The following is a 56,316-nucleotide window of genomic DNA, read 5'->3' as shown; positions in this document are numbered from 1 at the left end:
AACCCACCCGAGGTCATGACCTTGAGTTCTTCGGCCTGAACGGCAGTGCACAGCGCGACGCACGCTGCAAACAGTGCGGTCAGTTGAAGGGTTTTCAGTGATTTCATCTTGCAGTTTCCTCGATTACACAGCCAATTGCGGGCGAGCTGAAAGGTGGCGGTACAGTACTAACGTTGCACACAACGCACATACGGCGGCGAAGGTCATCCAGTAAGCGGGGGCCGCCTTGTCGCCGGTGAGATGGATCAGCCAGGTGGAAATAGCCGGCGTGAAACCACCGAATACAGCTGTCGCCAGGCTATATGCCAGAGAAAAGCCCGCTACCCGTACTTCTACCGGCATGATCTCAGTCAGCGCGGGAATCATTGCGCCGTTGTAGAGCCCGTAAAGAAACGAGAACCACAGCAACACTTCCAGCATGTGGCCGAAGCTTGGGGCCTGGGCAAGAAAGGACAGCGCGGGGTAGGCAGTGATAATGGTCAGCAGGGTCATCGTTACAAGCAAGGGCTTGCGTCCGAAGCGATCGCTCAGTGCGCCGCCAATCGGCAGCCAGATGAAGTTCGATACACCGACCAGCAGCGTTACGAGCAAGGCGTCGGCGGTGCTCAGGTTCAGCACCGTCTTGCCGAATGTCGGTGCATACACGGTGATCAGGTAAAACGCGGTCGTGGTCATCGCCACCATAAGCATGCCGGCGACCACGACACTCCAGTTCTGCAGCAAGGATGCAACGACTTGTTTCATGGTGGGGCGATGAATACGAGCGGCAAACTCTTCGGTTTCCTGAAGACTGCGTCGCAAGAGAAAGATGAACGGGATGATCAGGCAACCCACAGCGAAAGGAATCCGCCAGCCCCAATCCGCGACAACGGCGGGCGCCATCCACTGATTGAGTGCGTAGCCCAGGGCGGCCGCGACTACGATCGCGACTTGCTGACTTGCGGATTGCCAGCTGGTGTAAAAACCCTTGCGGCCGGGCGTCGCCATCTCTGCCAGATAGACCGAAACACCGCCCAGCTCCGCACCGGCTGAAAAACCTTGCAGCAATCTGCCAATCAGTACCAATGCCGGCGCCCAGAGTCCGATGCTGGCGTAGCCAGGCACCAGCACAATCAGCAAAGTGCCGCTGGCCATGATCGAAAGAGTGACAATCAGCCCTTTGCGTCGACCCACATCGTCTATGTAGGCACCCAGGATGACAGCGCCCAGCGGGCGCATCAGGAAACCTGCGCCGAACACAGCGAAGGTCATCATCAATGATGCAAACTCACTGGATGCAGGGAAGAAGGCCGCAGCGATCTGGGTGGCGTAGAAGCCGAACAGGAAAAAATCAAACTGTTCGAGGAAGTTGCCCGAGGTGACACGGAATACGGTACCGGCCTTGGACTTGGCGCGGGTTGCCCGCAGGTGGGGTGAGTCGTGCATGAGGGTTCTCCAGCGATCTTATTAGGGGCTTATCAGCGCTTAGGTCGTGGAGTTTGCTGGACACACTTTGAAACGATAAGTGTTATGTTTGCATCCATTGATGTTTAAAGCTTATCAATTGAGTGTCGCGAGCCTTTGTGCAGAAATTGCGGAGCACCTGCCGCCGAAGCCGTGTTCAAGCAATCTTGATTGCTCATCCGTACAACGTAACGGCTCTGGTGCTCATTCAAAACATTAATGATTTACAGGCTTTTTAATTGTTGGCGGTTTACTTGGTTATCCGCAAACGGGTAATCGGTGTACCCCCCTGCATCGCCGCCATAGAAAGTGTCCCGGTCGTAGGCATTGAGCGTCAGGTTTTCCTGCAGGCGTCGTGGCAGGTCCGGATTGGCTATGAATGCACGACCAAATGCGACCATATCTGCATGGCCCTGGGACAGCAGTTGCTCGGCGCTATCGCGTTGAAATCCTCCTGCCGTAATGATCGGCCCGCTGAACAGGGTGCGCAGATATTGCACCGCCACCGGTGGGGCGTGTGCGTCGAGGGTTTCATCGCCCTTGATGCGGGGTTCCACGATATGCAGGTAGGCCAGCCCCAGCGCGTCGAGTGCCTTGGCCGCATAACCGAAGGTCGCCTCTGGATTGCTGTCGTGCATTGAGCCGTAGCTGCTGGACGGGCTCAGCCTCACGCCGACACGCCCCGGACCCCATACCGATGTCGCCGCCACGGTGATTTCCACGAGGAAGCGGGCGCGGTTTTCGATTGAACCGCCATAGGCGTCGGTGCGTTTGTTGGTGCCATCCTGCAGGAATTGATCGGGCAGATAGCCGTTGGCGCCGTGGATTTCGACGCCGTCGAAACCTGCGCTTTTCGCGAGTTCTGCGCCGTGACGGAATTCTTCGACAACATCTGGGATCTCTTCAAGCAGAAGCGCCCGTGGCATGCCGAACGGCACAGCGCCGCTTTTCGCATAGGCGTCGCCTTGTGCCTGGATTGCCGATGGTGCCACCGGATCGATGCCGCCCGGTTGCAACAAGGAATGGGATTGACGGCCTACGTGCCACAGTTGCAGGAATATCACACCGCCCTTGGCATGCACGGCGTCTACGACCTTGCGCCAGCCGTCAACCTGGGCCTGGGTAAAGATCCCGGGCGCGCCCGCATAGCCAAAGCCGTAGGGCGAAACCGGGGTCGCTTCGGCAATGATCAGCCCGCCGGGGGTGGCGCGTTGGGCATAGTACTCGGCCATCAATGCGTTGGGCACATTGCCTTCGCTGGAGCGCATGCGGGTCAGGGGCGCCATTACCACGCGATGTGTAAGCGTAAACGGGCCGACCGATGTCGAAGTGAACAGCAGTTGCTTGCTCATGATGTGCAGTCCTTGTTATCAGGCTTGAGGGAGGAGGGCGTTGGTTCGCGCGATAGCACGAATCACCGCAGGCCGCTGGCTGACGGTGTTGTACCAACGTTCGACGTTCGGGCTGGTGCTGAAGTCGATACCGGCAAATTCACGGCGCCATAGCCAGCCGAAATGGGCGATGTCAGCGATGGAGAAGCCGCTGCCCGCGACGAACTCGCTGTTGGCCAACTGGCCGTCCAGAACGGCCAGGACGCGTTTGGCTTCGCCGTGGAAGCGGGCGATGGCCACAGGATTGGGCTCGCTGGCCAGCTTTTGAAAAAAGCCGGATTGGCCAAAAGCGGGGCTCAGGGCACTGGCATGGAAAAACAATTGTTCGAAGACCCTGGCGCGATCCACGCCTTGTGCCGGAAGAAGCTGTTTATAGCGTTCGGCCAGGTAGACCAGAATGGCAGCCGATTCGGTCAGTACCATGCCCTGGCCGTCGTTGGCTTCGCTATCGACCAGCACCGGGATCTTGGCGTTGGCATTCAACGAAACGAAGGCCGCAAGCTTCTGTTCGCCCTGGCGGATATTGACCGCAAGCAGTTGGTATTCGAGCCCCAGTTCTTCCAGGGCAATGGGGACCTTGACGCTGTTGGGCGTCGCAAAAGCGTGAACGATCAACATATTCAGAATTCTCGTTACAAGTGGAAGGGCCGGTCGCTGAGACTGTGGCTAAAAGGCGGCCTTGCCGATTGACGCGCCGCCGTCGACAAACAGGGTCTGGCCGGTAATGAAGCCGCTGTGTTCGGACAGGAGAAAGGCAATCGCCGCAGCGATTTCTTCTGGCTTGCCGAAGCGGCCCAGAGGGACGCCGGACAGATAGCGCGCCTCGCCCTCGCTGCCAGGCGGATTGTTGGCGCGGAATAATTCGGTCTCTGTCGGGCCCGGCGCAACGGCATTGACGGTGATGCCCGTGGTAGCCAGCTCCAGTGCCCACGAGCGGGTAAAGCTGACCATCGCTGCCTTGGCTGCCGCGTACGCCGTACGATGGGTAATGCCCAGTACCGTCAGGCTGGAGATATTGATGATGCGTCCCCATCCCCGCGCTCGCATGCCCGGCAGTAGCGCCTGGGTGGCCTGGAGGGCGGCATGCAGGTTCACCCGCATTACTGCATCGAAATCATCCAGATCCACTTCGCCCAATAGTTGCGGGCGTACCAGGCCAACGTTGTTCACCAATCCATCGAAACGGTATTGCCGGGCCAGTTCATCAAGGGCGTGCTGTGTTTGTTGGCGATCGCTCAGATCAACCGGAACCAGAATGCCGGGGAAGTCCCCGTCATCGGCATGACGGGCAATGCCGACAACGCTGTGACCGGCATCCGCCAGGGACTGGGCCAGCGCCCGGCCGATGCCTTTGCTGGCGCCGGTAATCAGGAAAGTACGGGTATTCATTTGTGTTCCTTGGAGAACAGCCCGCAGGACGGGCTGAGGGAGGGCGGGCCCAGGCGACCGTTTAGACCGGTTTGGTCCACTCGTTGCCTTTCATGAATGGGTCCAGTTGGGTATGTACCAGGTGGTTGGTGTAGTTGCTCATCACCTTGGTGGCGACACCGAGCACCACCTCAAGCACATTGCGCCGAGTGAAGCCTGCTGCCAGAAAGGCTTCAATGCCTGCATCACCGACGAACCCACGCTCACGGACTACGGCCGTGGTGAACACATGCAAGGCTTCAAGCCGCGCGTCAGGGATTGCGCTACCTGCCCGCAGCGCTTCGATGACATCGGCGGGCATCTCGATCATCTTGGCCAGGGTGGTGTGACCGGCCATGCAGTAGTGGCAGTTGTTTTCGAAGTTGGAGGTCAGGTAGACCACCTGCTGCTCATGGGCTGTCAGCGTGCTTTTGCCAAACAGGTCCCACAGCTGGTTGTAACCGGCGAGCAATTCCGGCGATTCGGCCATGTGGCCCTGCAAGTTCGGCACAAAGCCAAAGGCGCCTTTGACGGCTTCCAGGACAGGCCTGGATTCGGCTGGCGCGGTATCGAGGGTGTGACGGGTAAAAGTGGTCATCGCAGTGTCCTTGGGTGGGTCAGCAAGAGTGCTGGGGCTATCTTGCTGTTACCGGACGGGCTGCGGAACGCAGGGCAGGGGCATATGAGTCATGCTTGGGGGGAATAAGTGGTGGCTACGGCATGGCTTGGGCTAGAGCCAACTTGCGGGCGAGCGCAGGCGCAGCGGCGCACGATGCGAGCTCCGCCCGTCGGCTTAGTGGCACTTCCTCCTCGCGCTACCTTTCACATTCTTATGCGCAGATGTCCTGCGCCGCAGATGGGAGAGCCGTTATGGCGATCGAGAACAATGGACCGGAGGCGGCATATCCGGGCCCCGACGAAAAAACGGTGGATACGGGAGAGGACCATGACTCAGGTCTTGAACGAGCCAACTCCGAGCCAAAACAGGGTGCTGACGAACGACCGGAAGACTGGAACCCGCCACCCGGCAATCCGGGCTCTGATCAGGACGCCCAGACCCATCGAGATAACGGCACAGCGAAGACGGATAGCCTTATTGATGCGGAATAGGAAGAGCTGATAAACCCATCCAGGCCCAGGCATACGTCTGGGCTTTTAGTCTGTCTGTACAAGACCGGCATCCCATCCGGCAACTTCGGCATGAGCTATTCTGCGCAGCGTGAAACACAATCCTGATCCGCGGCGTGCAGTCGCTTGTCACGATCCTGCGAGCGGTCTTAAAGGCGGCGCATTATGTTGATTGGACATCGTTTCGAGCGCACCGCGCAGGATGACCTGCACATCCACTCGCGCAATCTGCTGCAAAGCGGGTTCGTGCTGCTGACCGGCAGCCTTGGCTTTATCGCGCCGCTGGCAGTTGTCGTATTGGCGATTGTCGATGGAGACTCGCTGCCGACTGACCTGGACCTGCTGTCCTTTGTATTGGTAGTTCTCGGGCTGCTGCTGATTCCCGCCCTTGGCCTGATGCTGATGGTTTACACCGGTCTGCGCGAGACTCTGCTGCTGTCGCGACTCGCCGGTGAAGGCAAGCGTCGCACCCGCAACTTTTTTGGACGCCGCGAGCGTGTGCATTCGGTATTTAGAATTGATGCGCCCAAATACCTCGAACTTCGCCGCCGCCCGCAGGCCGAGCCGGCCTACACTCAGTTGTGGCTGGTGATGCGCGATGGCACCGAGCACCGCCTGACGACCGACAACGTTCCTATAGTGCCGGGCAGCAAACGCACCGACTTGTGGCTGCGTGAGCTGGCGGATTACCTGAACGTGGCGGTGCCCGTCGAGGTCGTCGCAGCTTCAGCAGCCGGTGCGACGCCAGCCTCGTATCGGCCAGCTCCAGCCCCCACCCGCAAGAGTGCCTGGCGGGGCGCCAGGCAACTCAAGCTTAAAGGCAAGGAACTCACGCCTGCGTCTGAGTCGACCGAGAAACCGGGCGTTCCTGCACGCGCCCTGCTGACCTTGCTGGGCGCCTTCCTGGCAGTGCTGGAGCTGGTAAACGTCGTCGCATTGGTGCCCGCTCTGTTTACCGGGCGGCTGCGCGTCAGCGGCTTGCGCACGGGGTCAACGGTCTTTTACTGGGCCGAGCAACCGATCGCATTTTCATTCAACCTGCTGATTGGCGCAGGTGAGGTGCTGATCATCGGAGCGATTGCCTGGGGCTGCCTGCGCACAGCTATCCGGGGTCGGATGAAATCCAACCCCTGATACCGCTTACTCCTTGGCCCGGTTTCTAACTCGCAACCCGATAGCCAGGCTCCGAACATCTGAAACCATGCTATTTGTCTGCGGTCGCGCGAGTGGCATTCAGGAATATGTGGCCTCGGTCGATAAGTCTTAAGGAGTGGTGAGTGGCTGTCCGTCTAAAAATCAACCACAGCGTTGCCGTTGTTTCTGCCGACTAAAACCTATAAACCCTACGGAAGAAATCATGAATATCAAACAGAAGCTGACGTGGGGATTCGCCGCTATCGCTTGTCTTCCCGTTATTGTGGTTGCGGCGCTGGTGGTAGTGAACGTACGCGACGCCGCGCGGGACAATTTCGTCGATAGCAGCGGCCGTGAAATCCGCCAGATCGATAACGCAATGACACAGTTCTTCGACGGTATCAGTCAGAACGTCGAGTACATTGCCAAAGACCCTCGTATCGTCCTGGCCAAGGATTTGAAGAGTTACGTCGCTGCTGATGCAGCGAAACTGCCGCTCACCGAGACTAACCATAAGCTCTTGGACATCTTCGATGGCTTCGCCAAGAGCCATCCGACGACGGCTTATCTTTCCCTCGGCTTGAGCGACGGCGGCTACGCCAGCTGGCCTGACGATTCCAAACTTTCCAACTACGACCCGCGCCAGCGCCCCTGGTACAAGGCTGCCCTCGCCGCACCAGGCATGACTGTGCGTACGGGCGCCTATTACTGGGCTCCGGATGATGTATCCCTGATCGGTACTGTTCATACGGTCACTGACGCTACGGGTAGTCTGGTCGGCGTGGTCGGTCTTGACGTGTCTCTCAAGCAACTGACCGAGCTCGTCAAAAATATCAAGCTGGGTGACAGCGGCTACCTGATGCTGGTCGAGGCTAACGGAAACGTGCTTGTTGATCCCAGCGATGCGAAGCACAACTTCAAGCCGATGGCTGACCTCGGTGCCAATTATGCGGCCCTTGCCAAGAATGGCGATGGCGCGACCCAGATCGAGATTGATGGCAAGGTATATATGGCCAACGTGGTCAGCTCAAAAGGACTTGGATGGCGGTTCATTGGCCTGATCGAGCGTGACGAGGTGATGGCCAAATCATCCAGTCTTACCTGGCTGATCGCAGCTATCGCCGGTGCGCTGGCCATCATTTTCGCAATCGTCGGTGCAAGTTTTGCCAGTGTTATCGTGCGACCTATCCGGGGTGTCGCCGATGGTTTGCAGGAAATAGCTGAAGGCGAGGGCGACCTGACCCGTCAACTCAAAGTCCAGGGCAAGGACGAAACAGCGGTACTGGCTGGGTGGTTTAACCAATTTCTGGGGATGATCGCTCATCTGATGCAGCGTATTGGTGGCGCTTCATCAGAGTTGCAAAGTGCAGCGGCTGATACCCACGAGGTTGCTAAGAATATGGATCGAGTCGCCGGTCGTCAGCGCGAAGCGGTCGAGCTTGTCAGTACGGCTTTCAATGAAATGGTGGCAACCGCCAACGAAGTTGCCCGCTCTTGCAGTCAGGCCGCTTCGAGTGCAGACGATGGATATCGGGATGTGCATGACGGCCAGAAGCACATCAGCGAGGCCACGGGCAGCGTTCTGAAGTTGAGCCAGGATCTGCAGCAATCCACCGATACCATGCAGAAGCTCGAACAGGACAGCAAAAACATCAACAGCATCCTCGACACCATTCGTTCGATCGCCGAGCAGACCAATCTCCTGGCACTCAATGCGGCGATCGAGGCCGCACGTGCCGGTGATCAGGGGCGTGGATTTGCAGTGGTCGCCGACGAGGTGCGCGCCCTGGCAAGACGTACCGCCGACTCTACGGGTGAGATTGATAGTCTGCTCGGCAATCTGGCAAAGCGTACTCAGGAAGTCACCCAGCAGATGCAGGGTAGTTTGCAGTTCTCCCACACCAGCGTGGAATGTATCGAACAGGCCCGCAACAGCTTCGATAAAATTCAGCTGTCAGTGGATGCCATTCGAGACCAGAACACACAGATCGCCACGGCGGCGGAGGAGCAGCACCAGGTTGCCGAAGAGATCAACCGGCACATTGCGCAAATCCATGCCGACGCCCAGTTGGTCGAAGAGTTCGCCCATTCGGCACAGAGCGGTTCTGGGCGTTTGACTGATATCTCCGGGCAGCTCAAAGGTTTGGTGGAGCGTTTCAAATACTGATCGGGTTTGCGTCTGAACCTGCTTATGTAAGCTGCGTGAGCCTGGGCGGCGTGCTGTCGTTCAGTGCCTCGGTGCATTCCACCAGCGGCAGCGGGGCGCAAGCAGGGCGTTTTCATCGTGGCAAGCCGGGTCTGCTGATGGTTAAAAGAATTATCAGGCTGGGGTTGACCAGGTGTTTTAATCCTGTATTATTCGCCTCCCGCTAACGAGCATTTCGATGTTGGTTCGGGGTTAAGTAGTTGATTTCGTTGATGAAATAATGAAAATAACCGCTTGACAGATGCAGGGGACGCTGTAGAATGCGCGCCTCGGTTGAGACGAAAGAATCAGCCAACCGCTCTTTAACAACTGAATCAAGCAATTCGTGTGGGTGCTTGCGCTGTAAGACTGAAGTCAATTGATTATCAGCATCGCCAGTTACTCCACGAGAAATCATGGTTTAACCAACGATTGCTGAGCCAAGTTTATAAGGTTTTCTCAAAACCTAATTGCAGTATTGAACTGAAGAGTTTGATCATGGCTCAGATTGAACGCTGGCGGCAGGCCTAACACATGCAAGTCGAGCGGATGAAGGGAGCTTGCTCCCTGATTCAGCGGCGGACGGGTGAGTAATGCCTAGGAATCTGCCTATTAGTGGGGGACAACGTTTCGAAAGGAACGCTAATACCGCATACGTCCTACGGGAGAAAGCAGGGGACCTTCGGGCCTTGCGCTAATAGATGAGCCTAGGTCGGATTAGCTAGTTGGTGAGGTAATGGCTCACCAAGGCGACGATCCGTAACTGGTCTGAGAGGATGATCAGTCACACTGGAACTGAGACACGGTCCAGACTCCTACGGGAGGCAGCAGTGGGGAATATTGGACAATGGGCGAAAGCCTGATCCAGCCATGCCGCGTGTGTGAAGAAGGTCTTCGGATTGTAAAGCACTTTAAGTTGGGAGGAAGGGCATTAACCTAATACGTTAGTGTTTTGACGTTACCGACAGAATAAGCACCGGCTAACTCTGTGCCAGCAGCCGCGGTAATACAGAGGGTGCAAGCGTTAATCGGAATTACTGGGCGTAAAGCGCGCGTAGGTGGTTTGTTAAGTTGAATGTGAAATCCCCGGGCTCAACCTGGGAACTGCATCCAAAACTGGCAAGCTAGAGTAGGGCAGAGGGTGGTGGAATTTCCTGTGTAGCGGTGAAATGCGTAGATATAGGAAGGAACACCAGTGGCGAAGGCGACCACCTGGGCTCATACTGACACTGAGGTGCGAAAGCGTGGGGAGCAAACAGGATTAGATACCCTGGTAGTCCACGCCGTAAACGATGTCAACTAGCCGTTGGAATCCTTGAGATTTTAGTGGCGCAGCTAACGCATTAAGTTGACCGCCTGGGGAGTACGGCCGCAAGGTTAAAACTCAAATGAATTGACGGGGGCCCGCACAAGCGGTGGAGCATGTGGTTTAATTCGAAGCAACGCGAAGAACCTTACCAGGCCTTGACATCCAATGAACTTTCCAGAGATGGATTGGTGCCTTCGGGAACATTGAGACAGGTGCTGCATGGCTGTCGTCAGCTCGTGTCGTGAGATGTTGGGTTAAGTCCCGTAACGAGCGCAACCCTTGTCCTTAGTTACCAGCACGTTAAGGTGGGCACTCTAAGGAGACTGCCGGTGACAAACCGGAGGAAGGTGGGGATGACGTCAAGTCATCATGGCCCTTACGGCCTGGGCTACACACGTGCTACAATGGTCGGTACAGAGGGTTGCCAAGCCGCGAGGTGGAGCTAATCCCACAAAACCGATCGTAGTCCGGATCGCAGTCTGCAACTCGACTGCGTGAAGTCGGAATCGCTAGTAATCGCGAATCAGAATGTCGCGGTGAATACGTTCCCGGGCCTTGTACACACCGCCCGTCACACCATGGGAGTGGGTTGCACCAGAAGTAGCTAGTCTAACCTTCGGGAGGACGGTTACCACGGTGTGATTCATGACTGGGGTGAAGTCGTAACAAGGTAGCCGTAGGGGAACCTGCGGCTGGATCACCTCCTTAATCGAAGACTCAGCTTCTTCGCAAGTTCCCACACGAATTGCTTGATTCATGCGTTTGTCAAAGTGCAGAGCTGAATGTTCCGGTTGAACATTGAGCTCTGATCTTTTTCAGAACCGTTCTTTAAAAATTTGGGTATGTGATAGAAAGATAGACTGAAGAACACTTTCACTGGTGTTGTTCAGGCTAAGGTAAAATTTGTGAGTTCTCGAAAGAGAAGCAAATTTTCGGCGAATGTCGTCTTCATAGTATAACCAGATTGCTTGGGGTTATATGGTCAAGTGAAGAAGCGCATACGGTGGATGCCTTGGCAGTCAGAGGCGATGAAAGACGTGGTAGCCTGCGAAAAGCTTCGGGGAGTCGGCAAACAGACTTTGATCCGGAGATGTCTGAATGGGGGAACCCAGCCATCATAAGATGGTTACCTTACACTGAATACATAGGTGTATGGAGCGAACCAGGGGAACTGAAACATCTAAGTACCCTGAGGAAAAGAAATCAACCGAGATTCCCTTAGTAGTGGCGAGCGAACGGGGACCAGCCCTTAAGTGGCTTTGAGATTAGCGGAACGCTCTGGAAAGTGCGGCCATAGTGGGTGATAGCCCTGTACGCGAAAATCTCTTAGTCATGAAATCGAGTAGGACGGAGCACGAGAAACTTTGTCTGAATATGGGGGGACCATCCTCCAAGGCTAAATACTACTGACTGACCGATAGTGAACTAGTACCGTGAGGGAAAGGCGAAAAGAACCCCGGAGAGGGGAGTGAAATAGATCCTGAAACCGTATGCGTACAAGCAGTGGGAGCCCACTTTGTTGGGTGACTGCGTACCTTTTGTATAATGGGTCAGCGACTTATTTTCAGTGGCGAGCTTAACCGAATAGGGGAGGCGTAGCGAAAGCGAGTGTTAATAGCGCGTTTAGTCGCTGGGAATAGACCCGAAACCGGGCGATCTATCCATGGGCAGGTTGAAGGTTGGGTAACACTAACTGGAGGACCGAACCGACTACCGTTGAAAAGTTAGCGGATGACCTGTGGATCGGAGTGAAAGGCTAATCAAGCTCGGAGATAGCTGGTTCTCCTCGAAAGCTATTTAGGTAGCGCCTCATGTATCACTGTAGGGGGTAGAGCACTGTTTCGGCTAGGGGGTCATCCCGACTTACCAAACCGATGCAAACTCCGAATACCTACAAGTGCCGAGCATGGGAGACACACGGCGGGTGCTAACGTCCGTCGTGAAAAGGGAAACAACCCAGACCGTCAGCTAAGGTCCCAAAGTCATGGTTAAGTGGGAAACGATGTGGGAAGGCTTAGACAGCTAGGAGGTTGGCTTAGAAGCAGCCACCCTTTAAAGAAAGCGTAATAGCTCACTAGTCGAGTCGGCCTGCGCGGAAGATGTAACGGGGCTCAAACCATGCACCGAAGCTACGGGTATCATCTTATGATGATGCGGTAGAGGAGCGTTCTGTAAGCCTGTGAAGGTGAGTTGAGAAGCTTGCTGGAGGTATCAGAAGTGCGAATGCTGACATGAGTAACGACAATGGGTGTGAAAAACACCCACGCCGAAAGACCAAGGTTTCCTGCGCAACGTTAATCGACGCAGGGTTAGTCGGTCCCTAAGGCGAGGCTGAAAAGCGTAGTCGATGGAAAACAGGTTAATATTCCTGTACTTCTGGTTATTGCGATGGAGGGACGGAGAAGGCTAGGCCAGCTTGGCGTTGGTTGTCCAAGTTTAAGGTGGTAGGCTGGAATCTTAGGTAAATCCGGGATTCTAAGGCCGAGAGCTGATGACGAGTCATCTTTTAGATGACGAAGTGGTTGATGCCATGCTTCCAAGAAAAGCTTCTAAGCTTCAGGTAACCAGGAACCGTACCCCAAACCGACACAGGTGGTTGGGTAGAGAATACCAAGGCGCTTGAGAGAACTCGGGTGAAGGAACTAGGCAAAATGGCACCGTAACTTCGGGAGAAGGTGCGCCGGTGAGGGTGAAGGACTTGCTCCGTAAGCTCATGCCGGTCGAAGATACCAGGCCGCTGCGACTGTTTATTAAAAACACAGCACTCTGCAAACACGAAAGTGGACGTATAGGGTGTGACGCCTGCCCGGTGCCGGAAGGTTAATTGATGGGGTTAGCTAACGCGAAGCTCTTGATCGAAGCCCCGGTAAACGGCGGCCGTAACTATAACGGTCCTAAGGTAGCGAAATTCCTTGTCGGGTAAGTTCCGACCTGCACGAATGGCGTAACGATGGCGGCGCTGTCTCCACCCGAGACTCAGTGAAATTGAAATCGCTGTGAAGATGCAGTGTATCCGCGGCTAGACGGAAAGACCCCGTGAACCTTTACTATAGCTTTGCACTGGACTTTGAATTTGCTTGTGTAGGATAGGTGGGAGGCTTTGAAGCGTGGACGCCAGTTCGCGTGGAGCCAACCTTGAAATACCACCCTGGCAACTTTGAGGTTCTAACTCAGGTCCGTTATCCGGATCGAGGACAGTGTATGGTGGGTAGTTTGACTGGGGCGGTCTCCTCCTAAAGAGTAACGGAGGAGTACGAAGGTGCGCTCAGACCGGTCGGAAATCGGTCGTAGAGTATAAAGGCAAAAGCGCGCTTGACTGCGAGACAGACACGTCGAGCAGGTACGAAAGTAGGTCTTAGTGATCCGGTGGTTCTGTATGGAAGGGCCATCGCTCAACGGATAAAAGGTACTCCGGGGATAACAGGCTGATACCGCCCAAGAGTTCATATCGACGGCGGTGTTTGGCACCTCGATGTCGGCTCATCACATCCTGGGGCTGAAGCCGGTCCCAAGGGTATGGCTGTTCGCCATTTAAAGTGGTACGCGAGCTGGGTTTAGAACGTCGTGAGACAGTTCGGTCCCTATCTGCCGTGGACGTTTGAGATTTGAGAGGGGCTGCTCCTAGTACGAGAGGACCGGAGTGGACGAACCTCTGGTGTTCCGGTTGTCACGCCAGTGGCATTGCCGGGTAGCTATGTTCGGAAAAGATAACCGCTGAAAGCATCTAAGCGGGAAACTTGCCTCAAGATGAGATCTCACTGGAACCTTGAGTTCCCTGAAGGGCCGTCGAAGACTACGACGTTGATAGGTTGGGTGTGTAAGCGCTGTGAGGCGTTGAGCTAACCAATACTAATTGCCCGTGAGGCTTGACCATATAACACCCAAGCAATTTGCTTAAGAAGCGAGTTGCGGTGTATGAAGACGCTCAAACCGAAAGTTTGCGACTTACAAATACCGATATCACATACCCGATTTGCTGAAGCGAGGCCATCTGGTCACGAGTCAGTACCCGAATTTCTTGACGACCATAGAGCGTTGGAACCACCTGATCCCATCCCGAACTCAGCAGTGAAACGATGCATCGCCGATGGTAGTGTGGGGTTTCCCCATGTGAGAGTAGGTCATCGTCAAGATTAAATTCCAAAACCCCATTTGCGAAAGCAAATGGGGTTTTGTTTTCGTGCGGGAAAAAGATGAGATGCGCAGGGTTGAGGTCTCGCTGATGCATCAAGGGCGGTGCTTGCCATCTTGTCGCCAGTAAAAAGCCTCCTGTAACCCACGGCTTCAAACGGTCATCCCCGTCCATTGCTCCGATACGGCCCAAAGACGTTGCGCATGCTCAGGATCCACAGCCCATTTCGCAACGCCTTTTCGCCCCGTCTCGGGGGTGCTGAGCGGGGCGATATTGCAGTCTTCGCAATACACGCCCCCAAGGTTCGTCAGCGCTTTACTGGTTGCGCACCACAGTCCCGTTGCGGCGCCTTGCTCCAGGGTCTTGAGTCCGTTCTGCGGGTCCAGGCGTTGCTGTCCCTGTTCATCCAGCACGTCAAAGGCGGCTATCTCGGCAGCGCTCAGATGGCGCCCCAAATCGGTGAGGATCTGCCCAGGATGCAGGGAGAATGCCCGCACACCCTGATCACGTCCGCGTTGGTCCAGTGCTTTGGCGAACAGGGCGTTGGCGGTCTTCGATTGACCGTAAGCCTGCCACTTGTCATAGGGGCGGCGCATAAAGTCTATGTCGTCAAAATCCACCCCGGCTATTTGATGCCCACGCGACGACATTGAAATCACCCGCGCCGTGTCCGCCGCGACGAGTGCCGGCCACAGCCCGCAGGTCAGGCGGTAATGACCGAGATGGTTGGTAGCGAACTGGCTTTCGTGTCCGTCGGCATCCCGGCTCAGCGGCGCGGCCATGACCCCGGCGCAGTTGATCAGTAGCGAGATTGCCTGCCCGCGCTTGATCAGACGTTGGCTGAAGGCCTTAACCGACGCGGGCTGCAGCAGATCCATCTCCAGCACTTCAACGCCCTCAATTGCACCCAGGGCGGCTTGCGCCCGCGCCGGATCCCTGGCCGGTACGATGACCCGCGCGCCTGCACCTGCCAGGCTTTTTGCGGTGACCAGACCGATACCTGAATAACCGCCCGTGACGATGGCAAGTGTGCCGTGCAGGTCAATACCTGCCATGACCTGGTCAGCGGTACTGTCGGCGTTGAAATGGCTGTGGATGGGTTTTTGCGGCGTCGTCATCAGAACTCTCCCGGTCAGGTATCGAAGTGGTGAATTCTTCTCTAAGCTGTATGGATGAACCAGTTTGATAAATCCGGTTTTCTGTCGTGATCATCCAAAATTCAGCCGCTGATCCTTTGTCCGATATCCTTGCGCTGTCCGGGCTTCGAGCTGCCTGCTCCGTGCGTTTGCAGGCGGGAGGAGTGTGGGCATTGCGCTTGCGGCCCATCGAATTGAAATTCAATGTGGTACGACGCGGCGAGTGCTGGTTGCGCTTGCACGGCATGGCGCCTTGTCAGCTGCGGGCGGGAGACTGTTTTGTGGTCTCGCGCACGCCATTCATCCTGTCCAGCGGACCGGACGTGGAAGCGGTAAATGCCTCCGAGGTGTTTTCCCGGTCGCAAGCGTCGGCGATATTCGGTGTGGGAGACGACGTCGAACTACTGGGCGGCAGCGTTTCCTTGGGCGGCCCAGGTGCTGTGGAGTTGCTCGATGTGCTGCCGCCTGCGCTTATCATCCGCGCTGAGGCTACTGGCGCGTCGTCCTTCGGTTTGCTGCTCGATGAGCTGGATCGCGAGTGGCAGTCGAGTCAGGCGGGCGCGCAGGCGATGTGCAACGACCTGCTTCGGCTGATCTTCGTCCATGCATTGCGCCATCACATCAGCACCGCCGACGCTGCCGATCTGCACTGGCTGGGAGGGTTGCGGGACCCGGTCATCGCCGGAGTGCTGCGGGCCATTCATGGCGCACCTGAAAAGCCGTTGCGGCTGACGGAAATGGCGCAGATTGCCTGTATGTCGCGATCCGCATTCGCCGCGTTGTTCAAGGCGCGGACGGGGCAGGCCCCCGTCGAATATGCCACGCGCTGGCGCATGCGCGTGGCGGCGTCCCGTTTGCGCAATGGCCTGGACAGCGTCGCCAGCGTGGCGGCGTCATTGGGCTATCTGTCGGACGCCGCCTTTGGTGTCGCGTTCCGTCGCGTTCACGGAATGGCGCCGGGGCAATATCGACGTGGCGGGGACAACTAACGCTGACTTCTGGCCTCAAGCCCGCTTCGGCAGCTTCCAGTTCGGCCGGATGAAGTGACAGGTGTAGCCATTGGGGATGCGTTCCAGGTAATCCTGGTGCTCCGGTTCGGCTTCCCAGAACGGTCCTGCCGGTTCGATCTCGGTGACTACGCGGCCCGGCCACAGCTTCGACGCGTCGACATCGGCGGCAGTGTCTTCGGCGATGTCGCGTTGTTGTTCGCTGAGGTAATAGATCGCCGAACGATAGCTGGGGCCGCGGTCATTGCCCTGGCGATTGGGCGTACTCGGGTCGTGGATCTGGAAGAAGAACTCGAGGATCTGCCGATAGCTGATGACCGCCGGGTCGAAGACGATCTCGATGGCTTCGGCGTGGTTGCCGTGGTTGCGGTAGGTGGCGTTCTCCACCTCGCCACCGGTGTAGCCGACCCTGGTGTGCAGTACGCCGGGGTACCGCCGCAGCAGGTCCTGCATGCCCCAGAAGCAGCCGCCGGCAAGGATGGCGGTTTCGGTTTGGCTGGTCATGGTCTGTCCTTCCCCTCGGGGACGTTGGGTATGGCTGATGTTATGAGGGCGGGTTGGGCGATTCCAAGGCTGGAGTGTGTAAACATTGGCTATCCGTACGCGAGAGGTCAGGCCTTCATTGTGCTGAAGGCCGCGCAGCGAGGTCGGATATCGTTTCGGGCAGGGGGACGTTATCATCACGGCCTGCACGTCTGGCGGGTTGGTGCGCAAGCTCACGCCGCCCCATCGTTGTCTGTAAAGGAGTCCTCAATGCCCCCAGGTAAACGTGAACTGGCACGGGTCGAGCGTCGGTTGATCGCAACGCTCACCGAGGCGTGCGAAACCGCGAAGGCTGAAATCCAGGGTTTTGTCTGGCTCACCCACACGGCTAGTACAACCTCGCTCGTCGAGTCCCTGAAGGTCATCTGGGTGTTCGAAACCCAGGCCGAAAAGCAACTCGCCGAAGCTAACGCCAAGGCGCGCATCCTTGAGCTGACCGCCATCGCGTTGCAGGAGGCCGACATTGAACTGACTCCGTCAGAGCGCAATGTTCGCTTCGACTCAGAGCAAGAGTGTCAACGCAGTCACGGTGGCGATTGGCAAAAGCGTCTCGCACAAGGTTATTGAGAATGGCAAAAGAAATAGAAAACCCGTGTATCTCGGTTTGCCAGTTGAGTGGTGATTTGTGCGTGAGTTGCGGGCGCAGCAAGGAGGACATCAGGAACTGGAAGCGCATGAAGCGGCCGGAAAAAATGGTCGCTGCGCAACGGGCAGCAATCCGCTTGAAAGGTCTGAAGAAAGTGCAGGGGTAGTTGCGCCGCTCAGCTGTGGCTAACGCAGAGCGTGGTGTCAGATCGAACGGGGGACGTGCGGCGCTGGCAAGGTCGATTTGGCAACCCGCATGAAGGCGAGCAATAGCTGCCGAACGCCCAGGCTGGCGAAAAGTTCGACCATGGCGGGGTCTGGCGCAGCATATTTGATCCTTCGAGATCGAAAGAGATCGCCAGCTTGTGATGTTTACGCGCGCTGTAGATGTCGTCCGTGGTGGACACGAGCACATAGTCTTGCTGATGGTGAGCCAGCCAGCTTCTAAAGCTGGCGAGCGTGCGCACGACTGTGTCGAAGGGGGGCATGTCCATGCCCACATTGATCGACACATGGTGGAATCCCGCCTTCCGATACCTCATCAGCCTCGACATGTCCTGACCCGCAATCAAAGCCAGGTATGCGTGCGCCGCCCATGAATCGACGGGGCAGCAGCGCTTTCAGATTGTTTGACAGCCATCTCTTCAACCCTATTCATTATTCGTTTGCCAGCCCTATCCAATAGTTGGAGGGTGATCAACTGGCTGGCCTCGTACAAAAATGAACGCTGAAGATTCAGTAATGACAGTCCCGTCGCAAGCCCGGCCACGACAGAATCAAGGCCATATCGTTTTATGTGGCAGGCAGAGGGCTATTTATGAATATCGGATTTGTCGGTGTCGGGAGCATGGGTCGCGCGATCATCCCGTGCCTCGTTCAGGCGGGCTATCAGGTAAGCGCGTGGAATCGCAGCCCCGCAGCGCTTTGCGGGCTGGGGCAGGTCAACCAGCTGCAGACTGCGCAGGCGGCTTTTGAGCAGCAGGTAGTCATCAGCATGCTTGCCGATGACCAGGCTGTACGCGAAGTGTTGCTCGATACCGGGGCATTGGCCACTGCTCTCAGGGGCTGCATCCATATCGTCATGTCGACACTGTCGCCCGCGCTCATGGCGCAACTGGAGATAGAACATGCCGCTGCCGGTGTGCTGCTGATCGCCGCGCCTGTTTTCGGCATACCTGCGGTGGCTGCCAAGGGCGAGCTGAATATCCTGGCCGCCGGACCTGCCAAGGCCATTGACCAGGTGCAGCCGCTATTTAACGTGTTGGGGAAAAAGACCTGGCACCTTGGCGAGCAGCCGGTACAGGCCTGCATCGCGAAAATCGCCGGCAACATGATGATCACCCAGGCCATCGAAGCCCTGGCCGAAGCGAGCCACCTCACGCAAAGCTATGGCCTCAGCGCTGCAACGTTCATCGATTTGGTCACGCAGACCCTGTTCGCCTGCGCCAGTTATCAGCGCTATGGGCAGAACATCGTGAGGGGCAGCTATGAACCTGGATTCAAACTGGCGCTGGGGCTCAAAGACGTCAGGCTGGCAATGGACGCTGCCGGGGCAAAGGGATTGTCACTACCTTTTGCCAGCGTGGTGGGCAACAGAATGGACGCTGCTGTTGCGCAAGGGCTGGGTGACAAGGATTGGTCGGTGCTCGCGACGCTGGCGCATTCGATCGTATTTAAAGAATCAGCGTGTGAGCCTTTGCAATAGCTCAACGAAGTCATCTCTATGCTGAGTCTGCCTGGCCTGAACGTAATTCAATGCGGAGATGAAGTTGCGGTCACGGGTCATTTCCACAAGTTGTTTATAGATGAATATCTGTTTCTCCTCTGTGCTGATATTGGCTTGCAGATACTTCGTGGGATCCGTGTTGAAGCGGTTCTTTTGCGTCTCGCGCAGGGCCTCTGAATTAACCATGTCTGTCAGCCAATGGTGACCTTTGGCATATTGCTCAGCATTGACACCGTTACGCGCCAGGAAGGTTTCAAACTCTCGGCGATTGACTCTGGTCAATAGCTGGTTGGATTCTCCTTTTGAAATCTGGAGAAGGATGGAGGCTACGATATCGGCGTTTCTTAGTTTTGCCCTGGCAATACGGATCAGGCTTGCTTTGCGGCCAGGATTATCCTCGCGGGACGCCTGAGTCAGATAGGCGATTGCTGTAGGCAACTCACCATCGCTTCCTTTGAACTGCTCCAGCAGCAGATCAAAAAAACTCGCGCTTGATGGCTGGATTTCTTTTGATGATGAGGTCATGCCTGGCTCCTTTGGCACGTTTTCTAAGGCCATCTATCTGGAGACCGATGACGATCCGCGTAGTTCGATCTCGATGCCCGAGTATCGCTGAGCGGTCGTCATGGGGCTACCGGTGACTTAAAGCAGATCCTCAGGCTGCATCGTCAGGATGATTTTCCCGACATTTTCCGAAGACTCCATCCGGCGGTGGGCATCGGCTGCTCGGGAAAGAGCAAAAGTGCTGTCGACGACCGGCTCCAGACTGCCTGCCCCGGCAAACCGCTCCAGCCAATGTTCGCGGAAACGCTTGATCATGGCGTGCTTCTGCGGTTGAGTGCGGGACTTCATGACCGTGCCGATGATCTGTAGGTGGCGATAGAGGATATGTTCCAGTTGCAGATTGACCTCGCCGCCACCGCCGAGGATACCGACCTGGATCAGTCGGCCGCCGTTGGCCAGTGAAGCGATATTGCGTGCGAAGTACGGGGCACCGACGAAGTCGATGATGACGTCTACCCCTCGGCCGTGGGTATTGCTGGCAATGACTGCGGCGAAGTCCGTGGTCTTGTAATCAATGGCGACATCGGCGCCCAGATGCTCGACGCGCGCCAACTTGCTGCCGTCGGTGGTCGCATAAACGGTTGCGCCTGTGGCGTAGGCCAGTTGCACGGCTGCGGAGCCCACACCGCCCGCCGCAGCATGAATCAACACTGAGTCGCCGGACTTGAGCCTGGCCAGGTGCATCATGGCCTCATGGGCTGTAACGAAGACTTCGGGAATTGCCGCCGCGTGCACATAATCCAGCTGGGCCGGGATCGGCATGGCCATGCGGTAGTCGATACGCGCCAGCTCGGCATAGGCACCACCGCCGACGACGCCCATCACTCGATCCCCGACTTCATAACCGATAACCTCGCTGCCTTTGGCGATTACCTCACCGGCGATCTCGAGCCCGATAATCGTCGAGTCACCGAAATTCGGTCGGCCGTAGCCGCCGGTACGATGGGTCAGGTCGGCGCGGTTGACGCCTGCGGCGTAGACCCGCACCAACAGGTCGGCAGGGCGCACTTCGGGGTTGGGCGCATCTTTCAGTTGCAAGACATCGGCGTCGCCGAACGTTTCAATAGCAATGGCTTTCATGGTTGGGTGCTCAGTGTCTGGTTGAGGGTGGCGTTGGCGACGGCGGAAGCAGTAATTGCTGCTGGAAAGCCTGCATAAAACGCCAGGTGAGTGATTGCGGCGGCAATTTCCTCATGGCTGAGGCCGTTGCCTACCCCGCGGCGCAGGTGCGCTGGCAATTCTTCCGAGTGGCCTGCGGCAATCAGTGCCGCAATGGTGATCAGGCTGCGGTCACGGGGTGAGAGTGCTGGATCGCTCCAGATCTGCGGGAAGAGCATCGAATCAACCAGCTGTGCCAATTTCGGGGTAAAGGCTCTGGCAGCCTCGCGTGGGCTTGTAAAATCAAGGTTCGACATGACAGCGCCCTCAGATCTGGCTGATGAATTTATGGGTCAGGTAGTGTTCTATGCCTTCAACGCCACCTTCAGAGCCGTGACCACTTTCCTTCATGCCGCCGAAGGGCAATTCGGTCGCGACGATGCGGTACTGATTGATACCGATCATGCCGGCCTCCAGGCCGTCGGCGACATCAATGGCGGTTCGTGCATTAGAGGTGAAGGCGTAGGCGGACAGGCCGTATGGCAGGCGATTGGCTTCGATCAGGCCATCTGCCAGGGCGTCAAATGGCATGAGTATGGCGATGGGGCCAAAGGGTTCTTCGTGCATGACCCTGGCGTCCATCGGCACGTCAGTGAGCACTGTGGGTTCGAAGAAAAAGCCTTCACCCGGCAGGCGTCTGCCACCGGCAAGCACCCGCGCACCTTTGGCGATGGCGTCCGCGATCAGTTCCTCCATCTTGGCCAGTTGCCTGGGGTTGGCGAGTGGTCCGACCTGGTTATCTGCAAGCAGACCATTGCCGATTCTCAAGGCGTTGGTCGCCGCGACAAAATAATTGACGAACTCTGCGTAAACGCCGCGCTGGATCAGGAAGCGGGTGGACGAGATACAGACCTGGCCAGTCCCTCGAAAGCGGTTCGCCACGCCTTCCGTTGCCGCTTTGGCGACGTCGGCATCATCAAATACCAGTACCGGGCCGTGACCGCCCAGCTCCAGGGTGATCGGCTTGACGCCCTCTGCAGCTCGTGCTGACAGCAGGCGGCCGATCGGCACCGAACCGGTAAAGGTTACTTTGCGTACGATGGGTGAGGCGATCAGATGGCGTGAGACTTGGTCCGGTACACCGAAAACAATCTGCAGGACGCCTTTTGGCAAGCCCGCATCGTCAAGGGCGCGAGCAAGTGCCAATGCGGTGGAAGGGCTTTCTTCACCGGGCTTGAGAATGACGCTGCAACCTGCTGCCAGCGCCGCCGAGAGTTTGCGCGCCGGTGTGATCGCCGGGAAATTCCACGGTGTGAAGGCGGCTACCGGACCAATGGCCTGGCGCTTGACCATTTGCAGTACACCGGGGCGGTTGGCTGGCACGACACGACCATCGATGCGTCGTGCGCTTTCGGCAAACCATTCGAAATACTCGGCAGCACGGGTGACTTCATCCAGGCTTTCGGTCAGTGGCTTGCCTTCTTCCAGTGTCATCTGCGTTGCGATGTGCTGTGCCCGCTCCAGGATCAGGTTAGCGGCACGCTTAAGGACCTTGGCCCGTTCGGCCGGAACGGTATGGCGCCAGGTCTGGAAGCCCTGTTGCGCAGTCTGCAGGGCGTGATCAAGATCGTTCTCGGTGGCCAGCGGGACCCGGCCTATTTCGAGTTCGGTCGCCGGATTGATGACGGCGGCGGTGTCGCGACCTTCAGCGCTGATCCATTCACCACCAATGAAAAGGTAAAGCGGATCGTATGGCGTATTCATAGCGTTGGCCTTCAGTGGTTGTCATGTGACAGCGACGATGGTGGCTGTCTATGGAGCTCAGTCTATGGAGAAGGAAGGCGGGGATTTAGCCGCAGGGGAGGGAATGATTGTTGTGGCCAAAGGAAATATCCCTCTGCCAGGTGCCTTGCAGTCCACTTGTGTCAACCGCCATCATGAGGTGCCCATGTTCGACAAACGACATGGAAACCTGCCTCAAGGACGCTGTTGATGGACAAGTTTGCAAATATGTCGGTGTACATAAAAGTCGTCGAAATGGGCAGTTTCACTGCGGTGGCAAATCATCTCGATTCGACTGTCGGCAACGTTTCAAGGGCTGTTTCCGCGCTCGAAGAAGTGCTGAACACGCGCCTGTTGCAGCGCTCGACCCGACGTCTTGCGGTGACCGATGCCGGCCGACGGTTTTATGAGCGCTGCACATCGATCCTGGCGGACCTTGAAAACGCCGAAGCGGAGGCTCGCAATGCACTGCTGGAGCCCAGGGGAACGCTGCGCGTGCACTGCGTACCGGGCCTGGCCCGTCATCTGGTGACTTGTGCAGTCCTTGAGTACCGCAGGACTTTTCCGGACGTTACGGTGGATCTGCGACTGTCCCAGCGCATGCCGAACCTGCTGGAAGACCAGTTGGACGTCTCTATTCTGATCGCCAGGGCGCTGCCGGATTCAGCGTATGTGAGTCAGAAGATTGGGGTCAGTCACTGTGTGCTGGTTGCATCGCCTGAATATCTGGCCCGGCATGCCGCGCCCATGCAGCCGCAAGAGCTGGCCGATCACCAGTGCCTGTTGCTCAGTACGGTCGATTACCTGCGAGATGAGTGGCAACTGAAAAGCCGCACGGACAGCAGCACGTTCGTACCGACGGGGCCCGGTTTCAGTGTCAATGACATGGACGCTATGGCGGTTGCCGTGCGAGAGGGGGCCGGGATTGGTTTATTGGCGGGATTCTCGGCCATCGATGATTTGCGTTCAGGAAGGCTGGTCCGGGTATTGCCTGATTACCATACCCAAGAGCGCAATGTTTACGCTGTCTACACCTCCCGGCAATTTGTAGACGCCAAAATCACCCGTTTTATCGAGACGCTGAAAGAGCGTGTGGGCGGGCAACTGGCGGTAATTGCGCAAGAACTTATCGATGCTTGAGCATCGCCAGACCGATCAGCTCTCGCAGGCTACGATCGCCTCGGGAGCGGCTTCAGCGGCGATTTTCAGTCGGTCAGCCTTGCTGATGTATTGAGGCTTGCTCTTCGGTGCCAGTTTGGCGTTAGCCTTTTTGGCGTTGGCCTTCAATATCTGGTTTATTTTTTTGCGGCGGTTCATGTTTTCAACTCGGCGTGTACATGCCTTGATCATATCAGCTTGGAAATATTGGACCAGACGAAATGGCTGTGGCAATTAGCTGAATTGGAATGAGCTCTCATCAAACAACGCGCAACTTACTGAATCACAGAGACTCTGTGGGAGCGAATTCATTCGCGAAAGCGGTATGAGCTCTTGGTAGAAATGGACAAGCTCTTCAAATTTTTGGGTAACGAGGCGAACGGACGCAAAGTTCATGACAGGACCTGTTTGAGATGAGAGGCCTCACTCTAGCTGCAGCAGTGTCAGTTTCTGGCAGCAGCATTTTGCGCTATACAGGGGGGCGAAGCCTTTTCAGAGTCGCTGCCATGAGAGTCTGTAATCAATGCGGGGTCACGGTATTTGTCGACAGCATGCCTTGCCCTCGTTGCGCCGAAGGGCTGGAAGCCTTGAAGTTCTCCACGCCCAAACCACGGCCGCCGCTGCTGTCCAGGACCGCGCAGTGGGTGCTTGGCATTCTGGCCGTGCTGGTAATTGCAGCTGTGCTGACGGTCAGGTCGATCCTGCATTCGTTGGGCTCGATGAATGCGTTTGGCTAGGTGCGCTCAATATCCACCCGATACCTGATCTGCCGATCAAACTCATCTTCCGGGTTCTGGCAGGCGTCGAGACGGTGCAGAAAGCCTGCCTGCTCAAGAGCGAGCAGATCCTCAAGCGTCCAATCGCCGGGCAAGTCACTGGAAAGGTCCCGGCCCAGGTGTTCGATCCAGTGATAAACGCCGAAAGGCAGGTAGCCCAGCCATTCAGACTTATAGATGATTTCATCGCAGCCGCTGGATGCCACGGCGGCGCCGATCCTTTCTCTGAGCAATGCCAGGCGTTCATCCATTCTGCTTGCCCTCCTGCGCTTCACAGGCCTGTAGATAGTGCGCTTCGTCCACTTCGCTCAAAGTTGCATAACCGTCGTAATAATAGAGGCGATGTTTGTCCCGGGCATGGCGCTCACTGAGAAACTCCAGGGTGGCCAGGTCTATGCGTTTGGCGCTGAGCGGGCGGCGACCACAGAACAGCTTGCGCGTACCCAATTGCAGAAAATGCGGATGGGGTACTCGTACTTCATCCGGGTTGAACGCTACATCCAGCGGCTTGCCATCCGCCAGAATCACTTGCGGGCCTATGGCGTAAGTGCCGAGGATGCGGGTATCTGCCGGGTTCAGGCGCTTCTTTGCCTCGCCCAAGTAGTAGACCGCATGCCTGTCCCTGGCCCAGCCATGACCACATGATTCGAAGGTGGCGGCGTCGGCCTTGCGAATCGGTTCCGGCGGATTGTAGAAAATCCGGTGACAGAACACCTGTTTGCCATCCGTCAGGTAAGGCGCACCCAGTGAGCGGTAGTGCTCGGCAGACTCTGTCGAAAACTGTTCCGGCACGTCGGTTTCGGCGTTATGGAACGGGATCAGGTACAGGCCATTGGCATCGCCGCACAGATGAGTGTCCAACAGCTGGAAGGTTGCCGCGTCCAGCCCATTGATTGGGCGGCCATGGAAATGCACCTGATGGCCCAGCTCGAAACCGAGACCGAGGGCGCGCAACGGCTGCGTCTCCAATTGCGACCCCGGCAAGCGGTGCCACCAATAATCGTGTAGATGCGGGTGTGCCTCAAAGAACGGCGCCCAGGCCTGCTGCATCGCCGCATCGATGACCCCGCAAGAGCCCAGCGGGCCGTGTCGGTCACCCACCAGTACTGGCGAGTAATCCTGTTCAGGTTGATATATCTGGGTCACCACGAAGCTATCCACGTCTACATCCAGGCGCTTGTTACGCAGATAGGCATGTTGCTGATCGCGGTAATAGCCGAAGCCCAGATGCCGGAAGCTCGGGCCATGGGCACCGCGCAGGCGGGTCCCGGCGGCGTAAACGAAGCGGTCGTCTACGGCAAAGAATTCATCCTCGTACTCACTGGCGCTGACCACCCGGCCACCCTCGTCGAACGCTGGTTGCCAGCACGTCAGCAGATGGAAATCGCCCGCATAGCGGATGCGCTTGCCGGTCAGGTAATAGGCCCGTTGCCGGTCTTTGGCGTAACGCTGGTTGAGCACACTGAAGGTGGCCAGATCGGCGTCGTCGATACGATAGAAGTATTCGTAAGCAATGCTTGCGCCTTGCTGTGCCTGCACGATGATGGACTGGCCATCGCTTGCCCAGCGATCGGCGAGCATGTGGAAACCCTGGGGATTGGCGATGGTGAGCGGCGTACCGTCTTTCTGATGCAGTGGCTGGAATCCTCGACAGACCTGATCGTCAATCACTCGATAAGCCGGGTGATTGCAATAGCGAATCCGGGACGTGGCGTTGGCGAGGAATTGTCCGTGCAGAAATACCTTCACGCCATCACTGAACATCGCCGAGTCTGCGTTCACCGAGGACGGGGAGGGCTCCAGCAGGGCAAGACCACCGGGATTTGCAGATGCAATCTCGATGATCGAGTCATCAGCGAACCAATAGGCGCACATTTCATCGCGCCAGTAGTGATAGCCGATGTTTTCCAGTCCCTTGTTGAAGCGAAACGGCAGTGCATGCAGCACCTGATAGCCATGGCGCACCAGGTATCCGGGAAGCAGGTAGTAATCCTGCCGCGCATCACGCAGCAGCTGTGGGTTGGCGCGATGGCGCCAGAGCGGCTGACCGGGCAGCAAAGGCGACGCGGGATAGCGCCCGTCAGCGGCGCGTTGAGCGGTCTCCCTGGCCGACAGTCCCGCCGGGTTGAGGATGATGTACACATCGGGTGCAAGACTGTCGCCCAGTAATGCACCGTCGAGAAAGGCGAAACCCTGGTGCCACTCAAGGTTCAGGGGTTCCCAATCGGCAGTATCCGTGTGTGTTTCTCTCATATCGTGGGACTCTGTATTCACGATGAAACTACTGGTCATCGGCCCGTTTTCAACTCTTTTGAATTATCCCGACCGCCTTGCCTCTGACCTACATATCAAGAAAAGTCAGTAGGTCCGCCATGACGTCTTTACAGCTTTTTGCCGAACGCTCTGCCACTACGTATCAGCCCGCAAGCGCTGTTTCGTCGCTTTATACCAGCCTTTTGCGCACACCTGCCGAGACCGCGCCGGATGCCGTACGCGGCTTTCTTGAGCAGCAACTGCTGGTCGCGAAAGCGCTGCCCTGCGACCTCCCGGCAGACCTCGCGCAATTGCCCGAATGGGTCGCTGGCAACAGTCAGTCCGTGGCCGAGCGCTATGCGCAATACCTGCAGGAGCGCCACGCGGGCGGCGGGCGCAGATTCTTCAGCAACAAGGCTCAAGCCCTGTATTTCCTGCAGCAGGTTGCGCCGAGCAAACTGGTCGATGGCGCGTGGTTGTACGGCACGGTAAAGCATGCCGATGACTGGCGCTATCACGGTCTGATTCGCACCTATCTTGAAGAGTTGGGCGACGGTGAGCCAGCACTCAACCATGTGCTGTTGTACCGCAATCTGCTCAGCGAGCACGACTGCGCGCCCAATACCCTGCTCGATGAAGTCCTTTATCTGCAAGGTACCATTCAACTGGCGCTGGGGCGTTTATCCGATGAGTTCCTGCCTGAGGTCCTGGGCTATAACCTCGGTTATGAGCAACTGCCCCTGCATTTGCTGATTACCGCCTTTGAACTCAGTGAGCTGGGCATTGATCCCTACTATTTCACCCTGCATGTAACCATCGACAATGCAAGCTCCGGCCATGCGTACAAGGCTGTTCAGGCCGTCATGGATTTGTTGCCCAGTGATGCCGACAGGAGCGATTTCCTCACCCGGCTGCGTAACGGCTACTTGCTCAATGACCTCGGCGCAAATTCCACCGAGGTGATCCACTCGTTTGATCTGGAGCATGAAGTTATCGCCATGCTCGAAGCCAAGAGCACCTTTGGTCAGCACATGCATTCCGATTATTGCCGACTGGAAGGTCGCACCATCAATGACTGGCTGGCCACGCCCGGACAAAGCAGGCAACTGCTCGTCGCCTTGGAACAAAAGGGCTGGATCAAGCGTCATCAGGACCCTCAGGACAGCCGTTTCTGGCAGCTTGTCGACGGTCCGGGAGCGGTAATGTTCGGCGTATTCAATGGCTATGAACTGCAATTGCTCAAGGACTGGATTGCCGGTGACTGGCAGGACAATGAGCCAGGCCGTGCCACCAATCCGTTTCGCGCACGTTTTCGTCGACGTAACAGTGCAATGGCGACGCAGCAGCCGAGCCAGGTTGCAACGCTGCCCATTGAGCAGCTCATCGCATTGATCGCTCCGGATTCCCACCCAACGCCCGAAGGCCTGGCCGCTACCAGAGCCTATGCCCGGCAGCTTGCTCAAGGAGGCCTGACCCGATGAACCGGACCCATATGATTGATCCGGCCCTCATGGATGCCGACCTAGCAGAGGAAACCCATGATCTGGCTTTGCTCCAGCTCGGTGAGTATCTGCAGTCCGAGCGCTATCGATTCGTCACGGTGACACCGCTGACCCATCAACGGGTCAATGCGCGGGAGGAAAACCGCGTCGCGCGCTCGCTCAGAGATGTATTCGGCTGGAACCGCCCGTTCGACAATGACTTGCTCCCTGAGCAGGAATTGAAGGCGCTGCTCGACAGTGGGGTATTGCGCGTTCACGCGGGAATGTGGGTCAGTGATGTGCGTTGGTCGAGCCTGGATAACCTGTTGTTCGTCCACTCGAGTTTCCCCACGCTGGCCAATGATTCGGTGTTTTTTGGCCCGGATACCTATCGCTTCGCTCAGGCGATCGAAGAGCATCTGCGTACCACTGCGCGTCCGATTCACGCGGCGGTAGATATCGGTTGTGGCAGTGGCGTGGGCGCCATTCTTATCGCCAGGGCACGCCGGGACGCGAATGTTCTGGCAGTGGACATCAATCCCACCGCGCTGCGATTTACTGCAGTCAACGCCTCACTGGCGGGCGCGCCGAATGTATCGGTGTATCACAGCGATATCCTCACCGGTACCACAGGCGATTTCGATCTGATCGTCGCCAACCCGCCGTATATGCAGGACACGCAGCAACGTGCTTATCGCCATGGTGGTGAGCAACTGGGCTCGGAGTTGTCGGTGCGCATCCTCGAACAGGCCATCAAGCGGCTGACCCCCGGCGGCAGCCTGGTGCTGTATACCGGCGCGCCTTCGGTGGATGGCATTGATCTGTTCCTCGAACAGGCGCGGCCGCTGATCGACACCGCCGACCTGGCCTGGACCTATCGCGAGATGGACCCTGACGTGTTCGGCGAAGAACTGGAGACAACCACCTACCGCGAGGCTGACAGGATTGCCGCCGTGGTATTGACCGTCACCAGAAGGGCACAGGTGTAGACCATCCAGCTCAATGGACGAATTGTGAATAGGCTCTTTATTCGGAAACGATTATTTCCTATACTTCGTCCATGAGCAAAAAATCAGACATCTCTGTTCGCCCCGGCCGACCCCGCGAGTTTGATACCGACGCGGCGCTGGACAAGGCCATCACGCGCTTTAGCGAGTATGGCTTCCACGGCACCTCGATTTCGGACCTGAACACATGCCTTGGCTTGACGTCGGGCAGTATCTACAAGGCCTGGGGCGACAAGCGCAGGCTGTTCCTGGCGGCGTTGGATCGCTACATGCTGTTGCGCGGGGAGGCTATCAGCGCTTGCCTGGCCGGCGAATACACGGGGCGAGACAAAATCGAAGCCCTGCTCAAACACTATGCGTGGCTCAGCGGTGAAGCGGTCGGGCGCACCGGGTGCCTGGTCATCGAAACTGCCGTTGAGCTTGCCCTGGCCGACGCCGAGGTGGCCGCTTTGATCGCGGCCCAACAGCACAGGCGTGAAGTGCAACTCTTGCGGCTCATCGAGGACGCGCAGCGCGACGGCTCGGTACGCAGCGACCTGAATGCAGCCATGTTCGCAAAAATGCTGCTGGCCCTTCAGCAGGGTATGCGGGTATTGGGCAAAACCGGTTCAAGGGAAGAGGACATGCAAGGCGTGGTGGCCGAATTGATGCGATTGCTTGAGTAACATTTTAATCAATTAGGAAATGATCAATTCCATATATGGGAGGCCGTTATGAATATTCGCTCGGAACAACCCGACCGTGTCGGTGCCGATTCATGCAGCAGACGAACTTCTGGCAGCAGTTTCGCCATGCCAGTGCGCGGGTCGATGAGGTCAATATTCACTACGTCGAGGGGGGCGAAGGCCCGCCCGTTGTACTGATCCCGGGCTGGCCGCAGAGCTGGTACGCGTGGCGTTACGTGATGCCGCCACTGGTGGCGGCCGGTCATCGAGTGATCGCGATTGATCCCCGCGGAATGGGCGAGAGTGACGCGCCCGCAAGTGGCTATGACCTAGCCAGCGTTGCCGCTGAATTGCATCAGTTTGCCCAGTTGACCGGGCTGTTGGATAACGGGCCGATCGATGTCGTGGGGCATGACGTGGGCAGTTGGATGGCCTATGCCTGGGCGGCAGACTGGCGCCCGGACGTGCGTCGCGTGGCGCTGCTCGATGCCCTGATCCCTGGACTTTCGGCGCCCCGCACCGACTTGTCGATTGACGAAGCCAATCGGCGCAGCTGGCATTTTGCGTTCAACCAGCTCGATGGCCTGTCCGAAGTGCTGATAGCAGGACGCGAAGAGGCGTTTCTCACCTGGCTGTTTCGCGCCAAGTCGCTGCAGCCCTGGACCATCACCGCCGAAGATATTGCCCTGTATGCCCGCCAGTTGGCGGCTCCCGGCGCGTTGCGCGCGGTGACCGGTTATTACCAGTCTGCATTTTCCCTTGAAGGCATTGCCGCGAACCACCTGCGCGCTGAAACACCGCTCGACATTCCGCTGCTGGCGTTGGGTGCTGAGCGCGGCTTGGGGGAGCATATGGTCAGCGCCCTGCAGAGGCTGGCGAGCAACGTGCGGGGTGACGTCGTGCGCAACGCCGGACATTACCTGCCGGAAGAAGCCGCGAATCGCATAGCCGACGAATTGGTGGATTTCCTCGGCAAGCAACAAGGGGAATAGGGGGCCCGTGTTCCCTATTCCCTTGGCGGGATCAGCGAGGCTCAAGCCATCCGCGCGCCACTGGCCTTGTCGAACACATGGATATGCTCGCAGCGGCCGCGCAACTGGATTGCCTGACCCAGCTTGAGATCGTCCCGGCGCGACAGGGATGCCACCATTGGCGTCTCTGCGCAGCGTCCGTAGACATGGCTTTCCGCGCCCGTCGGCTCGATCAGGTCGACCGTAAAAGGCAGCGAAAATCCTGTCTCCGGTACGGCTGCCAGGGTCAAGTGCTCCGGGCGAATGCCCATGACGACCGGGCTTGAGGCGGCCAGGTCGATGCGCCGTTCCAATGCAATCTGCTGGCTGCCCACTTTGATGAACGAAGTGCTTTCATCGTGCTCCAGTACGCCTTCGAGCAGGTTCATGGCCGGTGAGCCGATGAAGGTGGCGACGAACAAATTGGCCGGCCGGTCATAGACTTCGATGGGTGCGCCGACCTGCTCGATGCGACCGGCGTTCATGACCACGATCAGGTCGGACATGGTCATGGCCTCCATTTGATCGTGGGTCACGTAGATGGCTGTTGTGCCCAGCTTGCGTTGCAGGGTGCGGATCTCGATGCGCATCTGCACCCGCAGCTTGGCGTCCAGGTTCGACAGCGGTTCGTCGAACAGAAATACCTGGGGGTGACGCACGATGGCGCGGCCCATGGCGACCCGCTGACGCTGCCCGCCGGACAGCGCCTTGGGATAGCGATCGAGGTAGTTCGACAGGCCCAGCATGGCCGCTGTTTCCTTTACCGCTGCGTCGATACGCGCCGGCGACTCTTTGCGCAGGTGCAGGCTGAAGCCCATGTTCTGCGCCACCGTCATGTGCGGATACAAGGCGTAGTTCTGGAACACCATGGCGATGTCCCGGTCCTTGGGCGAGATATCGTTGATGACCCGACCATTGAGTTCTATGGCGCCGGACGTCACCGACTCCAGGCCCGCGATCATGCGCAGCAGGGTTGATTTTCCACAGCCCGAGGCGCCGACGAGCGAGACGAACTGACCGTCGGCAATGTTCAGGTCAATGCCGTGCAATACCGGTATTGCGCCGTAGTTCTTGCGCAGTTGCTGAATGTTTACGGTTGCCATATCGAGAGAACACCCTATGCCGGACCCACTGATTCAGGAAAGACGCACGACCTTGGTGAGGTGGCGCGGCGCGGTGCTGTCCAGGTTTTTGTACTGGGCCAGGCGTTCGCCAAACAGCTGCAGGGCCGGGAGGATTTCCAGGCTGCGGCCCAGACCGGTGCGGGTGACGTCGATGGAAATGTCACCCGGCCCGTCGAAGCCGATCACCAGCGCACCTTTTTCCTTGAGTTCGGCGTACAGCGTTGCTTCTTCATCAGCCGTCTGCGGGCTGTAGATCAGCACCACGCAGGTCTTGGCGTCCACCAGGCTGATGGGGCCATGGCGATATTCCATTGGGTGAAACACCTGGGTGTAGGTCAGGCTCATCTCTTGCAGTTTCAATGCACCTTCGCTGGCCAGGCCGTAATAGGCGCCGCCGCCCAGGTAGACGAAGTGCGAGCGCGACAGCACGCTGTCGCTCAACTGCCGGTCCAGGGCCTGCATGGCCTGTTCGGCGCGCGCGAGGATGGCTTCTTCGATCTGAACACTGGCCAGACGCAGGCCGAGCAACAGCATCAGGCTGGCCGAGCTGCTCATGACGATGCCTTCCAGGGCGTGGGTCGGGGCGAACAGTACTTCATCGCTGCACTTGGCCAGGCTGCTGGCGCTTTCACAGGTAATGCCCAGGGTCTTCAGGCCACGCACGCGGCTGGCCTGTACGGCCTGCACGGTCTCGGTGGATTCGCCACTGCGCGACAGGGCGATGACCTGAGCATCCTGATAATTGGCTAGATAGGCTTCGGGGCGCCGCGCCCACTCGCCGCCCGGTACGGCGATGGCGCGCTTGCCGTTGAGGTTCAGTGCGCTGGCGACCACCTGAGCCAGGTAGTAAGAAGTGCCACAGCCGACTACCACGATAGTCGCGGCATTGAGGGTCGGCAGGCTCTGGGTCAGGGCAGGGGCCCAGAATGGAAACTGCTCGACGATAACTTGTTCAGTGACATTCATGAATAGAGTCCTTGAGGCGCTATTTGGTCGCGCCGGCAATCAGCCCGCGCACGAGGAAACGGTTGAGGAAAATCACCAGCAGAACTGGCGGCAGCATGGCGACGACACCTGCGGCGTTCATCAGGCCGTAGTCGACGTAGTTGCGGGTGACGAATTCCGGAATCAGCACCGTCAGCGACTTGGTCGCCAGTGACGGGGAGAACACCAGGGGCACCATGAACTGGCCCCAGGCGCTGAGAAAGGTGAGGATCGCCGTGGCGATAAGGCCCGGCGCCGCCAGTGGCAGGACGATCCGCAGCAGGGTGTAGGTACGGCTTGCGCCATCGAGCCAGGCGGCTTCTTCCAGCGACACCGGCAAGGACTGATACACGCTGCGCATCAACCACAGGGCCAGGGGCAGGAACGCCGATACGTAGATCAGTGTCACGCCCAGATAAGTGTCGATCAGGTGCAGGGAAATCATCAGGCGGTACAGCGGGATCATCACGGTGTAGGCCGGCACGGCCATGCTCGCCACGACGAGACCGAACAGCAGGTTGCGCCCGGGAAAACGCAACCTGACGAAGGCATAGCCACCAAAGGCGGCGGCGACCAGGGTCACCAGAGTCGCGGCGACCGAGGTCACCAGACTGTTGATGAAGGCCCGGGAGAACTGCGGCCAGACCGACTGCACTTCATTGCCCTGGGAGGTGCTGCTGGCACCGAACAGCTTGGCAAAATGCTCCAGGGTCGGGTGTTGTGGCCACAGGCTCAGATGGTCACTGAGCATGTCCCTGGGATCGGTGAAACTGGTGATCACCGCCCAGTACACCGGCCCCAGGGACCACAGCACGAGGATGAGCACGGCCAGGGCAAAGCCGGCCTTGCCGAGCAATTGCAGGGTAAGTTTGCGCATCAGTCGAACCTCGTTTCGCGGTAGACCTTGAGCACGTAGATCATCGAGACCACCAGCGAGGCGATCATGGCCAGGACTGACAGCGCCATGCCGTAGGAGAACTTGAGGTTCTGGAACGCCGACATGTACACCTGGATGATCAGGCTGCGGGTATCCAGGCTCGAGCCGTTGAGGATCCAGGCTTCGTCGAACAGGTTGAAGGCAAACACCGTCGACTGACTGAGGGCAATGGCCAGGCCACCGGCAATCAGCGGCAGGGTGATCATGCGAAAACACTTGATCCGCCCGGCACCGTCCAGCTTCGCCGCTTCATAAAGGTCTGCGGGAATGGCCTGCAACGCCGCCAGCAGGATGATTGCGGTGAGGGGCAACATGCGCCAGACATGGACCAGCGCCACTAACAGCAATGCGGTGTTGTGATCGTTGAACCACACCACGTTCTCGTCGAGCAGCCCCACCGCCTTCAGCAGGTTGTTCAGCAGGCCGTAGCTGGGGTTGTAGATCCACAGCCAGACCAGGGCATTGACCACTGGCGGCAGGCACCAGGGCAGCACCAGTACCGCCAGCAACCACTGCCGACCACGACGTACCTTGTTGAGCAACAGGGCGGCGCCCAGGCCTCCGGCCGTCTCCAGCACCACGGCCAGCACCACGTAGACCAGGGTGTTCCAGGTGGCGTGCTGGACGTTGCTGTCTGTGGTCAGGTTCTGGTAATTAAGCAGCCCGACGAAGGGCGTGCCCGGGCGCATCGGGTCGATGCGGTACAGGCTGTCGAGCACCGTGGTCACCAGCGGTACGAAGACCAGGCTGGCCATCACCAGGATAATCGGCAGCACGTACACCAGCCCAAGCCAGGTCTCACCGGGTACGGGACGCAAGCGCTCCCTGAACGAGGCTAGAGTCATCACGGTTGCATCGCGCTCTGGGCTTGTTCAGCGATCTGGGCGACCGCCTGGGCAACGGTCAATTGACCTTTCGCCGCCTGGTTCAGCGCACTGGAAACCGCACTGGTGAATTGTGGATACCAGACCGGCGTACCTTGCTTGAACAGCGGATCGACTAGGCCGGCCTGCTGCAGAATCACGTCACCGCTCTTGAGCTTACCTTCGCTGTTGAGCTGCTTGAGCACGCTGGTGCGGGTCGGCAGGTTGCCCAGGGTTTCATAGCTTTCGATCTGGTTCTGCGGCTTGATGAACCAGTTGATAAAGGTCTTGGCGCCGTCCTTGTTCTTCGCCGTGGCAGGGATCCCCACGGCCTCAGGCAGGCCGATGGTACGGGCAGTGCCGGTAGTGGTGAGCATCAATGCTGCGGCGACGTGATCGGCCACCTGGGATTTGGCCGGATCGCTGTAGACCGCGATATTGCCGGCCCAGCCTGCCAGGTCGAACGAGGCGTCGCCTTTCTTGAACAGCTCTTGGACTTCGACGTCTTTCAGGCCGGTGGCCGCCGGGCTGATCAGGCCTGCCTTGAGGGCCTCCACTTCAAAGGCCAGGGCCTTGTAGCCCGCCGAATCAGGCTTGATGAATTGCGCTTCGAATTTGTCGTTGAACAGCTCGCCGCCAAATACCTTGGTCAACAGATACCAGGCCGTGGCACTGCCTTCGGTGGCCGACAGCGGCAGGGCGATGGGGTACTGGGCAATATTCTTGGCCTTGATGGCCTTGGCGTCGGCCAGCAGTTGCTCCGGCGTGGTCGGTGCCGCAGCGATGCCTGCGCGCTTGAGGTGGTCGCTGTTGTAGATCAGCACCCGAAAGTCGTTGGCGTAGGGCACTGCCAGCAACTGACCATTGAACACAAACAGCTTGGCCGAAGGGATATCGGCAATGGTCGCCGCATCCACGACGCCTTCGAGGGGCTGATACCAGTTGGCGGCACCAAACTGCCCGACCCATGACCAGTCCATTTCGGTGGCGTCACCAGGCGGGCTGCCGGCGATCATCGACGTGGCGATCTTGGTCAGTATCTGGTCCCAGCCCAGGGTCTGGGTTTCCAGAGTCGTGCCCGTCTCGGCGGTCAAGCGGTCGGTCATGGCCTTGGGCAGGGTGCCCCACGGCGGCAACAGGACTTCAGTGGCGGCGGCAGCGCTGGCCGCACTGGCTATGGTCGCGAACGCCGGAATGGCGAACGACAGGGGCAGCATGACGAGCGAAGCGATCAGATGGCGTCGGAGCATGGCAAAACCTCTACATCGGAAAAGGGGAGGTTGATGGCAGTGCAAGGGTGTTGTGCAGGCTTGAAGACAGGTGTTCTATCCACTGGTTATCGGGGTTCCATCCCGCGTTATGGGCTGCGCGCCAGAGTGCACCACCTACCGGCGGCAGGCGTGGCGGGCAGGGGGCTGTGCCCAGGTGCTGGCGCAGTTGTTCGATGATCGACGGATTGGCGAAAACGCCCCCGGCATAGCTCCAGAGCGGCGCGCCTGGTTGACCGATTGCTCGCCAGGCAGCCGTGACGTGTTCGGCCAGATGCCCCGCAGCGGCCTGCAGTACACCGATGGCTGCGTTGTTACCCGCGTCGGCCCAGGCTGAAACCTGCCGGGCCAATGCCGCGACGCTGGCGCGACGGTTAGCTCGTTCATAGACCCAGCCCGCCAGTTGCTCGGGGGCGAGTTGCAGATGCTCAAGCAATGCGCGAGTCAGTTGCTGTTCGTTGCCCCGTCCATCGAGGGTGCGACTGGCAATGACCAGCGCCTGCAAGCCAATCCAGTAGGCGCTGCCTTCGTCGCCGAAAACGTCGCCCCAGCCACCGACCCGCACATAGGGCGCGTCAGGTTCATTGCGACTGGCCCAGGCCATGGAACCGGTGCCCGCCAGTATCAGCACGCCTGCCGAACGGCCGGTAAAGGCACCGTCGAAGGCGATGCGTACGTCGTTTTCCACCGTCACCGGGCAGCGCAGGGCTTGCCGGGCAATGTCCTGCTGGACAAGAGAGCACTCGGCCAGTTCGCCGTGCAGGGGCAGGCCCAATGCGGCCGCCGCGAGGGGAAGGTCGGCGACTGACGTCAGCAGCGCTTGGAGCTGACGTTGCCAGTCAGTGTTGGCCACGGGGTCGAGTCCGCTGGCCACTTCAAGCTTGAGCACCTGGCCCTGGCGATCAGCGATTGCCAGAAGGGTTTTCGAGCCTCCGCTGTCCAGTCCCAGGATGCAGGTGTTCATGCCTTGTGGTCCTCGGCGGCCAGGGCCTGGGCTGAGCCCTTGAGCAGCGGGCTGCCCAGCTCTTGCAGGCGTGCCTGCCATTTGCCGGACAACTGCTCGTCGCTGATGACCGTCAGTGCCGGGCTCAGCGGGGCGACGCGGTACGTCAGGCGCTGGTCGAACTTGCTCGAATCGGCCAGCAACAGAGTGCTCCCGGCCCGTGCCAGCATTTTCTGATTGAGCTGCGCCTCACTGGCGTCGAGGCTGTAGATGCAGGCATCCGGGGCAATGGCGCCAGCTCCGAGAAACAGCTGGTCGAACCAGAGGTTCTCGATCATCGCTTCGGCCAGGGCGCCGACCATCGAGGCGTTCTCTGCACGCAATTGCCCGCCCAGCAGGACAATGGTGATGCCGGGGGTATTCATCAGCACTTGGGCAACATTCAGGCAGTTGGTGAATACCGACAGAGGCAGCGGGTCCAGACGCAGGCGTCGGGCCAGTTGCAGGACGGTGGTCCCGGCGTCGAGAAAGATCGAGGAGCCGGGGACGATCTGCTCGTAGGCCACTTCGGCAATCGCCCGCTTGGCGAACAGGTTCTGGTTTTCCCGCAGGTCGAAGGCGACTTCGACACCGGCGCTCTTGGCGATGCGGGCGCCACCGTGGGTACGGTGGATGGTGCCGTCGGCTTCGAGGCTCAACAGGTCCCGGCGCACGGTGGCCAGGGACGCATCGGCAATATCGGCGATGGTCTGGATGGTGCTCTCGCCATGGCTGTACAGGTGCTGGCAGATCAGCGAAAGGCGTTCGTCTTTGGTCACTGTGAATGCTCGTTAGTGATTCATTGAATGGAAATATAGAGACTAAAAAATCACTGTCAATCAAATTTATGATTGATTTTGATTGTTTGGCTCTCGTAAGGTGACCTCCCAACGTTATCGAGAGGCACCGGTCATGCAAGCTCATTATCTTCAAAAACTAGCGGATGCTCATGCACACGGCAGACCGACAGGGATTACTTCCGTGTGCTCGGCCCATGCTTTGGTGATTGAAGCGGCTTTGCGCGAGGCACTGGGCGACGACGGGCCGGTGCTGATCGAGGCGACCTGTAATCAGGTCAACCATGAGGGCGGCTACACTGGCATGACCCCGACGGACTTTCGCCAGTTTGTCCTGGGCATTGTCGAACGGGTGGGTTTTGATCCCCGGCGCCTGATATTGGGCGGTGATCATCTGGGGCCCAACCCCTGGAAGGAGTTGCCGGCCGAGCAGGCCATGGCCCGGGCCGAGCTGATGCTGGAAGCCTATGCACGGGCCGGTTTTTCCAAAATTCACCTGGACGCCAGCATGGCCTGTGCAGGCGAAAGCGATCCGTTGCCTAGGGCCGTTATTGCCGAGCGCGCAGCCCGCCTGGCTGCTGTGGTCGAGCGTACGGTCAACGCTGCCGGGATGCCGCTGCCGGTGTATGTGATCGGCACTGAGGTGCCAGTGCCGGGCGGGTCGCTGGAAAAGGTCGAAGACCTGGCGGTCACCACACCCGAAGACGCCCGGGAAACCCTGGCGTTGCACCGCCAGGCCTTCGCCGCTCTCGGCCTGCAAAGCGCCTATGGGCGGGTGGTCGGACTGGTGGTGCAGCCGGGCGTCGAGTTCGGTAATGAAAACGTGGTGGTCTACCAGGCCGACAAGGCCCGTGAGCTTAGTGCTGTTCTGCAGCAGGAGCCCCAAGTGGTATTCGAAGCCCACTCCACCGACTACCAGCCAGTCTGCGCACTCAGCGGGCTGGTGCATGACGGATTCGCCATCCTCAAGGTCGGCCCCGGCCTGACCTTCGCCCTGCGCGAGGCGCTGTATGCCCTCGACCAGATTGCCGCGACGCTCCAGCTGTTGCCTGAAGACAAACAGCTGTACCGGGTCATGGAAGCGCTGATGCAGGACGACCCCCATCACTGGAACAAGTATTACCACGGTGACGAGGCAGCGCTGCGGCTGCAGCGGCATTTCAGCTACAGCGATCGCATACGCTATTACTGGCCGTTCGAGACTGCGAGCGAGGCGGTGGATCAGCTATTCACAGCACTGGGCGATCGGCCCATAGCGGAAACCCTGGTCAGCCAATACCTGCCGCAGATCTATCCGCAGGTGGCCAATGGCGCAGGGGATACCACGGCCAGAGGGTTGGTGCTGGCGGTTATCGCTCGCGTGCTGCGTCAGTATCGCGAGGCTTGTGGTGGCGGGGCAGGCCAGGAGGCGAGCCTATCTGCAGGAGAATGCTGAAGTGGTGTGATCCTTGTACCTTGAGTTGATGAGTGACGGGCAGGTGCCGAAACGATAGCTCGCAAGCAACGGATAGCACACAGCCCGGGTCAACTGTTCTGGTTGTGCTTATAAGCTAGACTGAGAGGCGCGATGAGCGGACCCTGACTGCGGCGAGCGGTCGTTTGCCATGGGCATACCGCTTATACGTGTGATTTCTCTCAGAGGCTCTCCATGATCGGACGTCGTTTATGCGCGTTCATGTCTATAGCCGTCGCGCTGCTGCACTCTGGCATGGCGATGAGCGAGAGTGCTTGCGATCACCTGACGGCAACCGGCAATGCCGAATACCCTCCCTACTTGTGGCGGGATCCGCACAACCCTAATCAACTCATCGGTGCCAATGCCGACTTGATCAAACACTTGGGGACGCTTTTAGGGCTACAAATCGACGTTATTTACGCAGGCCCCTGGTCACGGGCGCAGGAAGAGGTGAGATCGGGGCGCGTTGATATGCTGGCCGGATATTTTCTGACTACTGATCGTGAGCGGACTCTGGATTTTGTGCGCCCGGCGTTTCTTTTTACGTCCAGCATGATTTGGGTGAGGCAAAACGAAGCATTCCCCTATCACGGATGGTCTGACCTGGTTGGGCACAGTGGCGGAACGCTGGTCAACAACAGCTACGGCCAGGCGTTTGATGATTATGCCAAAGCCAACCTGTCGCTCGAGGCAGTACCCACAGCCAGCCAGGCCTTCCAAAAGCTCATCCTCAAACGCAACGATTTTGTGATTTTCGAGCAGTTCCCTGGACGGGCCCTGACTAAAAAACTGGGCATGGATACTGCCGTAGAGCCTCTTGAGCCACCAATCAGCAGCGAGGGACTTTATCTGGCGCTTTCACGCAACACACAGTGCATTTATCCCGCTCTAAGAAACCGGATAAACGTTGAGATGCAGAAAATAGTATCCAGTCCCCTGCCTCAAGCGCTTGTGCAGTCGAATCTGGAGCTGTGGAGCGAACAGCAGCGGCAGGGGGTGAATCCGTAAGCCATTCGGCCTGCACGAGCTGCTGGCGTCGCCAATTTCCCTGGCGCAGCATCAAGTAACCCGGCCGCGCCAATCGTGCGTTTCAGGCAGCAGACCTGCTGCGCGCAATTCAAACCCCTTCTTTTAGTTGTAGAAATCGCCGCTGATGATCCGGGGTCGGCAACAGGCAAACCTCGTATTTGCCAAACAGGCGATAACGGTTGAGTGCAATGCGGTCGTAAGCCCAATCTCGCAACCACTGCGGAAAAACACGCAAAAGTCGCAGCGTTGGCCATGCTGCCGGTAACAGCGCTACCACTTCGAAGAACGCCTCCGACCGCACCCAATAATGCCGGTCGCGAATGACCGCCATGGTGTCAAAGGCATCCACCGGCAAACCTGCCCAGGCCAGCAAGGCTTGCCCTTCGGTTGACTGCACGGTAGCCAGTCGGACGCGATAACGACGGTCATGACGGATCAAAAACTTCGCCCAGCCGTAACACAGCTTGCAGACACCGTCGAACAGCACCACGGTTTCTCCGGTTTGCAGAAACGGCGCGGAGGCAGGGCGGATCAGAGAGACGGACATTGCAGAGTTCTCTGTAGGCAGCGACTGCAGGCATTTTAGAGCGCGGTAGCGTTGCGTTGCCAGTGGAGGCCGGAGTTGCGCCGCAATCCGCTGACTGCACATCCAATCCAGCAATCGCTACCTTCTTGCACAGAAACAGGGAGCGTTTGTGCCATTAGGTAGCGCCGCCTCTTTCAGTTTTCCCGCTTCTTCACCCTACTTGGACAAACGATGCTATTTGAATCAATTGCTTAGGGTTGTGTTTGATCTGTTGGCACGTATCCTGCTTTTTGTATTCGTGGATAATTGGATACAAAAATACAAAGGGTGCCTTGATGCAATTTGTCCCGACCTATGTTGACCGCCAGCCCCTTACCGCCGAGGAGGAGGCCTACAACTTCCTGCTCAACGCGATCTGCAGCGGCCGCTACCGCAAGGGCGATCGCCTGATTGCCGAGGACATTGCCAGCGAAATCGGCATGAGCCGCATGCCCGTGCGCGAAGCCTTTCGACGCCTCGATGCCCAGGGGCTTGTGACCCTGCGGCCAAACCGTGGCGCGATCGTCAGCGGCCTGGATATCGACGAACTACACGAAGTCTTCGAGATGCGCAGCGCCCTGGAGGGTTTGGCGGTGCGCGTTGCGGTCAGCCGTATTGGCGAGCGCCAACTGGCAGCGCTGGAGCGCTTGTTGGATGAGATGGATGACTACCGCGACGAGAACGCCGCGTGGGTCCGCTGCCACCGCGCCTTCCATGAATATTTGTGCAGCCTCAGCGGTCGCCCGCGCTTGATGAAGCAGATTTCGGCTCTCTACTCACTGGTGGAAGCGCCCATGCGCCTGTGGTTGCAGCACAGCGAAAAACCCATGAGCGCGCATCAGGAACACGCGGTGATCCTCGACGCGATTCGCGCCGGTGACGCCGCCGGTGCCGAAGCTGTGGTGCGCGAACACATCGAAAGCACCGTGCCGCTGCTGATTCAATTTCTGCAATTGGAAAAATAAGAGAGGCGGGTCCGAACCCGCTCGTGTTTAGACGTTGATTCCTGCCCCGTTATTCAACGAACTGGAGTGTCTGGTCATGCATAAACATAGCGCCTTGCTGTTGGTTGCCTCTGTTGGTCTCTGCGCACAATGGGCCGTTGCAGCGCCCCAGGTGCCGGAGCGTCTGCAGAAAGTCGATAAGCTTGTCTACTGCTCAGGAATGGATTCACCGCCCCTGGTGTCCTTCGACGAAGCCCAGAAACCCCGGGGACTCACGGTCGACCTGGGCCTGGAGATTGCCAAGCGCCTGGGCAACAAACAGGTGCAATGGCGGGTGATCCCGTTCTCCGGCCTGGTGCCGGCGCTGCTTGCCCAGCAGTGCGACATGATCGTCGACCAACTGTTCGACAAGCCCGAGCGGCGTCAGGTAATCGATATCGTCAACTACATGTATTCCAGCCAGTCGGTGGTGGTGCCCAAGGGCAACCCGAAAGGCATCAAGACCCTGGACGACCTCTCGGGACATAAGGTCGCGGTGCTCAACGGCTCCACCATCAAGACCCTGCTCGACACTCAGAATGAGAACCTGACCAAGGTCGGCAAGCCAGCGATGAAGCTGGTGGTCTACAACACCGACACCGATGCTTTCCAGGCGCTGCGCATCAGCCAGGCCGACGCCTACGGCACCACCGTGGAAACCGCCGGTTATTACGCAGCGATGGCTCCGGACCTGTTCCAGGAAGGCGTCCCCGCGTTCAGCCGCATCCTCACCGGCCTGGGCATGCGCAAGGATGATCCGCAACTGACCGTCGCCGTGCAGCAGATCATCAGCGACATGCGCAGCGACGGCAGCTATGTGCAATTGCTCAACAAATGGCACGTCAGCAGCGACACACTCGACTGAGGCAAACCCGCGATGAATTTCAATTGGGATGTGTTCTGGCACTACCTGCTGCAGCCCAGCGGGGTGTACCTCACAGGGCTGTGGCTGACCTGCCTGATCAGCGTGCTGGCGATGCTGCTGGGCTGTGCGCTGGGGTTGGCGGCGGCGCTGCTGCGCCTGTCGAAGAACCCGCTGCTGCACCTGCCGGTACGCCTTTACGTGTGGCTGATGCGCGGCACGCCGTTGCTGGTGCAGATCGTGTTTTTGTACACCGCACTGGCAGCGGGCGGGATCTTCCGCTTCGAGGACATCGAGCTGTTCGGCCTGATCATCCCCGGCAACATCCAGGCGGCGATCATTGCCTTGGGCCTCAATGAAGGCGCGTATATGGCCGAGATTATCCGCGCCGGTATCGGCGCGGTGGACAAGGGCCAGTACGAAGCCGGGCGTTCCCTGGGCATGGGCTTTGCCAAGTTGATGCGGCGCATCGTGCTGCCTCAGGCGTTCCGGGTGATCGTGCCGCCGCTTGGCAACGAGTTCAACGTGATGCTCAAGAACACCACGCTGGTCAGCGTGATCGGTGTCCAGGAGTTGCTGCTCAGCACCCAGATGGTCACCTCGGCGACCTTCCGCGTGTTCGAGTTGTACCTCGTGGTCGCCTTGTATTTCCTGACCCTGACCACCCTGTGGGGTTTTTTCCAGCGCTGGCTGGAAAACCGCTTCGGCCAGTCCGACCGTCCCTCTGCGCCGCCGCCCGCAGCCAGTCGTATGTTCGGCCGCAGCACCCTGAAACTGCTGAGGGGACGTTAACCATGGCGCACAAAAGTGACGAGCTGATCATCGAAGCGCTGGATATCCAGAAATCGTTCGGCGCGCTGCAGATCCTCAAGGGCATTTCCCTGCAAGTACGGCGCGGCGAAGTCGTGGTGCTGATCGGCGCCTCCGGCTCTGGCAAGACCACCTTTATCCGCTGCATCAACCTGCTGGAAGACATCCAGGGCGGGCGCATTCGCGTCAATGGCCGGGCCATGGGTTATCGCGAGCGCGCTGACGGCAGTCTGGTGCGCGATTCGGAGCGCAACATTGCCCGCCAGCGCCGCGACATTGGCATGGTGTTCCAGCGCTTCAATTTGTTCCCGCACATGACCGCATTGGAAAACATTATCGAAGCACCGATCCAGGTGCTCGGCGTGCCGCGTGCCGAAGCACTGGAACAGGCGCGCGGTTTGCTGGCGCGGGTTGGCTTGGCGGACAAGGCCAGTCATTACCCGTCGATGCTCTCCGGCGGCCAGCAGCAACGGGTGGCGATCGCGCGTGCTCTGGCGATGAAACCCCAGGCGATGTTGTTCGACGAGCCCACCAGTGCCCTAGACCCGGAAACCGTCGGCGAGGTCTTGCAGGTGATGAAGGAGCTGGCCGAGGAGGGCATGACTATGGTGGTGGTCACCCATGAAATGGGCTTCGCCCGCGAAGTGGCCGACCGCGTGGTGGTGCTCGATCAGGGCGAACTCATCGAGCAAGGGCCGCCGGAACAGATTTTCAGCCATCCCAGCCATCCACGGACCCGGGCGTTTCTCAGCCGCGTGTTATGACCTTTTTTGAAGAGCCTTCGTCATGTTGAAATTTTCTGCTCACGAGTACCCTTATCCGTCGCAGCGCCAGAGCGTGTTTGCCCGTCGCGGCATGGTCGCCGCCTCGCAACCGCTGGCAGCCCAGGCCGGCATGCAGATCATGCACCAGGGTGGCAATGCCATTGATGCCGCCATCGCCACGGCGGCGGCGCTCACCGTCGTTGAGCCCACCGGCTGCGGCCTGGGCGGCGATGCGTTTGCTCTGGTCTGGTGCAAGGGCCAGTTGCACGGCCTGAACGGCAATGGCCATGCACCTGCTGCGTTGAGTGTCGAGGCGGTCAAGGCGGCCGGGCATGCGCAGATGCCGTTGTATGGCTGGACCCCGGTCACCGTGCCCGGTTGCCCATCGGCCTGGGCCGAGCTGTCGCAACGTTTCGGCAAGTTGCCGTTTGCCGATTTGCTGCAGCCGGCCATCAGCCTGGCACGCGACGGTTTTCCGTTGTCGCCGGTGGTCGCCCATCAATGGCAGATCTCCTTGAGCGAATTCAGCCCGCATCGCAACGAAGTGCTGCAAGCCTGGTTCGACACCTTCCTGATCGATGGGCGCGCACCCCGGGCGGGCGAAATTTTCCGCAACCCGGCCCAGGCCCGCACCCTGGAAGAGCTCGCCGCCACCCGCTGCGAAAGCCTGTATCGCGGTGCCCTGGCCGAGCGCCTGGATGCGCATTCGCGCGCCAGCGGCGGCTACCTGCGCGCCAGCGACCTCAAGGATTACCGTGCGCAGTGGGTGGAGCCGATCCACATCAACTACCGTGGCGTCGACGTCTGGGAAATCCCGCCCAGCGGCCAGGGCCTGGTCGCGCTGATGGCGCTGAAGATCCTCGAAGGCTTCAGCTTCGATCACCGTGACAGCCAGCAGACCTGGCATCGCCAGCTGGAAGCCATGAAGCTGGCCTACAGCGACGGCCTGCATTACATCACTGACCCTGCGCACATGCGTGTGGCGGTAGCCGACCTGCTCAGCGACGACTACAGCACTCGTCGCCGTGGCGAGATCGGCGAGCAGGCCCAGGCGCCCAAGCCCGGCGACCCCCATGCCAGCGGCACGGTGTACCTGGCCACGGCAGATGCCGAAGGCAATATGGTCTCGTTCATTCAAAGCAACTACCACGGCTTCGGCTCCGGTGTGGTGCTGCCCGATAGCGGTATCGCCCTGCAGAATCGCGGGCAGGAATTCAGCCTTGATGCGGCCCACGCCAACTGCCTGGCGCCGGGCAAGAAAACCTTCCACACCATCATCCCCGGCTTCCTCACCAAAGACGGGCAGGCCCTTGGCCCGTTCGGCGTGATGGGCGGCTATATGCAGCCCCAGGGTCATGTGCAGATGGTGATGAACCTGGTGGACTTCGGCCTCAACCCCCAGGCGGCCCTGGACGCACCGCGCTGGCAATGGCTGGGCGACATGAAGGTTGGCATCGAACACGGCGCGTCCCGCGACCTGGTCAATGCGCTGGCGCGGCGTGGGCACAAGGTGCAGACCGACAGCGACCTGACCGACTACGGGCGTGGGCAGATCATCCTGCGTGATCCTGTCACTGGTGTGCTGTGCGGCGGTACTGAGCCGCGGGCGGATTCACATATCGCGGCTTGGTAACGGGGGAGCACTATGATGAATAGTGAAATGAACGGGCATGTGGCACTTGTCAGCGGTGCCGGAAGTGAACTTGGAATTGGTATGGCTATTGCTCGCAGGCTGGGTGCATCCGGGGCGAAGTTGATCATCACTGCCAGCAGCAATCGCATCGCGGACCGGGTTGAAGAGCTGCGCCTTGAAGGGTTTGAAGTTGAAGGCCGGCCTGCTGACCTCACCGATGAAAGTCAGGTGCGCGAATTCAGTCTGTGGGCAGAGTCAATCTGGGGACGGGTCGATATTCTGGTGAATAACGCCGGTATGGCCATGCAAGGAAGTCCTGAGATTTTCTCGGAGTTGGCGGCGATGGAGTTGCATGAGTGGAACCTTTCACTGGCCAGAAACCTCACCACAGCTTTTCTTCTGACTCGAGCTGTTTTGCCCGGTATGAAGACGCGAAATTACGGGCGCATTGTCAATATCAGTTCCACCACGGGCACTCGGTGCAGCAATCCGGGCGAAGCCGCTTATAGCGCCGCCAAGGCTGCGATGGTGGGCATGAGCATGGGACTGGCACTTGAAGTCGCCAGGCAAGGAGTCACCGTAAACAGCGTGGCGCCCGGATGGATCACCACGGGATCAACTTCACCCGCTGAAGCAGAGGCGGGGCGCTTCACTCCTATAGGGCGTGCAGGCAGTCCCCGCGAAGTGGCGGCGGCGGTTGCATTTCTGGCGTCTCCTGACGCCAGTTACATCACCGGTGAAGTCCTGGTGGTGGATGGCGGGAATTGTCTGGTCGAGAACAAAGCCCCTCACGAAAACAGGGCGTGTTAATGCTCAAGCCGGCTATTAAGCTTGAATACTTTCCAGCGCGATCAACGAATGGTCCTGGGTAAGTACTATCGTCGCGATTTATAAAGCGCGGTATATCAAAAGCAGAGATAACTTCTTTGCGTCGTATTTGGCTGTCCTTCAGGAACGGAATTTTAACTAATTATTGTAATTAACACAGGATGATCGTCATGTCGAAAAGTGGAATCAGTGAATCAGCGATTGCTGCTTTTACCGTCGCCGAGCGTGCCCGATTTATAGAAAACAACCCCGCTTCAATGGGTCTGGCCAAACGCGCCAAGGCGAATCTGTTCAACGGTGTGCCCATGCACTGGATGAGCGATTGGTCCATGCCTTCGCCACTTTTCGTCAAGCGTGCCAAAGGTGCACGCTTCACCGATGTTGACGATCATGAATACATCGACTTTTGCCTGGGCGACACCGGCACCATGTTTGGCCATTCACCTGATCCTGTTGCCCGTGCCATGGCCGAGCAGGCGAATAATGGCTTGACCACGATGCTGCCTGGCGAAGACGCGGTGGTCTGCGGCGAGTTGCTGGCTCAACGATTCGAGCTGCCTTATTGGCAGGTAACAGCCTCTGCAACTGACGCCAATCGTTATGTTCTGCGTTGGGCGCGCGCGATCACCCAGCGCAACGTTTTGCTGGTGTTCGACGGCTGCTATCACGGCACCGTGGATGACGTGATGGTGCGGTATCGTGACGGCAAAACAGTGCACCGTGCAGGTCTTGTGGGCCAAGCCTACGACTTGGCGCAGTACAGTCGATCCATCCCCTTCAACGATGTCGCCGCACTGCAGGCTGCTTTAGCCCAGGGCGATGTGTGCGCGCTGATGTGCGAGCCGGCGATGACGAACATAGGCATGGTCCTGCCCGATCCGGGCTTCATGCAAAAGTGTCGCGAATTAACGCGCCAGTACGGCAGTTTGTTGATCATCGATGAGACTCACACCATTTCCACGGGTATCGGCGGGTGCACGCGTCAATGGGATTTGGACCCCGACTTTTTCGTGGTGGGTAAACCCATCGCCGGTGGTGTGCCTTGCGCAGTCTTTGGCGTGACCGAGCAAGTCGCGTCAGCAATGAGGAGCGTACAGAAGACCGTTAGCGAAGAGAGCAGTGGGCATGGTCACAGTGGGATGGGGACGACGCTGTCCGCCAACGCGCTGGCGATGCGTTGCATGCGGGCCAATCTCGAAGAAGTCATGACCGAGTCGGCTTACCAGCATATGTTGCACCTGGCATCAGGGCTGGCTGAGGGATTTCGCTATTTGTTCAAGCAGCACCAACTGAACTGGTCGGTAACCGAGTTGGGTGCGCGCTGTGAATTTCAATTCTGTGCCACCCCGCCAAGAACAGGTGCGCAAGCCGAGGCGGCTTTCCATGACAGCCTTCAGATGGCGTTGCACCTGTACCTCATTAATCGCGGAATCCTTATTACGCCTTTTCACAACATGACCCTGTGCTGCCCACAGACCAGTTCATCGGATGTCGACAGGCTGATCGGAGAGTTGGATAACGCGTTAGCCACACTGCTTGCCCTGCCTGGGGCTCGGGTCGCCAGATCATAACTTTGCGTTTGAAAACTTCACGTCTTTCAAATTTCAAATACTGCCAAGTCGCTTGAATGAGCGCTAAGAGGTTTGACATGCAATTTGCTGATAAAAAAGAGGCCGAGGATTATCTGGCCGCCCACCCTGAAGTGTTGGGCATCGAGTTGTTTCTTATTGACGCCAATGGTGTTCCACGGGGCAAACTCTTACATCGCGACGAACTACTGGCGATCTACGAAAACGGCCGGCCGCTGCCAAGTTCTATTCTCGCCTTGACCGTGCAGGGTGAGGACGTAGACGAAACTGGCCTGGTCTGGGATGTCGCGGACGCTGATTGCTGGACCTATCCCTTGCCGGGAAGCCTGACCCTGCAACCCTGGCGCACCAATCCCACCGGTCAAGTGCAGGTGAGCATGCACCCGACCCAGGGGCTTCCCGCTGCGCCCGCCGACCCGCGCCATGTACTGGTGAACGCCATCGAGTTGTTGAAGGCCGATGGATTCCATCCGGTCATGGCCGTTGAGTTGGAGTTTTACCTGCTGGACCAGAAGCGTGACGTCAATGGTCGACCGCAGCCTGCGACGCAAACCAATGGCGTACGCCCTGTTGCTCCGCAGGTTTACGGCGTATACGAACTGGAGCAGGTTCAACCGTTTCTTGATGACCTCTATGCTGCCTGCGCGCTGCAAGGGCTGCCGGTACGTACGGCGATCTCCGAATACGCTCCTGGCCAGCTCGAGTTAACGTTGGAGCATCGTTTCGACGCACTCCAGGCCATCGATGAAGGTGTACGTTACAAACGCCTGGTCAAAGGTGTGGCCAACAAGCATGGGCTGCAAGCATGCTTCATGGCCAAGCCATTCAGCGATCAGGCCGGTAGCGGTCTGCACCTGCACGTCAGCCTGGCCGACGAGCAGGGTAACAACCTGTATGCGAGCGAAGACCCCCAGGGCACGCCGCTGTTGCGTCACTCCATTGGCGGGATGATGGCGACCTTGTTTGACTCGCTGGCGATATTTTGCCCCCATGCCAACTCATATCGCAGGTTCCAGACCGGCAGTTACGCGCCGCTGGCCAAAAGTTGGGGTGTCAACAATCGTACTGTTTCATTCCGCGTGCCCGGCGGCCCCGCGATAAGTCGGCACATCGAACACCGCATTTGCGGTGCCGATGCCAACCCCTATCTCGCCGCCGCCGCAGTACTTGCGGGCATTCACTACGGCATCACTCAGCAAAGCGATCCCGGCGCGGCGATTGTGGGCAACGGCTATGAACAGGCGACCGATTTTCTACCCACAGACTGGCTGACAGCGTTGCAGGCACTGGAACGTTCAACCTGGGCACGCGAGGCATTGGGCGCTGAATTCCTCAAGGTGTTCCTGGCGATCAAGTGGCGCGAGTTGCGTCAATTCAATGCTGAGGTCGGAGAGCAGGACTGGCGCTGGTATCTCACTCACGCATGAGTGTTGTGCCGTCGGCATCACCGTGCTGGCGGCATAGGAGATCGATAGCCGCGGTTCGATGCGAACGGTTGCCTCAGTCCAAAGATGTACTGGGGTTATACAAAAAACAAAAAATCTGTACAGCCTTGTATAAAGATATCCGTTTCAGCGCCGATAAAATCTATGAACCGTTTTAATGATGCAGAAGACCTGATTGGCCGAGGGCCAGACACAGCCAAGCATTGGACAAAATGGACCGTTCTCACCTGCGAACCACCTACCAGATGTCCCATTCCGCGCTGTGAGCACTCCATGAATGTCCTGATTCCAACCTTGTGCCTGGCTAACCCATTACGCTTTTCCATTAAGTTTGGTGTGCTCGCCGTCATCGTCCCGATCCCTCTGGTTTTGCAGGATACCCGCGTCACCCGTCAGATGCTTACACGCTTCCATAACTGCCAGGGAAGGGCTCATTTCAGGACTTAACCCATGCTCAATAAACTAAGCATTTCGCAAAAGTTGTATTTAAGCTTCCTCGTTATCGTAGTGCTGATCGGTATGTTGGTGGTCAGCGCTTATCGAGGCTTTGAGCAGGTCGAAGAGGCGACCAAGAGCAATGTTCATAGTTATGAAGTGCTGAGCGGAGCTCAGGTGGCGCTTGAGCAACTGATCAATATTGAAACCGGCATGCGTGGCTTTGCCATATCGTCGAAAGATACGTTTCTGGAGCCGACGATTGCGGGAGAGAAACGCTTTGTTGAAGTTTTCAACTCGCTCAAAAGCTTGACGGCGGATAATGCGCAGCAACAACAACGCCTGGCCTTATTGGGTGAAACTCAAAAGCGCTGGATCGATGAAGACGTTCACTCGATTATTGCCCAGCGCCGAGATTTGACTCAGCGTAATGTACCTGATGAAGAACTGACCAAGCGTATTACATCGGGCGCTGACAAAGCCAAAATGGACAGTATGCGCGCTGTATTGTCCGAGATATCTGCCGCTGAGACCAAACTGCTTAATACAAGAAGCCAGGAAATGGCAGACGCCAAGCATCTCGCGCTGTTGATCCTGCTTTGGGGAGGCCTTGTCGCGGCGGTTCTGTCTGTCATTCTGGCCACCTCGTTGGGTCGAAGCACCACGGCACGTCTGCAACTGGCAATAGACGCCGCGACGGCGATTGCCAACGGCAAACTCGATACCGTGATCGATACCAGCAGCCACGACGAGTTGCCCAAAGCCTTCGACCGCATGCAGATCCGCCTGCGGGAAATGATTCAACAGATCAGTCAGGCCGCCCATCAACTGGTCATCGCCGTGCAGCAAATTTCAGGGGCATCCGAGCAACTTTCCGGGGCTATCCAAGAACAATCAACGTCGGCATCAATGATGGCAGCCACCGTGGAAGAACTCACGGTCAGTATTCACCACGTCTCCGAAAATGCGGATGAGGCCCACAAGTTGGCTACCCGCTCAGGTCAGCAATCGAGCGACGGTGCACAGGTCATCGAAAATACCCTGTCCAGCATGATGGGCATTGCCAAGACGGTGCAGCTTTCCTCGACGCAGGTCGCCGGTCTGGGTCAGCACTCGGAGCAAATCTCCTCGATTATCAGTGTTATCCAGGGCATCGCTGATCAGACCAATCTGCTGGCACTCAATGCCGCAATTGAGGCTGCTCGCGCGGGCGAACAGGGTCGCGGGTTTGCCGTGGTAGCCGATGAGGTGCGCCTGTTGGCGCAGAACACAGGCAAATCGACCAAGGAAATCGCCAGCATGATCGAGAAAATTCAGCTCGGCGTTCGGGACACCGTTGAAAGCATGCGCAGCGGCGTTCAAGAAGTGGATCATGGCGTGGAAATGGCAGGTACTGCCGGTCGTGCCATTGTCGAGATCCGCGACAGCTCAGGCAAAGTCCTGAACGTGGTCGATCAAATTTCGCTTGCCTTGCGTGAACAAACTGCGGCGAGCCAGGATGTTGCTCGCAATGTAGAGCGCTCGGCGCAGATGGCTGAACAAAATAATATGTCCGTCCAGGAATTGCTCAAAACGAGCGGCGGATTGAAAAACCTTGCCACCAGCCTGCAGCTTGAAGTGAGCAAGTTTCAGTTGTAGGAGCGGTTCATAAAACCATCAAGTCTGATCCTGCGCTGAAGCGGAGCAATGGAGCTATGGCGACGCAGCAGGCGAATGAAATCAGAGATGTGTTGTCGCATTGTTGGCAACTGACGGAGTTGTGCAAGACGAGATCCCCAGCGCTTGAATCGATACGCAAACGTTGGCATAGCCGTCTGACCGTCCCAACAATCAAGACGATGGAGTAGTCTCTGTGATGTCGATATTGACCCAGGCAAGCCGACACGCCCTGAAGCTCGGTGTACTCGCTGTGGCACTACCGCTCTGTGGTTGTGTTGGCCTTTTGATTAAAGACCCGCACGAAACAGCCCAGTCGTGGGTGGGCTATAACGTTAATTCATTGTTGCAACAATGGGGGACGCCGCGCACGCCGTCTTTCCGGGACGGCGATGAAACCGGGTATTACTGGGACTTCGGCACCAACGGTAGTTACGTCAATACCACTCATCAAGAGGCTATGGGCCAAGACGGCAATGGCCAGATGGTCATGGGTGAAGTTGCGGGCGGCTACTACCAGCAACCGATCAGTTTTTGTGAGCTGACCTTCTACACCAACAGTGTTGGGACGATCACGCGATACGTTCTAAAAGAGTATGACCACAACCAATGTGCGCGATATGTGAACAGTTGGGGCGGCTCTACCAAAAGCGGTCTTTTTTAAAGCGATTGGCGCTTGATTATTATCTATGGGGTTGTCCCATAGCCTTGCGTCTACGGGGTTTGCGTTGTTGCAGATCCTGGGCAGGAGCGAAATTCTCCATCCATACGGAATCCCTCCATGTATCTGCGTTCAAGCCTGTTGTGCCTGTGCCTGTTCAGCGGTGTGAGCCAGGCTGCTGTTAACTGTTCTGCCCTGGCGCAAAAGATCTCGGGCACGGTGCCTGAGTTTCATCCGGTCTTGCAAGGCGAGGTGATTGGCACTGGACGTGTGCATTTCCATTTAGCGCCGGATGAAGCCTGTGCCAACAAGAAGATCTTCGTCGTTCCAGGTGATGCCGTCACCATTTACTCCATTCTTGAAGACCAGTCATGGCTGGAAGTGAACTTCGTCGCCAAGGATGGCGAGGACTATACCGGTTGGGTAAAGGCAGACCGGATCAAGAAGGGTGTGCCTTATGGGGCGCCGCCTGACGGGGGATGATGCGTCGGTGGGAAGGGCAGCGATAGAGCCTGAGGCTCCATCGCGTGGCTACGGCGGGCATTCATCAAGAGGTCGGCTTCAGTCGCCATTGTCCTCGGGTTTGAGGCCCATCGAGTACTCCTCAATATCCTCGCCATTGACCCATCCGGTGGCACAGTCGCCCGTGTAGTGACCATTCGGTTTGAGCGTGCATGGGGTGCCGCTGACCGGGCGTTTCCATTCGATTTTCGCGTCGGCGCCCTCGCACAGTTCGTTACCCTTGCAGAGCTTCACGGTGCGAGTCGGCACAGCCATGACCAGTGCGCGCACCAGGACCCCTTCCTTGCGTTGCATACCTATCAGGCAGAGCAGCTGGTTCACGCCGACGTGTGCGACGGGTTTGCCCGCAGACGGCTTGAAGCTGTCTTCGAGCGTGACACCGTTGTCCGAGCCAACGGCGCCGAATGACATGTTCGATGTGCAGTCGTCACCGGCATCGATCGCCGTGCCATCGATGGTGCAGGCGGTATTGCCATGCGTGTCGTCGGCGCAGGTCACCACAGAACCGGGTGACGATGCCCGTAGCAGGGTCTGCACGGCGTGCGCATTGCCTGGCGCGGCTGAAGCTGTCGACGTCATCAGTAGCAGAGCTGCGGCCAGCAGCCATCCAGAGGCGCTCGTGGTCAGAAAGCACATCGGCGATGCGGCTTGGGCAAGCGTAAGCTTTTCGGACACGCTGGTCTTGCGGGCGATCTTGTTGAACGAGGGATAGATCCGGGCGATGAACTGTTGTGGTGTCGACATTACCTTGCTCCTTGGGTACGGCGATCAGCGGGCGTGCAGGCGGCCTGGCGGTGTAGTGTTGCCTTACCGCCACACACGCCCTGGATCAGCTGGTTGGTCGAATAAGCGAAGCTATTCCATGGCCTCAGCCACGCCTTGATCTTCACCGAGAAACCCGCCGCTCTGGTGATGCCACAGGCGCGCATAGATGCCGTTCCTGGCGAGCAATTCGCTGTGGGTGCCTTGTTCGATAATGCGTCCGTCATCCATGACGATAAGCCGGTCCATGGCCGCAATCGTGGACAGGCGATGGGCGATGGCAATCACTGTCTTGCCTTGCATCATTTCATCAAGGCTCTCCTGAATGGCCACTTCGACTTCTGAGTCCAGCGCGCTGGTGGCCTCGTCAAGCAGCAGGATCGGCGCATTCTTGAGCATCACCCGGGCAATGGCGATACGTTGGCGCTGGCCGCCCGACAGCTTGATACCACGCTCACCCACCAGCGTGTCGTAGCCGGAGTGGCCCTGCTTGTCGCTCAGTTGGCTGATGAACCGATCGGCCTGGGCATCGGCCGCCGCTTGATGAATTTGTTCGTCGGTTGCATCCGGGCGGCCATAGGCGATGTTGTCGCGAATGGAGCGGTGCAGCAGGGAAGTATCCTGAGTGACCATGCCGATGACACTGCGCAGGCTGTCCTGGGTGACGTGCGCGATGTTTTGCCCGTCGATGCGAATCTCGCCCTTGTCCACGTCATAGAAGCGCAGCAGCAGGTTGATGAGCGTGGATTTACCGGCGCCGGAGCGGCCCACCAGACCGATTTTTTCGCCTGGGCGGATGCTCAGGCTCAGGCTGTCGAGCACCTGACGTTCGCCGTTGTAATTGAAGCTCACATTGTCGAAGGTCACCGCGCCACCGGTGGTAAGCAGCACGCCAGCATCCGGCGCATCCTGCACCTTGGGGCCGCGGGTCAGCGTCTCCATGCCATCCTGGACCGTGCCGATATTCTCGAACAGAGAGGTCATCTGCCACATGATCCAGTGCGACATGCCATTGATGCGCAACGCCATGGCGGTAATCGCCGCCACCGCACCCGTGCCGACTTCGCCCTGATGCCACAGCCACAGGGCATAACCGCCCGCGCCCATGATCAAGGCCACCACCAGTGCCTGGTTGACGATCTCGAACTGGCTGACCAGGCGCATCTGGCGAAAGCCGGTGTGCTTGAAATCCTCCATGGCAGCGCGGGCAAAGTGCGCTTCACGCTTGGAGTGGGAGAACAGCTTCACCGTGGTGATATTGGTGTAGGCATCCGAGATACGCCCGGTCATCGATGACCGCGCATTGGCCTGTTCCTGCCCGATTTTGCCCAGTCGCGGCACGAAATACGCCATGGCCAGACCGAACAGTGCTACCCAGGCAATGAAAGGCAGCATCAGTTTCAAGTCGAAGCCGCCCGCCAGTGCAATGATCGCGATGAAGTACACCCCGATCCCGGGGGCGATCTCGATAATGGTGAACAGCACTTCGCGCACGGACAGCGCCGTCTGCATCACCTTGGTGGTGACCCGGCCGGAGAACTCATCGGAGAAGAACGAAAGGCTCTGGCGCAGCATGAGTCGATGGAAATCCCAGCGCAGCCGCAGCGGCAGGTTAATTGCCAGTACCTGGTGCTGTACCATCGTACGCAAGGCGACCAGCCCGATACTGGTCAGCAATACGATGCCGATGCCCCACAGCACGCGACTTTCCTGCGCGGCGCCATCACCGCCGGCCTGCCAGGTCGATAGCAGGTCCACGACCTGCCCGAGAAAAGAAAACAGCCAGGCTTCGTAGATCGACACGCCGCCAGCGAGTAGCGCGAGGGCAAGGACGTAACCACGGGCGCCCCGCGTACAGGCCCAGAGAAATCGCGCAAGACCGTCGGGCGGCGGCGGTACTTCGTCAGGCGGGAAGGGGTCGAGCCATTGTTCAAACTTGCCAAGCATAGTGATCTCCAAAACGATCCAGTGAGGAGATTCTGACATTTATAGATTGCTTGAAGGGTTTTTCAGGTGCTTAAGCTGTTGCGGTCACCACTGTTCTTGAGCCTCCTTTTGCTCAAATCGCGCAAGGCGTCACCTTTGCAAAGTGGTTCAGGAGAGCTTGGGCCGTTTGCAACCCGAAGCGAGCCTGTGCTCAGCTCGCTGGCCTGGAATGCCTACCGCATGACCTGCGCCGTCGGGTTATCAAAAAAACCGGCCGATTGCGCAAAATCAACGAATCTTTTGTTCGCTAAAGACAGATATTCGTTGGCTCTCCAGCACAATCTAAAACTCATCACCTGTGCGGGTTTGAACGGTATCCCGACAATACCTGACTCGCTTTGCTGCACGGAGCGCAGCAGTGTAGAAATCCCCATGCCGTCATAAGTTGCCTTGGTGACCAGCGAGACAAAGTTGCTTTGCAGCGCAATGCGGTAGCTGACTCCGGCGGCTTCGCA

General features: G+C 58.3%; 53 protein-coding genes, 3 rRNA genes and 1 pseudogene (2 of these 57 running past the window's edge). 30 read left to right on the top strand and 27 right to left on the bottom strand.

All coding sequences use genetic code 11. The features are described from left to right. From AC1Z24_RS20105 to AC1Z24_RS20080, 6 genes are all read right to left on the bottom strand, one after another. Nucleotides 1-107, bottom strand: the start of a protein-coding gene (locus AC1Z24_RS20105) for a substrate-binding domain-containing protein (protein WP_483742373.1). It extends 673 nt beyond the left edge of the window; only the first 107 of its 780 coding nucleotides appear in the window; its start codon is at nt 105-107; its stop codon lies beyond the left edge, outside the window. Between the two features lie 16 nt (nt 108-123). Then, the gene (tcuC, locus tag AC1Z24_RS20100; protein ID WP_483742372.1) at nt 124-1,425 is read right to left on the bottom strand and encodes a tricarballylate/proton symporter TcuC; all 1,302 of its coding nucleotides are present in this window, start codon (nt 1,423-1,425) and stop codon (nt 124-126) included. A 242-nt stretch (nt 1,426-1,667) separates the two neighbouring features. Continuing rightward, nucleotides 1,668-2,795 carry an alkene reductase gene (locus AC1Z24_RS20095; RefSeq protein ID WP_483742371.1) on the bottom strand — a complete coding sequence of 376 codons (1,128 nt, stop codon included), beginning with the start codon at nt 2,793-2,795 and terminating at the stop codon, nt 1,668-1,670. An 18-nt stretch (nt 2,796-2,813) separates the two neighbouring features. Further along, entirely contained in the window at nt 2,814-3,452 is a 639-nt protein-coding gene (locus AC1Z24_RS20090; protein ID WP_483742370.1) for a glutathione S-transferase family protein, read from the bottom strand. Between the two features lie 48 nt (nt 3,453-3,500). Further along, entirely contained in the window at nt 3,501-4,223 is a 723-nt protein-coding gene (locus AC1Z24_RS20085) for an SDR family oxidoreductase (RefSeq protein ID WP_483742369.1), read from the bottom strand. Nucleotides 4,224-4,284: 61 nt separating this feature from the next. Then, complete coding sequence (locus AC1Z24_RS20080; protein WP_483742368.1) at nt 4,285-4,839, bottom strand: carboxymuconolactone decarboxylase family protein; 555 nt, start codon at nt 4,837-4,839, stop codon at nt 4,285-4,287. 272 nt (nt 4,840-5,111) lie between these two features. On the opposite strand from AC1Z24_RS20080, the gene AC1Z24_RS20075 reads away from it, so the two are divergent. From AC1Z24_RS20075 to rrf, 7 genes and pseudogenes are all read left to right on the top strand, one after another. Beyond that, entirely contained in the window at nt 5,112-5,351 is a 240-nt protein-coding gene (locus AC1Z24_RS20075; protein ID WP_483742367.1) for a hypothetical protein, read from the top strand. A 183-nt stretch (nt 5,352-5,534) separates the two neighbouring features. Beyond that, nucleotides 5,535-6,503, top strand: a complete 969-nt coding sequence (locus AC1Z24_RS20070; protein ID WP_483742366.1) for a hypothetical protein — start codon at nt 5,535-5,537, stop codon at nt 6,501-6,503. A 223-nt stretch (nt 6,504-6,726) separates the two neighbouring features. Next, nucleotides 6,727-7,758: pseudogene (locus AC1Z24_RS20065) on the top strand (cache domain-containing protein); the annotation flags it as partial. A 57-nt stretch (nt 7,759-7,815) separates the two neighbouring features. Further along, nucleotides 7,816-8,670 carry a methyl-accepting chemotaxis protein gene (locus AC1Z24_RS20060; protein ID WP_483746673.1) on the top strand — a complete coding sequence of 285 codons (855 nt, stop codon included), beginning with the start codon at nt 7,816-7,818 and terminating at the stop codon, nt 8,668-8,670. A 498-nt stretch (nt 8,671-9,168) separates the two neighbouring features. Next, nucleotides 9,169-10,705, top strand: a 16S ribosomal RNA gene (locus tag AC1Z24_RS20055). Nucleotides 10,706-10,977: 272 nt separating this feature from the next. Further along, nucleotides 10,978-13,871, top strand: a 23S ribosomal RNA gene (locus tag AC1Z24_RS20050). Nucleotides 13,872-14,014: 143 nt separating this feature from the next. After that, a 5S ribosomal RNA gene (gene rrf / locus AC1Z24_RS20045) occupies nt 14,015-14,130 on the top strand. The 16S, 23S and 5S rRNA genes sit together here, the layout of an rRNA operon. Nucleotides 14,131-14,281: 151 nt before the next feature. Here the strand turns inward: rrf and AC1Z24_RS20040 are convergent. Next, nucleotides 14,282-15,247 (bottom strand): oxidoreductase, encoded by a 966-nt coding sequence (locus AC1Z24_RS20040; RefSeq protein ID WP_483742365.1) that lies wholly within the window; start codon nt 15,245-15,247, stop codon nt 14,282-14,284. 86 nt (nt 15,248-15,333) lie between these two features. Here AC1Z24_RS20040 and AC1Z24_RS20035 point away from each other — a divergent pair, with 86 nt between their 5' ends. Beyond that, a complete protein-coding gene (locus AC1Z24_RS20035) occupies nt 15,334-16,254 on the top strand; it encodes an AraC family transcriptional regulator (RefSeq protein WP_483742364.1) in 921 nt (306 codons plus the stop codon). A gap of 15 nt (nt 16,255-16,269) precedes the next feature. Here the strand turns inward: AC1Z24_RS20035 and msrA are convergent, their stop codons facing one another. Continuing rightward, a complete protein-coding gene (gene msrA / locus AC1Z24_RS20030; protein ID WP_483742363.1) occupies nt 16,270-16,776 on the bottom strand; it encodes a peptide-methionine (S)-S-oxide reductase MsrA in 507 nt (168 codons plus the stop codon). A gap of 249 nt (nt 16,777-17,025) precedes the next feature. Between msrA and AC1Z24_RS20025 the strand changes: the two genes are divergently transcribed. Both AC1Z24_RS20025 and AC1Z24_RS20020 read left to right on the top strand, forming a co-directional pair. Next, nucleotides 17,026-17,382, top strand: a complete 357-nt coding sequence (locus tag AC1Z24_RS20025; RefSeq protein ID WP_483742362.1) for a hypothetical protein — start codon at nt 17,026-17,028, stop codon at nt 17,380-17,382. 2 nt (nt 17,383-17,384) lie between these two features. Further along, nucleotides 17,385-17,567, top strand: a complete 183-nt coding sequence (locus AC1Z24_RS20020) for a DUF1289 domain-containing protein (protein ID WP_483742361.1) — start codon at nt 17,385-17,387, stop codon at nt 17,565-17,567. Between the two features lie 9 nt (nt 17,568-17,576). Here the strand turns inward: AC1Z24_RS20020 and AC1Z24_RS20015 are convergent, their stop codons facing one another. After that, the gene (locus tag AC1Z24_RS20015) at nt 17,577-17,912 is read right to left on the bottom strand and encodes a hypothetical protein (RefSeq protein WP_483742360.1); all 336 of its coding nucleotides are present in this window, start codon (nt 17,910-17,912) and stop codon (nt 17,577-17,579) included. A 335-nt stretch (nt 17,913-18,247) separates the two neighbouring features. Between AC1Z24_RS20015 and AC1Z24_RS20010 the strand changes: the two genes are divergently transcribed. Then, nucleotides 18,248-19,105, top strand: a complete 858-nt coding sequence (locus tag AC1Z24_RS20010) for an NAD(P)-dependent oxidoreductase (RefSeq protein WP_483742359.1) — start codon at nt 18,248-18,250, stop codon at nt 19,103-19,105. Here AC1Z24_RS20010 and AC1Z24_RS20005 read toward each other — a convergent pair. The 4 genes from AC1Z24_RS20005 to AC1Z24_RS19990 all read right to left on the bottom strand — a co-directional run bounded on the left by AC1Z24_RS20005 (nt 19,082) and on the right by AC1Z24_RS19990 (nt 22,552). After that, nucleotides 19,082-19,651 (bottom strand): manganese catalase family protein, encoded by a 570-nt coding sequence (locus tag AC1Z24_RS20005; protein ID WP_483742358.1) that lies wholly within the window; start codon nt 19,649-19,651, stop codon nt 19,082-19,084. The two genes, AC1Z24_RS20010 and AC1Z24_RS20005, sit on opposite strands and share 24 nt — an antisense overlap. A gap of 117 nt (nt 19,652-19,768) precedes the next feature. Then, a complete protein-coding gene (locus AC1Z24_RS20000) occupies nt 19,769-20,770 on the bottom strand; it encodes an NAD(P)H-quinone oxidoreductase (protein WP_483742357.1) in 1,002 nt (333 codons plus the stop codon). Beyond that, nucleotides 20,767-21,105, bottom strand: coding sequence for a carboxymuconolactone decarboxylase family protein (locus AC1Z24_RS19995; RefSeq protein ID WP_483742356.1), 339 nt, complete (start codon nt 21,103-21,105; stop codon nt 20,767-20,769). Before AC1Z24_RS19995 ends, AC1Z24_RS20000 begins: the two co-directional genes overlap by 4 nt. 10 nt (nt 21,106-21,115) lie before the next feature. Next, nucleotides 21,116-22,552: an NAD-dependent succinate-semialdehyde dehydrogenase gene (locus tag AC1Z24_RS19990; protein WP_483742355.1), complete on the bottom strand. Its 1,437-nt coding sequence runs from the start codon at nt 22,550-22,552 to the stop codon at nt 21,116-21,118. Between the two features lie 228 nt (nt 22,553-22,780). On the opposite strand from AC1Z24_RS19990, the gene AC1Z24_RS19985 reads away from it, so the two are divergent. Then, the gene (locus AC1Z24_RS19985; protein ID WP_483742354.1) at nt 22,781-23,710 is read left to right on the top strand and encodes a LysR family transcriptional regulator; all 930 of its coding nucleotides are present in this window, start codon (nt 22,781-22,783) and stop codon (nt 23,708-23,710) included. Nucleotides 23,711-23,725: 15 nt separating this feature from the next. Here AC1Z24_RS19985 and AC1Z24_RS19980 read toward each other — a convergent pair whose 3' ends face one another. Continuing rightward, nucleotides 23,726-23,887: a DUF2986 domain-containing protein gene (locus tag AC1Z24_RS19980; RefSeq protein ID WP_483742353.1), complete on the bottom strand. Its 162-nt coding sequence runs from the start codon at nt 23,885-23,887 to the stop codon at nt 23,726-23,728. A gap of 347 nt (nt 23,888-24,234) precedes the next feature. Here AC1Z24_RS19980 and AC1Z24_RS19975 point away from each other — a divergent pair, with 347 nt between their 5' ends. Then, nucleotides 24,235-24,465, top strand: a complete 231-nt coding sequence (locus AC1Z24_RS19975; protein ID WP_483742352.1) for a hypothetical protein — start codon at nt 24,235-24,237, stop codon at nt 24,463-24,465. Here AC1Z24_RS19975 and AC1Z24_RS19970 read toward each other — a convergent pair. Both AC1Z24_RS19970 and AC1Z24_RS19965 read right to left on the bottom strand, forming a co-directional pair. Next, nucleotides 24,462-24,755, bottom strand: coding sequence for a hypothetical protein (locus AC1Z24_RS19970; protein ID WP_483742351.1), 294 nt, complete (start codon nt 24,753-24,755; stop codon nt 24,462-24,464). The genes AC1Z24_RS19975 and AC1Z24_RS19970 overlap by 4 nt on opposite strands. Beyond that, nucleotides 24,748-26,757: a DKNYY domain-containing protein gene (locus AC1Z24_RS19965; RefSeq protein ID WP_483742350.1), complete on the bottom strand. Its 2,010-nt coding sequence runs from the start codon at nt 26,755-26,757 to the stop codon at nt 24,748-24,750. The genes AC1Z24_RS19970 and AC1Z24_RS19965 overlap by 8 nt, the downstream gene beginning before the upstream one ends. Nucleotides 26,758-26,876: 119 nt before the next feature. Here AC1Z24_RS19965 and AC1Z24_RS19960 point away from each other — a divergent pair, with 119 nt between their 5' ends. The 4 genes from AC1Z24_RS19960 to AC1Z24_RS19945 all read left to right on the top strand — a co-directional run bounded on the left by AC1Z24_RS19960 (nt 26,877) and on the right by AC1Z24_RS19945 (nt 30,902). Continuing rightward, nucleotides 26,877-28,238: an iron-containing redox enzyme family protein gene (locus AC1Z24_RS19960; RefSeq protein WP_483742349.1), complete on the top strand. Its 1,362-nt coding sequence runs from the start codon at nt 26,877-26,879 to the stop codon at nt 28,236-28,238. A 29-nt stretch (nt 28,239-28,267) separates the two neighbouring features. Then, a complete protein-coding gene (locus tag AC1Z24_RS19955; protein WP_483746672.1) occupies nt 28,268-29,227 on the top strand; it encodes a methyltransferase in 960 nt (319 codons plus the stop codon). A 71-nt stretch (nt 29,228-29,298) separates the two neighbouring features. Further along, nucleotides 29,299-29,910, top strand: coding sequence for a TetR/AcrR family transcriptional regulator (locus AC1Z24_RS19950; protein ID WP_483742348.1), 612 nt, complete (start codon nt 29,299-29,301; stop codon nt 29,908-29,910). Between the two features lie 92 nt (nt 29,911-30,002). Next, nucleotides 30,003-30,902, top strand: a complete 900-nt coding sequence (locus tag AC1Z24_RS19945; protein ID WP_483742347.1) for an alpha/beta fold hydrolase — start codon at nt 30,003-30,005, stop codon at nt 30,900-30,902. A gap of 41 nt (nt 30,903-30,943) precedes the next feature. On the opposite strand, the gene AC1Z24_RS19940 is transcribed toward AC1Z24_RS19945, so the two are convergent. Genes AC1Z24_RS19940 through AC1Z24_RS19910 form a run of 7 tightly spaced genes read right to left on the bottom strand, consistent with a single transcriptional unit; the run spans nt 30,944 to nt 37,857 of the window. Further along, on the bottom strand, nt 30,944-32,023 hold the full coding sequence (locus tag AC1Z24_RS19940; RefSeq protein WP_483742346.1) for an ABC transporter ATP-binding protein: 1,080 nt from the start codon (nt 32,021-32,023) through the stop codon (nt 30,944-30,946). 33 nt (nt 32,024-32,056) lie between these two features. After that, on the bottom strand, nt 32,057-33,010 hold the full coding sequence (locus tag AC1Z24_RS19935) for an SIS domain-containing protein (RefSeq protein WP_483742345.1): 954 nt from the start codon (nt 33,008-33,010) through the stop codon (nt 32,057-32,059). Between the two features lie 19 nt (nt 33,011-33,029). Next, nucleotides 33,030-33,905, bottom strand: a complete 876-nt coding sequence (locus AC1Z24_RS19930; RefSeq protein WP_483742344.1) for a carbohydrate ABC transporter permease — start codon at nt 33,903-33,905, stop codon at nt 33,030-33,032. Further along, nucleotides 33,905-34,810, bottom strand: coding sequence for a carbohydrate ABC transporter permease (locus tag AC1Z24_RS19925; protein ID WP_483746671.1), 906 nt, complete (start codon nt 34,808-34,810; stop codon nt 33,905-33,907). Before AC1Z24_RS19925 ends, AC1Z24_RS19930 begins: the two co-directional genes overlap by 1 nt. Then, the gene (locus AC1Z24_RS19920; protein WP_483742343.1) at nt 34,810-36,078 is read right to left on the bottom strand and encodes an extracellular solute-binding protein; all 1,269 of its coding nucleotides are present in this window, start codon (nt 36,076-36,078) and stop codon (nt 34,810-34,812) included. The genes AC1Z24_RS19925 and AC1Z24_RS19920 overlap by 1 nt, the downstream gene beginning before the upstream one ends. Nucleotides 36,079-36,088: 10 nt before the next feature. Beyond that, nucleotides 36,089-37,060: an N-acetylglucosamine kinase gene (locus AC1Z24_RS19915; RefSeq protein ID WP_483742342.1), complete on the bottom strand. Its 972-nt coding sequence runs from the start codon at nt 37,058-37,060 to the stop codon at nt 36,089-36,091. Then, a complete protein-coding gene (locus AC1Z24_RS19910; RefSeq protein ID WP_483742341.1) occupies nt 37,057-37,857 on the bottom strand; it encodes a DeoR/GlpR family DNA-binding transcription regulator in 801 nt (266 codons plus the stop codon). The genes AC1Z24_RS19915 and AC1Z24_RS19910 overlap by 4 nt, the downstream gene beginning before the upstream one ends. A gap of 202 nt (nt 37,858-38,059) precedes the next feature. Here AC1Z24_RS19910 and AC1Z24_RS19905 point away from each other — a divergent pair, with 202 nt between their 5' ends. Then, complete coding sequence (locus tag AC1Z24_RS19905; RefSeq protein ID WP_483742340.1) at nt 38,060-39,310, top strand: D-tagatose-bisphosphate aldolase, class II, non-catalytic subunit; 1,251 nt, start codon at nt 38,060-38,062, stop codon at nt 39,308-39,310. A 240-nt stretch (nt 39,311-39,550) separates the two neighbouring features. Continuing rightward, complete coding sequence (locus tag AC1Z24_RS19900; RefSeq protein WP_483746670.1) at nt 39,551-40,339, top strand: substrate-binding periplasmic protein; 789 nt, start codon at nt 39,551-39,553, stop codon at nt 40,337-40,339. 109 nt (nt 40,340-40,448) lie between these two features. Here the strand turns inward: AC1Z24_RS19900 and AC1Z24_RS19895 are convergent, their stop codons facing one another. After that, a complete protein-coding gene (locus AC1Z24_RS19895; RefSeq protein ID WP_483742339.1) occupies nt 40,449-40,907 on the bottom strand; it encodes a thiol-disulfide oxidoreductase DCC family protein in 459 nt (152 codons plus the stop codon). A gap of 314 nt (nt 40,908-41,221) precedes the next feature. On the opposite strand from AC1Z24_RS19895, the gene AC1Z24_RS19890 reads away from it, so the two are divergent. The 11 genes from AC1Z24_RS19890 to AC1Z24_RS19840 all read left to right on the top strand — a co-directional run bounded on the left by AC1Z24_RS19890 (nt 41,222) and on the right by AC1Z24_RS19840 (nt 53,074). Then, on the top strand, nt 41,222-41,890 hold the full coding sequence (locus tag AC1Z24_RS19890) for a GntR family transcriptional regulator (protein WP_483742338.1): 669 nt from the start codon (nt 41,222-41,224) through the stop codon (nt 41,888-41,890). Between the two features lie 76 nt (nt 41,891-41,966). Continuing rightward, entirely contained in the window at nt 41,967-42,773 is an 807-nt protein-coding gene (locus AC1Z24_RS19885; protein ID WP_483742337.1) for an ABC transporter substrate-binding protein, read from the top strand. A 12-nt stretch (nt 42,774-42,785) separates the two neighbouring features. Further along, entirely contained in the window at nt 42,786-43,562 is a 777-nt protein-coding gene (locus AC1Z24_RS19880; RefSeq protein ID WP_483742336.1) for an amino acid ABC transporter permease, read from the top strand. A 2-nt stretch (nt 43,563-43,564) separates the two neighbouring features. Continuing rightward, the gene (locus tag AC1Z24_RS19875) at nt 43,565-44,344 is read left to right on the top strand and encodes an amino acid ABC transporter ATP-binding protein (protein WP_483742335.1); all 780 of its coding nucleotides are present in this window, start codon (nt 43,565-43,567) and stop codon (nt 44,342-44,344) included. Nucleotides 44,345-44,366: 22 nt separating this feature from the next. Beyond that, nucleotides 44,367-45,977 carry a gamma-glutamyltransferase family protein gene (locus AC1Z24_RS19870; RefSeq protein WP_483742334.1) on the top strand — a complete coding sequence of 537 codons (1,611 nt, stop codon included), beginning with the start codon at nt 44,367-44,369 and terminating at the stop codon, nt 45,975-45,977. A 15-nt stretch (nt 45,978-45,992) separates the two neighbouring features. Beyond that, on the top strand, nt 45,993-46,787 hold the full coding sequence (locus AC1Z24_RS19865) for an SDR family NAD(P)-dependent oxidoreductase (RefSeq protein ID WP_483742333.1): 795 nt from the start codon (nt 45,993-45,995) through the stop codon (nt 46,785-46,787). Between the two features lie 188 nt (nt 46,788-46,975). Next, nucleotides 46,976-48,376, top strand: coding sequence for an aspartate aminotransferase family protein (locus AC1Z24_RS19860; protein WP_483742332.1), 1,401 nt, complete (start codon nt 46,976-46,978; stop codon nt 48,374-48,376). A 77-nt stretch (nt 48,377-48,453) separates the two neighbouring features. Then, nucleotides 48,454-49,821: a glutamine synthetase family protein gene (locus AC1Z24_RS19855; protein WP_483742331.1), complete on the top strand. Its 1,368-nt coding sequence runs from the start codon at nt 48,454-48,456 to the stop codon at nt 49,819-49,821. Nucleotides 49,822-50,289: 468 nt separating this feature from the next. After that, complete coding sequence (locus AC1Z24_RS19850; protein WP_483742330.1) at nt 50,290-51,912, top strand: methyl-accepting chemotaxis protein; 1,623 nt, start codon at nt 50,290-50,292, stop codon at nt 51,910-51,912. A gap of 217 nt (nt 51,913-52,129) precedes the next feature. Further along, nucleotides 52,130-52,594, top strand: a complete 465-nt coding sequence (locus AC1Z24_RS19845; RefSeq protein ID WP_483742329.1) for a hypothetical protein — start codon at nt 52,130-52,132, stop codon at nt 52,592-52,594. A gap of 117 nt (nt 52,595-52,711) precedes the next feature. Beyond that, on the top strand, nt 52,712-53,074 hold the full coding sequence (locus AC1Z24_RS19840; protein ID WP_483742328.1) for an SH3 domain-containing protein: 363 nt from the start codon (nt 52,712-52,714) through the stop codon (nt 53,072-53,074). 78 nt (nt 53,075-53,152) lie between these two features. Here AC1Z24_RS19840 and AC1Z24_RS19835 read toward each other — a convergent pair whose 3' ends face one another. The 3 genes from AC1Z24_RS19835 to AC1Z24_RS19825 all read right to left on the bottom strand — a co-directional run. Beyond that, complete coding sequence (locus tag AC1Z24_RS19835) at nt 53,153-53,857, bottom strand: hypothetical protein (RefSeq protein WP_483742327.1); 705 nt, start codon at nt 53,855-53,857, stop codon at nt 53,153-53,155. A gap of 111 nt (nt 53,858-53,968) precedes the next feature. After that, complete coding sequence (locus AC1Z24_RS19830; protein WP_483742326.1) at nt 53,969-55,822, bottom strand: ABC transporter ATP-binding protein; 1,854 nt, start codon at nt 55,820-55,822, stop codon at nt 53,969-53,971. A gap of 212 nt (nt 55,823-56,034) precedes the next feature. Then, nucleotides 56,035-56,316, bottom strand: partial view of a LysR family transcriptional regulator gene (locus AC1Z24_RS19825; RefSeq protein WP_483742325.1) — the final stretch only. 621 nt of this gene lie beyond the right edge of the window; 282 of the gene's 903 nt are visible here — the last part of the coding sequence; its start codon lies beyond the right edge, outside the window; it ends in the stop codon at nt 56,035-56,037.

Source organism: Pseudomonas sp. JL23, from assembly GCF_056933585.1.
Note: the sequence above shows the minus strand (reverse complement) of the source record. Positions and strands in the feature narration are given on the sequence as shown.

Bases quoted from the DNA above. Each gene is read 5' to 3' on its own strand.
- tcuC (WP_483742372.1), bottom strand. From the start codon at position 1,425: ATGCACGACTCACCCCACCTGCGGGCAACCCGCGCCAAGTCCAAGGCC.
- AC1Z24_RS20095 (WP_483742371.1), bottom strand. From the start codon at position 2,795: ATGAGCAAGCAACTGCTGTTCACTTCGACATCGGTCGGCCCGTTTACG.
- AC1Z24_RS20090 (WP_483742370.1), bottom strand. From the start codon at position 3,452: ATGTTGATCGTTCACGCTTTTGCGACGCCCAACAGCGTCAAGGTCCCC.
- AC1Z24_RS20085 (WP_483742369.1), bottom strand. From the start codon at position 4,223: ATGAATACCCGTACTTTCCTGATTACCGGCGCCAGCAAAGGCATCGGC.
- AC1Z24_RS20080 (WP_483742368.1), bottom strand. From the start codon at position 4,839: ATGACCACTTTTACCCGTCACACCCTCGATACCGCGCCAGCCGAATCC.
- AC1Z24_RS20075 (WP_483742367.1), top strand. From the start codon at position 5,112: ATGGCGATCGAGAACAATGGACCGGAGGCGGCATATCCGGGCCCCGAC.
- AC1Z24_RS20070 (WP_483742366.1), top strand. From the start codon at position 5,535: ATGTTGATTGGACATCGTTTCGAGCGCACCGCGCAGGATGACCTGCAC.
- AC1Z24_RS20060 (WP_483746673.1), top strand. From the start codon at position 7,816: ATGATCGCTCATCTGATGCAGCGTATTGGTGGCGCTTCATCAGAGTTG.
- AC1Z24_RS20040 (WP_483742365.1), bottom strand. From the start codon at position 15,247: ATGACGACGCCGCAAAAACCCATCCACAGCCATTTCAACGCCGACAGT.
- msrA (WP_483742363.1), bottom strand. From the start codon at position 16,776: ATGACCAGCCAAACCGAAACCGCCATCCTTGCCGGCGGCTGCTTCTGG.
- AC1Z24_RS20025 (WP_483742362.1), top strand. From the start codon at position 17,026: ATGCCCCCAGGTAAACGTGAACTGGCACGGGTCGAGCGTCGGTTGATC.
- AC1Z24_RS20020 (WP_483742361.1), top strand. From the start codon at position 17,385: ATGGCAAAAGAAATAGAAAACCCGTGTATCTCGGTTTGCCAGTTGAGT.
- AC1Z24_RS20010 (WP_483742359.1), top strand. From the start codon at position 18,248: ATGGGTCGCGCGATCATCCCGTGCCTCGTTCAGGCGGGCTATCAGGTA.
- AC1Z24_RS20005 (WP_483742358.1), bottom strand. From the start codon at position 19,651: ATGACCTCATCATCAAAAGAAATCCAGCCATCAAGCGCGAGTTTTTTT.
- AC1Z24_RS20000 (WP_483742357.1), bottom strand. From the start codon at position 20,770: ATGAAAGCCATTGCTATTGAAACGTTCGGCGACGCCGATGTCTTGCAA.
- AC1Z24_RS19995 (WP_483742356.1), bottom strand. From the start codon at position 21,105: ATGTCGAACCTTGATTTTACAAGCCCACGCGAGGCTGCCAGAGCCTTT.
- AC1Z24_RS19990 (WP_483742355.1), bottom strand. From the start codon at position 22,552: ATGAATACGCCATACGATCCGCTTTACCTTTTCATTGGTGGTGAATGG.
- AC1Z24_RS19985 (WP_483742354.1), top strand. From the start codon at position 22,781: ATGGACAAGTTTGCAAATATGTCGGTGTACATAAAAGTCGTCGAAATG.
- AC1Z24_RS19980 (WP_483742353.1), bottom strand. From the start codon at position 23,887: ATGAACCGCCGCAAAAAAATAAACCAGATATTGAAGGCCAACGCCAAA.
- AC1Z24_RS19975 (WP_483742352.1), top strand. From the start codon at position 24,235: ATGAGAGTCTGTAATCAATGCGGGGTCACGGTATTTGTCGACAGCATG.
- AC1Z24_RS19970 (WP_483742351.1), bottom strand. From the start codon at position 24,755: ATGGATGAACGCCTGGCATTGCTCAGAGAAAGGATCGGCGCCGCCGTG.
- AC1Z24_RS19965 (WP_483742350.1), bottom strand. From the start codon at position 26,757: ATGAGAGAAACACACACGGATACTGCCGATTGGGAACCCCTGAACCTT.
- AC1Z24_RS19960 (WP_483742349.1), top strand. From the start codon at position 26,877: ATGACGTCTTTACAGCTTTTTGCCGAACGCTCTGCCACTACGTATCAG.
- AC1Z24_RS19955 (WP_483746672.1), top strand. From the start codon at position 28,268: ATGGATGCCGACCTAGCAGAGGAAACCCATGATCTGGCTTTGCTCCAG.
- AC1Z24_RS19950 (WP_483742348.1), top strand. From the start codon at position 29,299: ATGAGCAAAAAATCAGACATCTCTGTTCGCCCCGGCCGACCCCGCGAG.
- AC1Z24_RS19945 (WP_483742347.1), top strand. From the start codon at position 30,003: ATGCAGCAGACGAACTTCTGGCAGCAGTTTCGCCATGCCAGTGCGCGG.
- AC1Z24_RS19940 (WP_483742346.1), bottom strand. From the start codon at position 32,023: ATGGCAACCGTAAACATTCAGCAACTGCGCAAGAACTACGGCGCAATA.
- AC1Z24_RS19935 (WP_483742345.1), bottom strand. From the start codon at position 33,010: ATGAATGTCACTGAACAAGTTATCGTCGAGCAGTTTCCATTCTGGGCC.
- AC1Z24_RS19930 (WP_483742344.1), bottom strand. From the start codon at position 33,905: ATGCGCAAACTTACCCTGCAATTGCTCGGCAAGGCCGGCTTTGCCCTG.
- AC1Z24_RS19925 (WP_483746671.1), bottom strand. From the start codon at position 34,810: ATGACTCTAGCCTCGTTCAGGGAGCGCTTGCGTCCCGTACCCGGTGAG.
- AC1Z24_RS19920 (WP_483742343.1), bottom strand. From the start codon at position 36,078: ATGCTCCGACGCCATCTGATCGCTTCGCTCGTCATGCTGCCCCTGTCG.
- AC1Z24_RS19915 (WP_483742342.1), bottom strand. From the start codon at position 37,060: ATGAACACCTGCATCCTGGGACTGGACAGCGGAGGCTCGAAAACCCTT.
- AC1Z24_RS19900 (WP_483746670.1), top strand. From the start codon at position 39,551: ATGTCTATAGCCGTCGCGCTGCTGCACTCTGGCATGGCGATGAGCGAG.
- AC1Z24_RS19895 (WP_483742339.1), bottom strand. From the start codon at position 40,907: ATGTCCGTCTCTCTGATCCGCCCTGCCTCCGCGCCGTTTCTGCAAACC.
- AC1Z24_RS19890 (WP_483742338.1), top strand. From the start codon at position 41,222: ATGCAATTTGTCCCGACCTATGTTGACCGCCAGCCCCTTACCGCCGAG.
- AC1Z24_RS19885 (WP_483742337.1), top strand. From the start codon at position 41,967: ATGCATAAACATAGCGCCTTGCTGTTGGTTGCCTCTGTTGGTCTCTGC.
- AC1Z24_RS19880 (WP_483742336.1), top strand. From the start codon at position 42,786: ATGAATTTCAATTGGGATGTGTTCTGGCACTACCTGCTGCAGCCCAGC.
- AC1Z24_RS19875 (WP_483742335.1), top strand. From the start codon at position 43,565: ATGGCGCACAAAAGTGACGAGCTGATCATCGAAGCGCTGGATATCCAG.
- AC1Z24_RS19870 (WP_483742334.1), top strand. From the start codon at position 44,367: ATGTTGAAATTTTCTGCTCACGAGTACCCTTATCCGTCGCAGCGCCAG.
- AC1Z24_RS19865 (WP_483742333.1), top strand. From the start codon at position 45,993: ATGAATAGTGAAATGAACGGGCATGTGGCACTTGTCAGCGGTGCCGGA.
- AC1Z24_RS19860 (WP_483742332.1), top strand. From the start codon at position 46,976: ATGTCGAAAAGTGGAATCAGTGAATCAGCGATTGCTGCTTTTACCGTC.
- AC1Z24_RS19855 (WP_483742331.1), top strand. From the start codon at position 48,454: ATGCAATTTGCTGATAAAAAAGAGGCCGAGGATTATCTGGCCGCCCAC.
- AC1Z24_RS19850 (WP_483742330.1), top strand. From the start codon at position 50,290: ATGCTCAATAAACTAAGCATTTCGCAAAAGTTGTATTTAAGCTTCCTC.
- AC1Z24_RS19845 (WP_483742329.1), top strand. From the start codon at position 52,130: ATGTCGATATTGACCCAGGCAAGCCGACACGCCCTGAAGCTCGGTGTA.
- AC1Z24_RS19840 (WP_483742328.1), top strand. From the start codon at position 52,712: ATGTATCTGCGTTCAAGCCTGTTGTGCCTGTGCCTGTTCAGCGGTGTG.
- AC1Z24_RS19835 (WP_483742327.1), bottom strand. From the start codon at position 53,857: ATGTCGACACCACAACAGTTCATCGCCCGGATCTATCCCTCGTTCAAC.
- AC1Z24_RS19830 (WP_483742326.1), bottom strand. From the start codon at position 55,822: ATGCTTGGCAAGTTTGAACAATGGCTCGACCCCTTCCCGCCTGACGAA.